The sequence below is a fragment of the Candidatus Dormiibacterota bacterium genome (genome assembly GCA_035544955.1).
Classification (GTDB): domain Bacteria; phylum Chloroflexota; class Dormibacteria; order CF-121; family CF-121; genus CF-13.
In genome coordinates, this window is record DASZZN010000037.1 from 1 (window position 1) to 56,420 (window position 56,420).

The following is a 56,420-nucleotide window of genomic DNA, read 5'->3' on the forward strand; positions in this document are numbered from 1 at the left end:
ATTTTCGTCAACTCCCGGCGGCTGGCGGAGCGGCTGGCCACGGCGATCAACGAGCTAGCCGGTGAGGAACTGGTGCGGGCGCATCACGGCTCGATCGCCAAGGAGCAGCGCCTCCTTATCGAGGATGCGCTCAAGGCCGGCCGGCTGCCGGGACTGGTGGCGACCTCCAGCCTGGAGCTGGGCATCGACATGGGCGCCGTCGACCTCGTCATCCAGGTCGAGTCGCCGACCAGCGTCGCGAGCGGCATCCAGCGGATCGGCCGCGCCGGCCACTCGGTTGGGGAACCGTCAAAGGGCACCATCTTCCCCAAGTACCGCGGCGACCTGCTCGAGACGGCAGTCGTCGTGGATCGCATGCTGCGAGGAGAGATCGAGACCACGCGGGTCCCGCGCAACCCGCTCGACGTCCTCGCGCAACAGATCGTGGCGATGTCGGCGATGGAGGAGTGGTCGGTCGCGGCCCTCTCGGAACTGGTTCATCGCGCCTACCCATTCAGCGACCTCGGGCCACGCGCGCTCGAGTCGACGCTCGACATGCTGAGCGGGCGATATCCCTCGGACGAGTTTGCCGAGCTGCGGCCTCGCATCGTCTGGGACCGGTTGGAAGGGAAGATCCGTGGCCGCGCCGGGGCGCAGCGGTTGGCGGTGGTCAGTGGCGGCACGATCCCCGACCGCGGGCTCTTCTCCGTGAACCTGCTCGATGACGGGAAGAAGGTCGGCGAGTTGGACGAGGAGATGGTCTACGAGATGCGACCGGGCGAGACCTTCGTGCTGGGCGCCACCACCTGGCGGGTCGCCGACATCACACCCTCGCAGGTGATGGTCACCCCCGCACCGGGCGAGCCTGGCCGGATCGCGTTCTGGCACGGCGACGCGCTGGGGCGACCGGTCGAGGTCGGCCGCGCCATGGGACAGGCGATGCGCGAGCTGACCGCCATGGAGCCCGATGACGCCGTCGCGCGGCTGCGCGAGCGGTCGCGCTTCGACGACCGGGCTGCCGCAAATCTCCTGAACTACCTGTCCGACCAGCTCAAGGCGACTGGCACGGTGCCCACCGACCGAACGATCGTCATCGAGCGATTCCGCGACCAGCTTGGGGACTGGCGGCTGTCGGTGTTGACGCCGTTCGGCGCTCGGGTGCATGCCCCCTGGGCGCTGGCCGCGCGGGCGCGGATGCAGGAACGCCTCGACCTCGAAGTCCAGATGATTTACACCGACGACGGCTTCGCCTTGCGACTGCCGGAGGCCGACCGCGCACCCGAAATCGATGACTTGCTGCTGGATCCGGAGGAAGTCCGCGAGCTGGTGACGTCGCAGCTGCACGGCTCGGCGCTCTTCGCCTCGCGCTTTCGCGAAAACGCCGCCCGCGCGCTGTTGCTGCCGAGGCGGCGTCCGGGTGAGCGCACGCCTCTCTGGCAGCAGCGCCAGCGTAGCCATGACCTGCTGCAGGTCGCCAGCAAGCACGCCGAGTTCCCCATCCTGATCGAGACCTACCGCGAGTGCCTGAGCGACGTCTTCGACATGGACGGCCTGCGCGACCTGATGAGCGCCATTCGGTCACGGCAGGTCCGCACCGTCGTGGTCGACACGGAGCGCGCCTCGCCCTTCGCGTCGACCCTGGTCTTCGACTACATCGGTCAATACATGTACGAGGGCGACGCGCCGCTGGCGGAACGCCGCGCGCAGGCACTCACGCTGGACAAGGAGCTGCTGGCTGAACTACTGGGCACGGAGGAACTACGCGAGCTTCTCGACCCCCGCGCCATCGAGGTGCTCGAGCTCGAGCTGCAGGGGCTGCTGAAGGAACGCTGGCCGCGGGACATCGATGAGGCCGCCGACCTCTTGCGCCGGCTCGGCGACCTGACGACAGAAGAGGCCGAGGTCCGCGGGATCCGTGCCGAATGGCTCGACCAGCTGGAGAAAGAACGTCGCGCGGCCCGCGTGCGGATCGCCGACGAGCCGCGCTGGATCGCGGCCGAGGATGGGGCCCGTTATCGCGACGCGCTGGGCGTCACCTTGCCTGTTGGCTTGCCCGACGCGTTCCTGGAGCGGGTCGACCAGCCGTTGACATCGTTGCTGGTCCGCTGGGCGCGGACGCACGTTCCCTTCTTCAGCGCCGACCCGGCGGCACGCTGGCGCCTTCCGGTGCGCGAGGTCGAGCACGCCCTGCGGCAGCTGGCCGGCCGCGGCGATATCGTCGCCGGGGAGTTCCGACCGGGGCAGGCCGGTCGCGAATATTGCCACCCTGACGTGCTCAGGTCGCTCCGCCGGAAATCGCTGGCGGCGCTGCGACGCGAGGTCGAACCGGTGCCCGTCGAGGTGCTTGGCCGGTTCCTTCCCGGCTGGCACGGCGTCGGCATCCAGGCGAGCGGGCTCGACCGGCTTGCCGAGATCATTTTCCAGCTGCAGGGCTGCGCCATCCCCGCGTCGGTGCTCGAACGCGATGTGCTGGCAGTGCGGATGCGCGACTACCGGCCGCAACTACTCGATCAGCTGATCTCGATGGGGGAGGTCGTCTGGACCGGGCGAGGCTCGTTGGGCAGCTCGGACGGACGCGTGGCGCTGTATCTACGGTCAGACGCGGCGCGGCTGATACGAGAACCGGACGAGCGGCCGACCGGAGAGGTCCACGAGCGACTGCGCGAGCACCTGCAGAGTCGCGGCGCCTCCTTCTTTCGCGACCTCTATTACGCGACCGGTTCGGGTGACGAAGACGCGGTGCTGGACGCGCTCTGGGACATGGTGTGGGCCGGTGAGGTCACAAACGACACGTTCGTCCCGCTGCGGATGCTCGGACCGCGATCCCGCCGCAACCCGCGCCGTCCGGTGCTGCGGCTCGGGCCGCCCGCGGCCGCCGGCCGCTGGTCCCTGGTCGCGGATTTGCTGCGCCCGGCGGTCTCCACCACGGAGCACCTCCATGCCATGGCTGGTGCCCTGTTGCAGCGCTACGGAGTCCTGACTCGCGAGGCGGCTCTGGGTGAAAGCATCAGCGGCGGCTTCGCCGCGCTCTATCCGGTCCTCCGCGCGATGGAGGAGGCGGGCAAGATCCGGCGAGGCTACTTCATCGACGGCCTAGGCGGTTTGCAATTCGCGCTTCCCGGCGCCGTTGACCGGCTGCGTGCTTCGCGCGACGAGGACTCGAAGGTGGTGGCGCTGGCGACCACCGACCCGGCGAGCCCGTACGGAACGACGATTCCGTGGCCCGAGCACGAATCGCGCATGGCCCGGGCTGCGGGCGCCTATGTCGTGCTCGACGGTGGCGAATTGCGGCTCTACCTCGAGCGCGGTGGACGCTCGTTGCTGACCGCCGGCGACGTGCAGCCGGCGCACCTGCGCGCGCTCGCGGGGATTGCCGCCCGCGTGGACAAGCTGGAGATCCAGAGCATCGACGGCGCCCCGATCAAGGAGTCGCCACTGGAAGGGATGCTGCGCGAAGCCGGGTTCGGCACCACGCCGAAAGGCGTCGTCCTCTGGCCGGAGCGCCGGCCCGTCCTTGCCTGAAGGCGATACGATCTGGCGCACGGCCGCCGCGTTGCGGCGGCGCATCGCGGGCAAGGTCGTCAAGGAAGCCCGCCCGGCAGCCATCGCCCGACTCAAAGGTCGACGGGTGGAAGGCGTCGAGCCGAACGGCAAACATCTACTCATGCGCTTCGAGGGCGGGATCGCGCTGCACTCGCACATGCGGATGACCGGCTCGTGGCATGTCTATCGGCCGGGCGAGCGGTGGCGCCAGCCGGAATGGCGCGCCACGGCGGTGCTCAGCTTCGAGGATGTGGTGGCGGTCTGCTTTGCCGCGCCGGTCATCGAGCTGGTCCGCGATGCGCTAGCACCCGTCGCCCAACTGGGGCCGGATATCCTGGCCGATCCCTTCGACCTCGATGCCGTCATCGAGCGCGCCCGCCGGTCGAAGGCACCGACCCTCGGCGAGCTGTTGCTCGAGCAGCGCGTCTGCGCCGGCATCGGCAACATCTATAAGTGTGAAGCGCTCTGGGTACTCCGGCTGGACGCCTGGATGCCTCCTGCCGAGCTCGATGACGCGCAGCTTCGCCAGCTCTATTTGACGGCCCGCGACCTGATGCGACCCAACCTCGTCGCGCCGATCGCGCGCCAGCGCCACGCGGTCCACGGCCGTGGCGGGCGGCCGTGTCCACGCTGCGGGACGCCGATTCGAATCCGAGCCCAGGGCCACCAGGCGCGGCTGACCTATTACTGTCCGCGCTGCCAGCGCGAACCGGCTTCTGTAGCGGGACGCTGATCGCATGATCGACCAGGATCAGGCGCGCAAGTTCTGGACCAGCTGGGTGCGCCGCGAGATCGGTGGCAGCGACATGATCCAGGAGGCAGCGGTCAGCGCCGCCGTCAACGAACTCCTGCTCGGACACGACAACCAGGCGGCGGCCCATGCCGCACGCAACACCGCCCGTCAGCTCGGTGGCGGTGTATCAACCCCCCACCCCGACCCTCCCCCCCAAGGGCGGAGGGAGACTGTCGCGACACCAACCCCGCCCACGGCTCCCGCCGCCGTACCCGCCGTCGCAAGTCAGATTCCGGCACCGCTCAACCCCGGCAAGTCACTATTCCGGCGGCCCTGGCTATACCTCGGCGGGGTCGCGGGGATCGTGGCGACCGCCGTCGTCGTCATTTTCATCGCCCGCTCTGCGCACAGCCTCGGGTGCCTGGTCAGCCAGACGACGCTCGGCCATCGGATGACGACGTTGCACAACGCATTTGTCGATGTCTACAATCGCGACTTCAACGTTATCGACGCCTGCACGTCGGTGGACTGCGAGAAGGCGCCCAAGCTCGAGATTGCGGCGTCGCTCAAAACCTACAATGACGGGCTCGACAAGGTCTGCTGGCCCAACAAGTACACGGCAGACGTGACGGCGCTGAAGCACGCCAACAAGGGGATGGCCGATGCCTTTACCACGTGGGCCACGGCAACGACGCCGGCGGAAGACCAGTCGCTGCAGACCGCCGCCAAAGATCAGGACAACCGGCAGGGCTTAGCGGACGATGCCCTCTCCCGCGACCTGGGCGTCCCCGTGGTGACGCCGACACCGACGGCGTCCTAGTACTTGCCGTAGACGGGGATCGTCGCACCCGTGATCGCTACCGCGGCATCGCTGCAGAGATAGGCAATGGCGGCAGCGATCTCAGCCGGCGCGACCGCTTTCTGCATCAGCTTTTCGGGCAGGGCCTGACGGTTCGCCGGTGTGTCGATGATCGCTGGGACGACCACGTTCACGCGCACCCCTGACGACTTGAGTTCGGCGGCAAGCACCTTGGTCAGCGTGATCACGCCGGCTTTGGCGACAGCGTAGGCTGCGGCGCCTGGCTCGGCCTCCAGCCCGGAGCGCGAGGAGACATTGACGATGGCTCCACCCTGCATGCGACGGGCGGCGGCGCGGCAGGACCACCAGGCGGTGCCAAGATTCAGATCCATCATGAAGGTGAAGTCGTCGGGGGTGGAGTCGGCGACTTTCCCGGCGCGGTAGCCGCCGGTCGCGTTCACGACCCATCGCGGAACGCCAGCGCGGTCGATCCGCTCCCAGAGCTCATCGACCTCGAGGCGTGAGGTCAGGTCTGCCGTATCGCCGGTGAGGAGGCCGGGATATTTCGACGCCAGCTGCGAAACATCCGAGCGCGAACGCGCCACCGCGATGACCCGATCGCCACGGCTCGCGAAGGCGTCGACGATCGCCGTCCCCAGCGCCCCGGTCGCTCCCATGATCACGGCAAGGTCCGGCATGATCAGGCGTGATCCAGCTGGTAACGCAGGAACAAATGGGACTCGTGACGCCGGACGCTGCGCAGCCGGCTTTGTTTCGGAGTCCGTCCGAAGTCCACGCCACGGATCAGCCCGAAGGTTTTGTCGCTCTGCCCCTCGAGGACGGGCGAGACCGTCAGAAACAGCTCGTCGCACCGAGCCTTGCTGACCAGCTGCCCAAAGAGCTGGGGACCACCTTCGGAAAGGATCGTGCGATAGCCATCGGCATGCATCGCATTGAAGATGTCATCGATATCGATCGGGGCGCTGTCGGAAACGGCTCTCACCTCGCTGGCCTTCGGTAGCACCGCGCGAAGCCGCTTTGCTGAGGCGCTGGTCGTCAGAACGAGCGCCCCGACCTCGAGGGCTCGCTCGGACGGATTCAAGTTGCCGCTCCCGGCGACGATCACCAGCCGTGGCGTCTTGTCCCGCTTGCGGGCCTGACGCAGGCGGGCGAACGCCTCCGCGGCCGCCGGAAAGATATAGTCAGGCGTCCACAACGCCTTTCCACCTTCGGCGCGGACGGTCCCGGCACCAACCAACACGGCGTCGGCAAAGGCGCGCAGCAGTCCCATCACGAAGCGATCCGCCTCGTTGCGTCCGCTGATGATCCCACCCGAAGGCGCGGTGCCGCCCTCCAGCGCGACGACCCCGTCGATCGAGCTGACGAAGTTGGCATACACGCTACCTTCGGGGATCGCCAATCCACCGTCATAGAGTTCGACGAGTTCGGGCGGAAGGACGCTGGCGGGTAGATCGGGCGCCTCGAACAGCCGGTTGAGTGGCTTCAGGAAAGATGCCCACCGGCGTTTGACCTGGCGATGTTCAAGAACTCCTCACGAAGCCCTGGGTTCGACTCGTAGTTGCCACGCCAGAAGGTCGTTCTGGTTGTCGACTCCGACTCGCGGACGCCGCGCATCTGGGTGCACAGGTGGATCGCCTCGAGGTAAACCGCGACGCCGTGCGCCTGAAGGGTGCCCGAAAGCGCCTCTGTGATCTCGCGCCCCATCCGCTCCTGGACGGTGAACCGGCGGGCGAAGAGGCGCACCAGCCGCGTCAACTTGGAGATCCCGATGATGTGCTCGTGGGCGACGTAACCCACGAAGGCGTGGCCGAAGAATGGAAAGGCGTGGTGCTCGCACAGGGCGTAAAAGGGAATCGGACCTTCGACGACCTGGCTGAGCTCACAGTCGGCGCCGCCTTCGCACTCCGTCGGGAAGGCGGTGACCAGCTTGGCATCGCCCTCATAGCCCTCGGTTGAATCGAACATCGCGCGCAGGTAGCGCATCGGCGTTTTCGAGGTGGCCGGGGTGTTGAGCGCCATGCCCAAGGCCTGAAGGATCTCGCTCATGTAGCCCTCGAAGCGTTTCCAGTCGGCCTCGCTGATACGCCGGGGTTGGACACGTTCCCAATCGCGACCCTCGAGGTCATCGTCACGCAAGCCGCCGACCATCGGGCGTGGCTCTTCCCCTGCCATCAGTTCGGTTGCAGAGTATCAGGGGAGCGGCGGACCTCGATCTGCCCATTTTGTCGTCGGACCTCGTAGCGCACCTGGCTGATGGTCGCGGGTCCCCCCTTAACCTGACCGGTACAGATGTCGAAGCGCGATGCATGCCACGGACATTGAACGAGGTTCCCGTCCAGCTCGCCCTCCGAAAGCGGCCCACCGGCGTGCGAGCACGTTTCACTGATCGCGCAGACGGTGTCGCCCTTCTTGTAAAGGAGGATCGGGGTGTCGCCCGCCATGGCCTTGACCAGCATGCCGTCCGTGAGCTGGCCCTCGAGCAGCACCTTGGTGAACTTGGCCGGCACTTCCTGCCAGGCGTGGTGGTTGACGCCGGTGCCGATGCCGAAGACGAGGTCGCCACCCAGGAACGCCGCGGCCAGAAGGACCAGGTAGCCGGCGTACGCCAACAGAATGGCGAGCACGCGGCTGCCGCCGCTAACCCGAAGAACGAATGAGACCAGGTAGAGAACAACGACGAGCGTGTTCAGCAGACCGTGGGCGATGCCGACGCGGCGCTCCCGGCCGATCGTGTCGCTCCAGTCGGTGTAGCCAGCGACGGCGGCGCCGACAGCGCCGAGCAGGCCGATGAAGATCGTGACGTCCGCAGCCGAGACCCACCCGTGGCTGCGCTCGATGAGATAGGCCAGGTCAAAGATGACCGCGATCGTCCAGGCCCCAATCGGGATGTCGGTCAGGACGGGATGGAGGGGATGGCCGAGCCACGTGCCATGCATGAACGTCTTGAGCGTTCGACCGGGTTTACCGAGGAGTTTGTAGCTGCCCGCGACAGCTTTTTGGAGCAAATCGGCGACCGGCTCCAGCCAGCGCTGCCGGTCGATAAAACGGTTCACGACGTGATTGAGCATCGGCGTCTCCTTTCCAGGTCAGGCCCGCGAAAATAGTATCGGCTTACGGGTCGAGCTCGAGCCAGCCCGTCAGCCGTCTCCAGGCACGAGCCGCCTCGGCCTGATCGACGCTTCGGAATCGCACCGTATCGCCCGGACGCGCCTGCGCCAGTAACGCGAGGTCGGCGCTGATGACGGTCGCGATCACCGGGTATCCGCCCGTCGATTGGTGATCGACGTGCAGGACGATCAACCCGCCTGAGGGAGTGACCTGGATGGCGCCTGCGGTCATCGGCACGGTCAGGATTTCCTTGGCCTGTAAGCGCAGTCCGGGCGTCTCCACCCGCAGGCCCATGCGATCGATCTCGGGTGTGACGCGACAGGCGGTCGCCCCCAGCCGCTGGATTGCGTCCGTGGAGCACACATCCCGCTGCGGGCCGGGGATGACGCGCACCTCCCATGGGCCGCGGGCCGGGAGGCGATGGGATTCTGGCCATGGCGTCGTCATCGGTTCGAGCTCGGCCATCCGTCCAATGGCAAGCGCATCGGCTTTCGCGAGCGGCCGCCCGAAGCCACCGCCGAATGCCCCCCGCTGGCAGAACGACCGGCTGCCGAGCACCAACGGAACGTCGATCCCGCCCCGAATCGCGAGGTAGGTTCGAAGCCCTGGGGCAATCGCTCCCACGGCAAGGTTTGAGCCGCGCGAGATCGGCACGGCTTGCCAATTTGCGACGCCTGCCGATTGGCCACCGGTCACCGCGACGATTGCATCGCTGTCGAAGCGGAGCGTGGGACCCGCGGCCGTGCACTCGAGCAGCGCCGCGTCCTCGTGATTGCCCACGATTCGATTGGCAACGGCAGCCGCGAACCAGTCGGCCGCCCCACCCGATGGAATGCCGAAGCGCTCCAGACCTGGCCGTCCACGATCCTGGATGGTGGTCCAGCGGCCTGGCTCGATAACCTCCATCACGACGTCGGGACGAAGCGCAACCGATCGCCTGGCTTGAAGCGCGCCGGCGGATCGGCCGCCGGGTCGAAGAGCCGCAGGGCGGTTCGGCCGATGAGATTCCATCCGCCCGGGCTCTCGACCGCGTAGATTCCCGTTTGCCGGCCCGCGATCCCGATCGATCCGGCAGACACCCGAAGGCGGGGAGACGCCAAGCGTGGCACCGCAAGCTGGTCGGGGAGCACACCGCAGTAGGTGAAACCAGGGGCGAAACCGACGCAGTAGACGAGGTACTCGCGGCCGGCGTGCGCCTCGACCACTCCCGCAGGCGTCAGGTTGGTCTTGAGCGCGACGTCCGCCAGGTCCGGTCCGTCGTATCGGGTGGGGACGTCGACGACAGCGCCGAACGGGACCGATGCATCAACCTGCCCCTCGAGCTGGCGGATGCTGGCCTCCAAGCGAGCTGCGTCCGTGACGTCCGGGTCGTAGTGGCAGAGGAGCGCCGCGTAGGCGGGCACGGTGCTAACGAGTCCTGTCGGCCGGCGGTCTTGAAGAGTCTGGTCGACTGCGAGGACCCTGCCCAGCAGCTCGGGATCAATGGCGGCTCCCAGCGTGACCAAGAGCGCCCGATCGCCAGCCGGTGTGACTTGCCACATGCTGAGGACTCTACTTGTGCGGCTCTACGGGCATGCGGATTGCTCAGTGAGACAACTGCTCGCGCAACGCCGCAACCGTGCCCAGCTGTCCCTCGACGTGCTCTCGAGCCTGGCGGGAGCCGTCAGCGCCGAGCTCGATCAGCTTGTCTTCGAAATCCGCAGAAGCTTCGTTGAGGAGGCGGTCGGCGTCCTCCCGCCTCCCCTGTTGATGTCGCAGAACCGCGAGGAAATACTTGGCCTTCGCGCGATCGACGGACACTGCGGGCGTAGCGGGGACCGCGAGAGCTTCTAAGAGCATTCGCTCCGCAGCGATGAAATCACCTTCGTGGCGCAACTCATCCGCGGCGGTCCGGAGGGCCACGATGACGGCTGCCATGTCGCCGCCTCGCCGGGCGGCACCCGCGGCACGTGTCAAGTGCTCAGCGGCTTCCCGATGCTGCCGGGCCGCGCCCGCGATGACCCCGATGTGGAGCTGCGCCCGCGCTTCGACCGCATCGTTGCCAGCCGCCACGGCCGCAGCCGCAACCTCGATGAGCAGGGACCTGGCGACGCCGACGTCACCGCTTTGGGACATGAGCACACCACGCTCGAGCTCGGCCCCCAACGCTCCAGCGGAAAGGCCAGCTCGCCGGAACGACGTCGCCGTCTCCTCAAAGGCCCGGACGGCCTCGTCGACCCGATCGGCGGCATTCAGCGCTGTGGCAAGCAGTGCCTGGGCCGCGCCGCGCTCGCTGTCGCCAAGGTCGGGAAGCCGAAGAACACTCCTGAGGATCGCGATCGCCTCATCGGCACGGTGCAACTTGAGCGCACGTTCCGCGGCGGTGGCACCGATGACGAAGCGCGCCCGCGTCGGATGGGCCATCCGCTGGATTAGGGCCTCCGAGTCGCGACTCAAGGTTGCGGCTGCATCTGCGCGGCCCTGGTCAGCCTCGATAAAGCCGAGGAGGGCGAGGGCGCGTGCTCGGATGTCGAGCGAGCCCTCATGCGATGCGACACGTCGTGGCCACAGACGAGTTGGTCGGTCGATCCACGCACCGGACACCGCGGCGGCGACCGATGCCGCTGCCCACGCGTAGCGCGACTTCCCGTCGGTGTAGGCGCCAGTTGCCTCAGCAATCAGTACGCCGAGCTCTTTCCCTGGGGCTGGCTCCGGCGGAACTACCGAAGCTAGGTCACGTGCTCGTTCGAGGCTGACGCGGCCCTCCTCCACATCAAGCGTGAGCTGACGCAATACCCCGCCGGCCATGGCAGGACAACGCAGCTACCCGAGATTGGCTTGCTCAGAGTCCACCAAGGAAACGTCCGACCTGCCACTCACTACCGGGCATCAGCCTCCTCCATATCCTTGGCGGTTAGGAGATGAGTGAGAGCGTCGGGGATCTTCCCCTGCCTGAGCAGCGACAGCGCTAGTAAGAGGTGTGGCGCCGAGCCTGGGACTCCGTTCGCTAGGGCCGCTTCAAACCAATGCTGCGCGTCGGCCCCGTTTTCAGCTTCGTACGCTTCCAGGCCCTTGCGTATGTCTGGACTGTCCGGAATTGGAATCGAGAAGTGGAGGCAATCTTCGATCGCCCCGCCGGCGGGCCCGTAGAGTTGCTGCGGCCAGCACGCCAGCGCGTAGGAGAGCCAGGCGAGCGACGCCTTTGGCGTGAGCTTGGCCGCCATGGCAAACGACGCCTGAGCCTCCGGCCACCGGGCGTTCTGGGCGAAGGCATCCCCTTCGGCCAGATAGTGACCGGCCCGCTCGATGTCGCTCACGGGGTCGAGCTTAGCGACTGCCGCCGTTCTGAGCCTGGCTCTTGCCGCCGGAGCCGGATTACCAGCGCGACTGCGAGGACGGAAAGGATTACGCCCATCGCGACCCCTTCATCAAGCCGAACTCGTTGAGCGGTCGCCTCCATCTCGTACTCCGTGAGCAGCGTGCCGATGATGGCGATGAGCGGGATCGCGGCCCCGATGAGGCGGCGCCCCCAGGCCAGGGCACCGGTCTGCCCCAGCCACCAAACCGCCCCGAGGACGTAGGCGTCCAGAAAATAGTATGGCCACACGCTCTTCGCCAGCAAGGGCAGCGTCAGGGCCGTCAATGCGAGAAGGCCGTAGATATCCCGCGATGAGGGCCCGAGGTCTTTGCGTCCGACGATCACGATCAGACTCAACAGTGCGGAAAACCCGAGGACGAAGAGCACGTCCCAGTGTTGAGGCACCCACAGGTAGGGGGTCCCGACAAACAGCTGCCAGGGATTCCCGCCACCCACCGGAAGGCTGCCGCGATGCGTGACGAGGGAGTAGATCGTGTCCGTTGGATCGGCCAGCAGGAACGGCAACACCCCGAGCGCGACGGTGAGAGTGGCGCTCCCAGCCAGCCAGGCCACGGCCCGCCATCGGCCTTTCGCCAGCAGCAGGAGTCCCAATGGAAGGAGCGAGAGCGCGGCGAGGCTCCGCGTCAGGATGGCCAGCCCGAAGGTGATACCCGCCGCCGCGAACCGGCCGTTGCCGAGGCTACGCACCCCCAGAAGGACGAGCCAGAGCGTCATGGGCTGCTCGATATGTCCGTAACCAAGCACGCTCATCCACAGGGTCGGAGATGCGACAAAGACACCGTAAGCCAGGACTCGCGAGAGCCCCTCGAGCCTGGCCCCCCGCAACCGATCGATGGCGGCAACCGCTTCCCGGGCCATCAACAGGCTGAAGATCGAAAACACGCCCAGGATCAGCAGGCGCCGCAGACCGACATCGTCCATCCACCCGAGCCGTGACGCGAGCGCGACCACGGGCGTGAGGGGAACCAGCCCGAGCGGTCCGTTGTCATTCGCGATGATCGCCCAGTAACGCACCGTGTAGATCAACAATGGATGGCCGCCCAGCGCGATCCGCACCGCGGGCAAAAAGAAATTGTCGAGGTCATTCGGTGGCACCGTCCATAGCCATCCGGCAATCGCCCAAACCACGGCATACCCGAACCCGAGCGCCCAACTCGCGGCCCGCGTTACTGCCCGATTCACCGCTGGCGCCACCTCGCCTGAGATCAGCGTTTCGAAATTTTCCCGGCCAGCACGGTTGCGTCCTCGCCGACGCCGAGGAACGTGGCCGACTTCCGCTTGCGCTGAAAGTGCACGCCCATGAAATGCAGTCCGGGCACGGTCGTACTGGAGCCATCCTGCTGGATGGGGAAACCCTCGTCGTCGAATGCCTGCGGAAACCTCACCCAGCTCGCGTAATCGGGCCGAAACCCGGTGGTAAAGATGACCGTGCCGAAATCACTGATTGGCACGCTCTCCTGGGCGTCGCCGACGAACGCCGGCGGCCGCGGCATCTCGGGAGGGCGCAGGGATCGTGCGGCGCACGCCTTGACGATGAGCTCGCAGCTCTCCGCCCATCGCGTGTCGCCAAAGGCCACCGACTCGGCCAGGTCGGGCGCGAAGTGAGCACGACCGTCGGCCACCCCGATGAAACGGCCCAGCAACTCAACGCCCTGGGCTTGCAGCGTACGGTAGTTCAGGTCGTGACCTCCCCCGCGACCACTCATCTGCGGATTGGATAGCAGCCGCCAGCGTGGGCTCGGCAGGTCGCCCAACCTCACGTCGAAGAAGGGCGTCTCATTGAGCCAGGCGATCGTGTCGCGTCCCTCGAGTCGACGCGGAATCCACGGGGCGCGCCCGCATGCGAGGGACACGCCCCGACCAGCCTCGAGGACTTCTTCAGCCAGTTGGCACCCGGTCTGGCCGCTGCCCACGATCAGCACGTTCCCGGGCGGTAGTGCCGTGGGGTTGGAGTAGTGCTCCGCGTCGATGGCGTTGACCGAGGCGGGAAGCTGGGCGGCTGCCGCGGGCCGGTGGGGTTTCTGGTATCCACCCGACGCGAGGACGACGTCCCTCGCACGGATCTCACCCGATGATGTTCGGAGGAGAAAGCCCCCATGTTCCCCGGCCTCGAGGCTGGTCACCGCCACACCTTCACGCACCGGTGCCCGAAAGCTGTCCGCGTAGGCGACGAGGTGACTGACGATCTCGCTCTTCGGCATGAAGCCGTCGGGATCATCGCCGCGGTAGCGGCCGCCGGGCAGTTGGACCGTCCAGTTGGGAATGACGAGGCAGAAGCTGTCCCAGCGCCCACGCCAGGTCTCGCCGACCCGGCCCCGCTCGAGAACGACGTGGTCAACACCCCCGGCCGCGAGCTCGTGACTCAGCGAAAGGCCAGCCTGTCCAGCGCCGACGATCACCGTGTCGACGGCCGGCTTCATCGACTGCCGCCCCGCCACATCGGGTAGCATAGGGGCTCGCGGCCCGGCAGGCGCCGCCGACGCCGCGTTCGCATGGGCGCCGAGTCTGCCCTGGGAGGGGATTCCATGTTCGGAAAGCGGTCGATCCTACCTCTATTCATTCTTATTGCTCTTCTCATGTCCGCCTGCGGCTCGCCGACCTCATCCGGATCCAGCACCAAGTACAGCGGCACGATCCACATCGCGTCCTCGACCTGGACCGGATATGCGCTCATCTACCTCGCCAATGCGAAAGGCATCTGGAAGCAGCACGGTCTGGACGTCAACTTCAAGGACGTCGAGGACCCCAACGACCGCTTCATCGCGCTGGCTGCCGGGCGCCTCGAAGGCATGGCCTCGACCGTTGACGCGTTTGCGCGCCAGCAATCGAACGGTGTCGCCGCGGTAGAGGTCTTTCCCATCGACGCTTCAGTTGGTGGTGATGGCATTCTCGCCGCCAACACGATCCAGAACGTGGCTGACCTGAAAGGCAAGACGGTCGGCGTCAACCAGGGTTCGGTCTCGGAATGGTTCCTGGCCCAGGTCCTGGAGAAGAACGGGCTACACCTCTCCGACGTGAAGGAACAAAACATGACGTCGGGAGCAGCCGGCGCGGCATTCGTAGCCTCGAAGATCGACGTTGCCGTAACCTGGGAGCCGTGGCTCAGTCGAGCCAAGACCCGGACCGATGGTCACATCCTGGTATCTTCCCAGCAATATCCCGACTTGATCATGGACAGCTTCGCCTTCCGCAAGGACTTCATCCAGAAGTACCCCGATACGGTCAAGGACTTCATGAAGGCCTACTACGACACCTTCACCTTTATGAGCGCGAATCAGACGGAATCGCTGAAGATCATCGGCGATGCCGTCGGCGAAAAAGCCGCTGACGTCATGGCTGACCTCGGCACCCTGCAACTGTTCGATCTCCCGAAGGGGAAAGAGGTCATGGGAACCGCCGCCAGCCACGGCAAGATCTACGACAACGTCAAGGCCGCAGCCGATTTCTGGAAGGCCCAGGGCAAGATCGACACGACAGTCAAGCCAAGCGACGCGGTCGATCCCAGCTTCATCAACAGCTTGTAGGGACTCGTGAGCGAACGGGTCCCCGCGACCCAGGCGGCGCCGGCTAGTCCTGCCCGAGTGCAGCGCCGGCGCCGCGGGCTCCTCCGAACCTATCTGACGCCAAAGCAGGCAATTCCAGGGCCAGCCAGATTAGTGCTTGGCATTGGCAGCTTCGTCGTCATCATCACGCTCTGGAGCGTCGGATCCGTCCTCATCGACAATCCCCTCTTTCTGCCGAGCCTGCCACGTGTCGGCAAAACCTGGATCGATATGGTGCAGCACCAGCACTTCCTCGACGATGTCGCCTGGAGCACATTCCGGATCGTTACAGGATTTCTGATTGCTGCAGCGATGGCGGTGCCGCTTGGGCTCCTCATGGGCTCGTTCGAGGTGGTGCGTTCGTTCTTTCAGCCACCGATCAACGCGATCCGTTATATGCCCGCGTCGGCCTTCATCGTTCTGCTGATCGTGCTCGTGGGCATTGGTGAGGAGGAGAAGCTGACGCTTATCTGGATCGGCGTTTTCTTCCAGCTCGTGCTGATGGTGATGGACATCGCCCACCGCGTCCCGGACGAGATGCTCAATGTCGCCTATACCCTCGGGGCATCGCGCTGGAAGGTCTTTCATAAGGTGTTCCTGCCTGCCACCTTCCCCGAAGTCGTGGACGCGCTGCGCATCACGATCGGCTGGGCCTGGACTTACCTGATCGTCGCGGAACTTCTGGCGGCCGACCGCGGGATTGGCACCTTCATCCTCATCTCCGAGCGGTATCTACGGACGGATAGCATCATCGCCGCCATCATCACCATCGGGATCCTCGGCCTGATCACGGACACGATCTTCGGCCTTATCCATCGCTGGGCGTTCCCCTATGTCGAAAAGGTCCACCAATGAGCGAGATCCGCTTTGTCGACGTCGCCATGAACTACCGTACCCGGCGGGGCGAGGTGCGTGCCTTGCAGCAAATCTCACTGACGGTGCCGGACGGAGAGTTTGCCTGTATCGTCGGGCCATCGGGTTGCGGCAAGTCGACGCTCCTCAGCATCGCGGCCGGTCTTGTCACCCCCACCGAAGGTGAAGTCCTGGTCGACGGCAAGCCCGCGTACTCGCCCGGCGCCGACCGGGGCATGGTGTTCCAGTCCTATTCGCTGTATCCGTGGCTCTCGGTTCGGCGCAACATCGAGTTCGGCCTCGAGGTCAAGCGCACCCCGAAGCCGGAGCGAAAACGCCAGTCGAGTGAACTGATCCGCCTGATGAAGCTCGACGGGTTCGCCGAGGCCTATCCGAAGGCCCTGTCCGGTGGCATGAAGCAGAGGGTGGCGATCGCTCGGGCCCTCGCCAACGATCCCGAGGTGCTGCTCATGGACGAACCCTTTGGCGCGCTGGATGCCCTGACCCGCCAGATCATGCAGGAGATGCTGACCGATCTCTGGCAACGCTATCGCAAGACCGTGCTCTTCGTCACCCACGACATCGATGAGGCGATCTTCCTGGGCGACGTGATCTACATCATGACCAACCGTCCCGGCCGCGTCCGCACCACCCTTACCGTCGATCTGCCGCGGCCGCGGACCTTCGACATGGTGGGCGGGCCTCGGTTCGCCGAGCTGCGCAATCAGGTGGTGGGCATCATCCACGAAGAGAGCATGAAGGCAGTCGAATCGGAGCTCGCTCGTGCCTAAATACCGGCCGGTGGATGCGATGAAGGCGCCGCGCTTCACCGGGATCGCGAGCTTCATGCGCCTGCCCCAGGTGAGCGAGATGGACGGCGTCGACGCCGCCATCGTGGGAATCCCCTTCGATACCGGCGCCAGCTATCGGATCGGCGGACGTTTCGGACCGGCGGCCATCCGCGAGGCGTCGCGATTGCTGCGCCCCTACCACGTCGAGCACGAGATCGAGATCTTCGATCATCTCTCGGTGGTGGACACCGGCGACCTGGCCGTGATCCCGGGGAACATGCAGGCGAGTTACCAGGTCATGCTGGATGGGCTTCGTCCCATCCTGGACGCCGGCGTCGTTCCCCTGGCGATCGGCGGAGACCATTCCATCACGCTCGGCGAACTGCGCGCCGTCGCCAAACGGCACGGCCCGGTCGGGTTGATCGACTTCGACTCGCACACCGACACCTGGGACCACTATTGGGGCGAGCGCTACACCCATGGCACCTGGTGCAAGCGCGCGATCGAGGAGGGCCTGATCGACACTGGGCGGGCAGTGCAGCTGGGGATCCGCGGATCGCTCTACGGCTCCGAGGATCGGGGCGGGGCACGGGCGCTCGGACTCCACCTGATTCCCACCGAGGAGCTGCTGCAACGTGGCGTCGACGCGGTGCTCCCGGAAGTTCACCAGCGCATCGGCAGCGGCCCTGTCTTCCTCAGTTTCGACATCGATTTCGTCGATCCGGGCTTTGCTCCTGGCACCGGAACGCCGGAGGTCGGGGGACCGAGCAGCCGCGATGCCCTGCGGCTGGTTCGCGGACTTCGCGGCATCGACTTCGTCGGCTTCGACCTGGTCGAAGTGCAGCCGCAGTACGACCATGGTGAAGTCACGTCCCTGCTGGCAGGGACGCTGCTACACGAGTTCCTCGCGCTGCTGGCTCTCGCCGCTAGAGGTGACTGACCTTCACATTGGGCCGCGACGGAGCACGCTGGGCGCGGTTCTGAAGCGCGCGGTCCCCACCCTGGTCGCCACCCTGATCTCCACCGGCGCCACTGGGGGAGGTCAAGGGGAGGGTCGGCAGGAACTTCGGCTGGCGACGCGCCTTGGTCACATGCTCGAAGCCGGAGGCCAACCGGATCAACGTTGGCTCGCTGAACGCGCCCGCCATGAACGACATCCCAACGGGAAGGCCGAGGATCAGCCCCATCGGGACATTGATGATCGGGTAGCCGGCGATCGCCGAGTGGGAGGAGCTGCCGAACGTGAAGTGGTCGCCGTAGATCAAGTCGGTCGACCAGGCCGGCGGCTCCGTGGGCGCCACAACGGCGATGACATTGTTGTCGCGGAGGGCGCGGTCGATGCCGTCGGTACCGCCATTGAAATGGTCACGCGCCAGGGCGGCGTTGTAAGCGGCGATAGTGCCCGGGTCGTTGGTATCGACCGCCTGCGCCAGCACGAAGAGTTCCTGGCCGAAGAACGGCATCTCCTGCGCCGCGTGCGCATTGTTGAAGGCGATCGCTGCGGCCAGGTCACCATGCGCGAGCGGGACACCGGTCCGCGTCTGGAGGTAGTTCTTCAGGTCGATCTTGAAGTCGAAGAGCAACACCGTCGTTTCGTCCGCCCCTGACTGAACCACTTCAGCGAAGTGCGGCAGCTGGACCTCGACCATGATCGCGCCGGCATTGGACATCGCCTGCACCGCCGCCTCGAAGACCACGTCGGTTTTGGCGTTTGATCCCTCGAACTGGCGGGTGAAGCCGATGCGGACACCTCGAAGCCCGTCGGGGTGGAGGAACTGCGTGTAGTCGGAGAAGAACTTCCCGGTGCTGGCCTGGGTGGCTGGGTCGCGCGGGTCGACGCCAACAAGCGCGCCAAGGACGGCGGCGGCGTCCGCGACGGTTCGCGTGTGCGGTCCGACCGTGTCCTGGTTGTGCGAGATGGGTACGACACCGGCGCGGCTCACCAGGCCCACCGTTGGCTTGATGCCCACGACACCGTTGTGGTTGGCCGGGCACACGATGCTGCCGTCGGTTTCGGTGCCGATCGAAACCGCCGTGAAGTTTGCCGAGGACGCGGCGCCCGAGCCGGAGCTCGAGCCGCACGGATTGCGGTTGATGCCGTAGGGGTTGTTGCACTGGCCGCCCCGGGCTGACCAGCCGCTGGTGGAGGTGGTGGAGCGGAAGTTGGCCCACTCGCTGAGGGTCGTCTTTCCCAGGATGACCGCGCCCGCCGCCCGGAGTCGCGCGGCGACGGTTGAGTCGCGGGGCGCCGCTGCTCCGACCAGCCCGAGGGACCCGGCAGCCGTCTGCATTTCGTCGTGGGAGTCGATGTTGTCCTTGAGCAGGACGGGGATCCCGTGCAGCGGGCCGCGCGCTCTGCGGGTGCGACGCTCGTGGTCGAGTTGGCCGGCGATCTCGCGCGCGTCGGGGTTGACCTCGATGACGGAATTCACCGTCGGGCCGCTCTGATCGATGGAGCGAATCCGGCTGAGATAGTAATCCACCAGATCGACCGAGCGCAGCTTCTTCTTTGCCATCAGGGCTTGCAGCTGGACGACGGTGGCTTCGTTCAAGTCGGTGGGCGCCGCTGCCAGCGCCGCCAGGGGTGCCCCCTGCAGCGCGGCGACGGATGCGGCCGCCCCAGCCAGGGTGCCGGCTCCGAGCTTCAGTGCGTCACGACGCGTGACTCCATGGGACGTGTCTTCCGACATCGATTTCCCTCCTTGATCGACTCGTGGGGACGCCGCGTGGCGCCCGTTGTCCTCTCCTTACGCGACTATGGCGGCCCCCGGTGGGGCTTGTCAATGGGCGGCGGGCATCATCCCAGCGGAGGCCGCTGGGTCATAATTCGTTGAGTTATGGACCTAACCCTGGCCGCCATCGTCATCATGGGCGGCTGGGTCGTTGTCATGGTCGCGGCCGGCACGGCGATGTCGTTGCGGCCGGGTGGCGTCGCGATCCGCTTTGCACCGGCCGGCGCGCCTTCCGCCGGGTTCAGCGGGCGCCGCGACGAGATCCTCCTCGGCGGCGACGCGGAGGTGCTGGGGAATGTCCGCGGGACGGTGGAGGCGGTGCAGCTTCATCCAGAGAACCGCCGGTTGCAGGACCTTGAGCTGGCGACAGGGCTGGGCCTCGAAGAACGGCAGGTGCCGGCGGGCGCCATCCTGTCGGCTGATGGCCAGGTGGTGCGACTCGCCGAGGTCTGGACCGAGTCGCCTGCCGGCTCCGGCACAGATGCGGCGAGCCTTCGCCGGGACATGGCGGTGAGAAGCGCCGACGGCAAGCGCCTCGGCCGCCTCCGGTTGGTGTGCTTCGATCGAGCCTCCGGCACGGCGACCGCCCTCGTGGTTGCGGGCCGCGGCACCCCCAGCCTGCGCCTGCTACCGATCGATCGAGTACGGGAGGCCGGCCCCAATGGCATCGTCACCGATTTGCCGAGCGGCGACTGGTCGAAGCTGGCGCCCTTTGCGACCGATTGGGAAATCAGGCAGGCGATTACGGAGCAGCTGATGGCCGACCCGGTCCTGCGAGGGATCCAGCGGTCGATCACGATCGACGTCCAGGACCAGGTGGTAACGGTCCGTGGCTACGTTGCCGATCAATCGGAGGCGGAGCGGGTGGCGCGAGTCATCAGGTCCCTCCCGGGCGTCCTGCAGGTCGACCGGCAGCTCATCACGGACGACGATCTGGCCCGGGCCGTGACCGACGCGATCCGATCCGATCCGACCTTAAGGGCCGCGGACGTGCAGGTCAGCGGCCACCATGGGACGGCCGATATTACGGGCGTCGCCCCCGACCCGGCCGCCATGCGGCGAATTGAGTCGGTGGCAAGCCAGGTGCCTGGCGTGCAGGTCGTGCACAACATGGTCTCGATCCGCCGCGCCGCCCCGCTTACGTCCTGAAAACGTAAAGGGGGCCGGACGATCCGGCCCCCAGCGCATCTGACTGACGATCTCAGCTGTTAGTTGTCCGCTTGTCGCCGCCGCCGCCACCGCCGCCATCACCGCCGTCACCGCCCTCGCGAGCTCTGAAGACCGTTGAGAGGTCCTTGACCGCGGCATCGCGCGTTCCCAGCGGAGCGAGACCGAAGCGGTGCTCGATGGTGGCAAGGATCGACGTCGTGTCGTGCTGGGCGCTGTCGACTACGAAGTCGCCGCGCAGCCGCGGGGCGATGATTAACGCCGGAATTCGGGTTCCCGGACCCCACAGGTCGTGCGGGCCTACCGCAGTGCCCTGGCCCGGAGGTGCGACATGGTCCCACTGGCCACCGAACTCGTCGTAGGTGGTGACGACCAGGGTGTCCTTTGCGCAGGCACTGCCCTCGATCGCCTTGAGCAGCTTGACCAGGTGGCTGCTGCCCGCGGTCTCGCTGGTGTAGCCGGGATGCTCATTATCCAGGCCGATCGGCTTGACGAAGCTGACCGACTTCAGCTTGCACCGCTCGTCGGTGGACGATTGGGCCAGCTTCAGGAATTCCGCTTCGTCGCGCAGATGCTGAGCCCGGGCGGTGGTTCCCGGCCGGTAGTTGTAGAAGTAGTTGAACGCCTGATGGTGGAACTGGAACACCTTGTTCGGGCAATAGGGATACGCTGGGTTCGGCGCCGAGTATGGATCCGTGCAAACCCCGGGGGTGGTGCCGTTGGTCCAACCTGGTGCACCGACATCGCCATCGGCATTTGACCAGCCACCGGAGTACCAGGCCCAGCTGACGCCGGCCGCGCTAAGCTCATCGCCGATCGTCTTGCCAGTCTGCGGCGGCAGTTGGGGAGTGCCCTTGAAGGGTTGGTAGGCCGGCTGGATGGTGTTGATCGCGTAGTCGCCGCACGCCCGTCCCGGAACCGCTGATGGGCAGACCTGGGTGACCTGCTTGTCCGACACCGGACCGGTCGGCGTGTAGAGCGGATAGGTGGCGTTTGGCATCCCGTTCGAATCGATGATCGAATGGTTCGCCGCGGGAGCCAAGGGCCACGTCGGCGACGCGGCCGCGATCAGCCACTGGTGGTTGAGGAACGATCCGCCGAAGGCGCCCTGGAAGAAGTTGTCAGCGATCGCGTAGTTCGGATGGTCCTCCTGATGGAGGTACTGATAGATCGGAAGCGCCTGCGTGTTGTAGTAGCCCTGCGTCAGGCCGGCGGCGTCGCTCCCGGCCGTGTAGCGATTCTGCTGGCCGTTGTTGAGCTGATATTGCTCCTGATAGAAGCGGTGAACGATGTCTTCCGTGCAGCCGCCCGGCAGGTTCGTTGGTCCTTCCTTGTAGCCGTGCGCCGAGAACGGAGCGCCCGGCACAGGGCAGGTCCGAGCACTGGCCGGAATGTAGGCGTCGATCTGAAATGGGGCGTTGACGAAGTGGCTGGTGAACGCGGTGTTGGCGGGCGTCCCCGTCGTGTCCGCGCAACTCGCCGGTACGATTGCCGCGAGATTGACGTCGTTCTGCAGCAGGCAGGCGAAGACGGTGCCGTTCTGCTTGACCTGCAGCGTCTGCGCGGCGCCCGCATTCTCCAGGCCGTTCACGCCTTCCCAGCCCCCATAGAGGTTGTCGAAGCTATGGTTCTCCTGGTAGATCACCACGATATGGTGGATCTTGGCGAGCGGCGATCCGCCACGATCGGACTCCGATCCTGCCGCTGGTAGCGCCGTGAGCGCGAGCAACGACGCCAGCGCCACAGGCACGACGATCCGCACGCGTGCGTTCATCAAGTTCCTCCTCCCTTTGGCTAGCCCCGATCCGAATTCCCTAGGGTCCCTTTTTACGCGAACCGATGGAAGAAATCAAGAAGATCCGGTTAAGGCTTCGGTTAGCAGAAACATCCTGAAATCCCGGTCGGTCCTCTCCTGATAGCTCGACCATGCCGGCCAGATCTCGAGCAGGCGTGGCCACAGACGCTGCTTCTCGTCCCCTTCCAGCAACCTCGCCTGGAAGCGGCGCGTGTCGCCGCGGAGTCTGACCTCGACAGTCGGGTTGGCCAGCAGATTCTCCGACCAGGCCGGGTGCCGTTTGTTGCCCCAGTTCGACGCGACGATCACGAGGTGACCATCGTCCTCCAGATACAGCACGGGTACCGCCCGCAGCCTCCCTGTCCTGCGTCCTTGAGTAACCAGCAGGAGTTCTGGCAGATCGCGCGGATTGATACCGCGTCCATACCGTAGCCACAACGCACGCTCGAGTGGCCACACGAAACGAGATCCCAGCCATGCGAACCAGCGCTTCTGACCGAGCCGGCGGAACAGCCGTCCCGTTCGCGAACGCGTCAGCTCTTCATCTCCATACTGCGCGAGCCTCGGCTGTGGGGGCGGGCAGGCGTATGCCGCGGCCGGGGAACCGGCGGCCATCGGAATCGCCTCGGCCCGCCTGCCGCCGGTCATCCTGACCGAGCCAGAGGTAGAGGCAGACCATCAGGACCACGAGGTCGGTGAGGACGCCGGGCACCATCACGATGCCGGCGGCGACCTGCTGGTCGACCAGCGGTACCGGATAGAACGAGGCGGACGCGAACCCGAGCACGATGCCCAGGATGCGGAGCTGAGCCGACGATAGAAGGAGGTAGACGGCGCGACCGAGGTGAGATAGCCGGCATCGGCCTGGAGGTTGGTCGATCACCTGGGACCAGAACATATAGGCCAGACCAACCATCGCCAGCAGAAACAGCTGGCCAGCCCAGCCCGACCGGGCTGTCGCCTGATAGATCGGGGGCAAGAAGGAAAGAATGACGGCGCCATTGAAGAGCACGAACGCGGCCGCTGGCACCCAGGATAGCGAGCGGTTGTCGGACCTTCCGTTGCGGATCAGCCGAAGGAACCGGGGATGCGGCGCGCCGATTACCAGGAGCGGCGCGACCACCATCAGCAACGCCATCAGCTGCGCGGTCCGAGCCGAGAGCGACTGGCGTGTCAGGGCATCAACAGGCGTGGATGTCCCGAGCATCAGCATCACCAGGCCCGCAAAGAATGCCGTGGTGCGCCACTGTCGGGCGTTCCAGCGAGGCGCGGCGCCCAGCAGGCGGACCGGTCGCCGGCCACCCAGAAAGTAGATGACGGCCAGGATGATGCCGAGGGAAACGGCCATGGCTACAGGATCGAGTGAAGGTGCTGTTGAAGCATGGCATCGGACATCTGGCCCAGCTGGATGAACGCGACGGCGCCCGATCGGTCGATGAAGATGCTGACCGGCAGGCCGACCGTGACGCCATACTCGCCGGCGATCTGGCCGGCCGGGTCGTAGACAGCAGGAAAGCGCGCGCCTACCTTTCGGAGGAATGCCCGCATGCTGTTGAGGTCGGTCTGCTGGTAGTCGACGGCGAGCACCGTGAAGCCGGCGCCGCCATACCGGTCGAGAGCCCGCTGCAACAGCGGCATCTCATCCTGGCAGGGCGCGCACCAGGTGGCCCAAAAGTTCAGGAGCACGGGCTTGCCGCGGAACTGGCTGAGCTGTACGGTCGCGCCGTCAAGCTGTTGCGTGGTGAAGTCCGGAGCCGCTGCGCCCACGTGGGCGCTTCCTCCCGCGACCGTCACGTGGATTGGGTGGCCCTGCCGGTGCGCTAACTGAAGCGCCAGGAGGAAAAGGAATAGGGCCGCAATCAGGAGGACGCCCATGATCCTAGCCCGTGTCGACCACGAAAGCACCGGAGCGGGGCGGGTGCGGATGGTGGCGTTCAGTGTGGCAAAACGGCGGCCCCCGCCGCCAGAACGAAGACCAGGCCCAGGTAAACGAGCGAGAAATGAAAGAGCCGCGACGCCCAGGCGACGCCTTCCGTTGTCAGGCCGCGAACGGCCATCCAGAGGAAGGCGCCGCTCAGGATCGCCGCGCCCACCGTGTACCAGGGACCAAACCAGATCCCCGGGACCAGGCTGAACGCCAATAGGAGGACCGCATAGGCAACGATCGAGCGGCGTGTCTCCAGGTCGGAGGCGACGACCGGCAGCATCGGAACGCCGACGGCTCGGTACTGCCGGCGGAGCAACAGCGCCAGTGACCAGAAGTGGGGCGGGGTCCAGAAGAAGATGACGGCGAACAGCGCCAGTGCCGGAGGGGTGATGGCGCCGGTCACCACCGCCCAGCCGACCAGCGGCGGAAAGGCGCCGGCGGCGCCACCGATCACGATGTTCTGACGCGTTGCACGCTTCAGCCAGATCGTGTAGACGAAGATGTAGAAAAGGCCTCCGGCGAGCGCGAGCGTTGCCGCCAGCAGGTTGGTCGCCAGCGCGAGGAGGATGCAACCGAGGGCGGCGAGCACGACGCCGAAGGTGAGCGCGCTGCCGGGCTGGATGCGACCCGAGGGGACTGGTCGGGTGCAGGTGCGGGCCATCACGGCGTCGATGTCGCGGTCGAACCAGCAGTTGACGGCCGCCGCGCCGCCCGCCGAGAGGGCGCCGCCGGCGAGGGCGGCCAGCGTGAGCGACGTGCCTGGCCAGCCTCGGGCGGCGGAAATCATGGCACCCAATTCGGTCATGAGGAGCAGCAGCAGGATGCGGGGCTTGGTCAGGCTAAGGTAATCCGTGAGCACGCTCCGAGCGCCATGCCATCGGAGTGGCGCGGCCCGGACAGCAACGTCCTGGGCTTCGGCGATCACTTCAGTACTCCGGCGCGCTGCGGAGCGAACGCCCGGCCGCGTGCGTCCTCCTCGCGGAACCACAGGTAGAGACAGGTGAGGAAGACGATCGAGTAGGTGATCGACCCCGGCACCCACATGATCCCGGCACCGAACTGCTGATCGGTCAGCGCGGAAATCCCACCCGGGCGCGAGGGCAGCAGGGCGTAGGCGTAGTAAGGCGCAGTCGCGAAGGCGAGCACGGCCGCCAATGCCCAGGCCTGGATGGTCGCGAGGAACACGTAGACCACGCGACTCAACTGGGTGAGGCGCGCATGAAAGGGATGCTGGTCGATGAGCTGTGCCCAGAACAGGATGCCAAGCCCGAGGAAGAGCGCGTGCTCGAGATGATGGACGGCGTGATTGCGCAGCGTGAGGTCATAGGCCGCCGGCCAGTGCCAGATCCAGAGGTTCGCGGTGGAAAGGATGAAGGCACCGACCGGTGCGCTCAACCAGGCGGACGCCCGGCGCGGCATCCGCAGCGCCGGATGCTTGACGATGGTGCGCGCGAGCGGCCGGCGGATCGAGATCGGCAGGCCGCGCCAGATCTGCAGCCAGGGAGCGGCCACGACCAACAGCGGCGCGGCCACCATGATCAGCAGGAGGTGCTGCGTCATGTGCGCCCAGAACAACTGGCGGGCCAGCGTTTCCAGTGGGGTGTCGACGGCCAACAAGATCACCCCGAGCCCCGACCAGAAGGCGACCGCGCGCCAGCGATTTGAAGAGGCCAGATGGATACGGCGATGCCCACCCCATAGATAGAGGATGGCGGTGACCTCCACGCCGAGGAGCACCCACGGCTCGATGGGCCAGGTCAGTGGGTTCAGCCAGCTCACGCGAGTCCTTCAGGCGACGAGGTACAGAAGGACGTAGTTCACGACGCCGACGGCGGCGAGGAAGAGCAGGACCCAGGCGAATGAAGCGGCCGGCTGCCGTCGCACGACGGTATCACCCGCGGGTCCGGTTTGCGTGGCGATGCTGCCCAGCCAGGCGGTGGCGAGCGCGAACTGGATAAGCCACGAGCCCGTCAGCCCGCTGAACACGCTTGGATAAGCACCGTCGGTCAGGCCGAAGCCGAGGTGCCACATTTCGTACCCCTGAAAGAGGCAGGTGGCAATCCCGAAAACCAGAGCGACCGGTGTGAGGAGGCGAAACAGGATCGTGCGGGTCGGCTGGCGGGAGCCCAGGAAGTAGCTGACGGCGGTCAGGAGCGCGAGGACGAGCACGACGGCGCCGTAGCCCTTGCTCGGCGGACCGGCGCCCTGCGCCTTCCAGGCTTGATTGTTGTTGAGCGCCCGCAGGTAAAAGAAAGCGAACCACCAGGCGGCAAAGAAGAAGATCTCCGCGGCGAGGAACAGCCAGGTGCCGATCGCCACCAGCCTTGTATCGAGCAGCGCCTCGGCATCGGCGGCGGCCTCGTACGGGCGGGTTCTAACCGCCACCGGTGGCTCCCACCATGCCGCCAAGATCCGCCACCGGCCGCGCGTTCGGAATGCCGTAGTCGTAGGGGCCCGCGACGATGACCGGTACGCGGTCGAAGTTGCGGGCCGGAGGCGGCGTCGGGACCTGCCACTCGAGCGACCGCGCGTGCCACGGATTGGCCACCGCCGGTTTCGCGACGAAGAACCAGGAGTAGATCAGGTTGCCGGCGAATAAGACCATGGAGGCGAAGAGGAAGTAGGCGGAAATGCTGACCCAGCGGTTGAGTCCGACCAGGGACGGATCATAGGTGGAGACCCGCCGCGGCATGTTCAGCAGGCCGGCGAGGAACAGGGGAAAGAAGGTCGAGTTGAAGGCGATGAACATCGTCCAGAAATGAATGCGCCCGATGGTTGGGCTGAGCATCTTGCCGGTCATCTTCGGCAGCCAGTAGTAGCAGGCCGCCATCAGGGCGAAGATCTCGCCACCCATGATCGTGTAGTGGAAATGTGCCATTGAAAAGTAGCTGCCATGCAGCGTCACATCGGTCGGCACGTCGGAGAGGTAGACGCCCGAGATGCCGCCGATCAGGAAGTTGAAGAGAAACCCGAGGCAGAAGAGCATTGGAACGGTAAACCAGACCCGCGCCCGCCAGAGCGTGCCAAGCGTCACCAGGAAGATGATTCCGGTGGGGATCGAGATCAACTCCGTGGAAAGCATGTAGAACGGTCGCAGCACCGGCGCGATCCCGCTGACGAAGAGGTGATGCTGCCAGACGAACCAACTGAGCAGCGCCACGCCAAACAGCCCGACGACGCCGGTCCGATAGCCCCACAAGGGTTTGCGGGCGAAGTGCGGCACGATCTCCATGATGATGCCGAACGCCGGCAGGATGAAGATGTAGACCTCAGGATGGCCGAAGAACCAGAAAAGGTTCTCCCACAGGTAATTGCTGCCCCCGTTGGAGGCCAGGAAGAAGGTGGTCTGCACGCTGCGGTCCATCGCCAGCATGGTCAGCGCCGCGGCCAGTACCGGAGCGGCGAGCAGGCCGAGGATCGACGTGGTGAAGATCCCCCAGACGAAGATCGGCAGTCGGGTCCAGGTCATGCCCGGGGCACGCAGCCCGATGATCGTGGCCAGCATGTTGACGCCGGAGGACACCAGCGCGACAGCGATCAGGGTGAAGCCGACGATGTAGCTGTCCATGCCCTGGAGGGCCTGCTCCGAGAGCGGTGGGTAGCCAGTCCATCCGGTTGGGAAGCCGCCCCAGAAGGTGGCGGCGGCCAGGATCACGGCAGCCGGCGGCACCACCCAGAAGGACAGCGCCTCGAGTCGCGGGAACGCCATGCGCCGAGCCCCGATCATCAGCGGCACCAGGTAGTTTCCAAAGGGACCCACGATCACCGCGCTCGTGATGAAGATCATCATCACGCTGTGCAGGCCGATCAGCGGGAGGTAATTACCGGCCGGCGTGATACTGGCATCCGGCACCAGCAGGCTGGTCCGGATCAACATCGCGCCAATCCCACCGAACAGGAGCATCAGGAGGATGGTGACCAGGTACTGGATGCCGATCACCTTGTGGTCGAGGCTCAGGCGGAAGAAGCGACCGATACCGCGATTCTCGTCAGGATCGCTGATGGGCGTAACCCGCCAGCCGAACAGGCGCTCCAGCGGGTAGTTGAGGAAGCCGACCCCGGCGAGGAACGCGGCCGTCGCGAAGACGTACCCGAGGATGACGCCGGTGTTCCGCTCGTCGTTGAGCCCGAACAGCGTGCCGAGCCAGATGCCGACGAAATACGCCGGGATGGCCAGGAGGATGCCGGTGATGGGATTGTTGGGGATCGACAGTCTCCGCTCGGACACGCGCGCCGGACTTACCATGCTCAGCTCCCTTTCACGGTTGGCAACGGGAAGTAATAGGGTGCGTAGCTCGGCACCACCTTGGAAATTGCGGCGAAGTCTTGCTGCTGCTGGGCGATCCAGGTGTCGAAGTCACTCTGGTTGACCACCTGGCCCTCCGAATCCACCATGTTTCCATGCCACAAGCCGCATAGTTCCGAGCAGCGCACCTGGAAGCTGCCGGTTTTCTGCGGCGTGACATGGAAGATGTTGTCAACGCCCGGGTTGGCATCGGCTTTGACGCCGAGCTGGTAGGCCCAGAATGAGTGGATGATGTCGAGCGAGGTCACGTGCAGCTCGACCGGATGGTTGACCGGCAGATAGAGGTGGGTCGTCTCGACCCCGCCGTAGTCCGGGTAGCGGTAGGTGAAGTACCACTGCTGGGCAATCACCTGGACGTGGATTTCCTTGTTCTCGTCTCCGGTCCCGCCGCCCCCGGTCTGGCCGCCGGTTCCGATCGACCGGCCCGGCGCGCCGACCAGCTGCGCGGCATTTTCGCTGGACAGCGTCGCGATTCCGACCACAGCCAGGAAGAGAACGAAAATCGCGCTGATCGTCACCCAGGCGATCTGGACGGGAGTGTTGCCGAGCATGGGCGGCCCGTCGACGAGCTCCGTCGTCGTCCGCCGGAAATAGATTGCCGAGTACACGACCATCATTACCACGGCGACGAAGACCGGCGTCGCCAACGCGGTCAGAAGCTTGAGCGTGCCGGCCTGGTCCTGCCCCTGAATCGACTGGTCGTAGGGCGGATAGTTGATCTGCAGAACGCCGACGATGCCGATCGCGGAGAGGATCACCCAGATGATCGCGAGCCGCACGATATGCGGCCGGTCGGCTTCCTCGATGTGAAAGGCGCCCACGGCTAGACCACGATCAGCGTGCCGCCCATGTAGCCGATCGTCTGCATGGGGCCGCCGTTACCGAAGATGGTCTTCGCGCCACAGGGGACGAAACATTGCCAGTGATAGCGACCGGGACCCTTGGTTTTGAAGGAGAAGGTGATCACGTTCGTGCTGTTGGCTGGCGCGGCGGCATTGACGCCCAGCAGTGGCACGAAGACGCCGAGGTCGGGAATCGCGAAGGTATGGGCGGCCTGGGTGGGATCAATCGAGGTCATGTCGCTCTCCTGCGGATTGCCCTTGTCGTCGAAAAACGCGACGTGCATGTTGCCGCCCTCGGTACCGAAAACCTTGCCCCAGAACGGGTTGCGCAAGCCGGTGGCGCTGTCCTCCTGGTCGATCTGGACCTGGATTGTCGAGTTGGCGGGTACTCGCCAGGTCGTCGTCGGAAGATAGCCGACCCAGTCAGGGTGCGGGTCCTTCGAGCGTGGCCACTCCAGCGCCGCGCCGACCGCGCCCACTGTTTCGAGGTGGAGCTTGGTGGTCGTGCCCTCGAGCGGGCCCGGTCGTGGCAGCATGAATAGCCCAACGAAGGCCACCATGGCAATGACGACGATGACCGCCCCGGCGGCGACAAAGGAGACCCTTCGGAGCATCGGTCTTACCTCACGGCAGGCGTTGTCTGCGTCCCTCGTGTAGTCTGACCGCCGCTTCGCGGGTTGAAAAGGCGTAGAGATTACAAAACTGTCAGAAAGGCTGCTCCGCCCCTCGCCGACGGTTGTTTCGGCTCAACCGGAATGGGACAATCCGGCCATGGCCGTCGTCGAAGAGGAGCCGGAGCCCGGAGCCGGACCCGCGATCGTCATCATCACGGTCATCGTCCTAATCCTCTTGATCGCGGTTCTCTTCTATGGGCTTGCCGTTCAACACTGGTTCGGCTTCGATCAACCGCCAACTGTTGGCGCGGCGCCATCCGTCACTCCGACTCCAACGCCGTCGGCCACGGTCTCCGCAGCGGCGTCGGCGTCCGCCAGCCCATAGGCTCCCTCAGCCTTCCCCCAGAGGGGGAGGGAGATTGTAAGTTCGGTCCCCTTGCTCACCTCACTGCGCACCCGAAGCGTCCCGCCGTGGGCCTCCGCAATCGTTTTCACGATCGACAGGCCAAGACCATGCCCTTGAGTGTCCCGCTGCCGGCTGGCATCGGAGCGAGCAAATCGCTCGAAGATGTGGTCCAGATCTTCGGGCGGGATTCCCGTGCCCGAGTCGGCCACTATGATCTCAACCCCGTGACGGCGCCGCACCGATAGCTCGATCCAGTCGTCGGGGGTTGTGTGCTTGACGGCGTTCTCCACGAGCGTGTCGATCGCCAAAGCGAGGCGGTCGGCGTCGGCATCGACTACCGCCTCGTCCGTTGCGCCCAGGCGCCATCGGCGCGGCGTCGGCGACCAGCGATGCAGCGCATTCACGAGCACCGGCTCCACCTCGATCGGCTTCTTGTGAAGGAAATCGGGGTCATCCGCCACCGCCAGCAGGAGGAGCCGATCGGACAATCGTCGAAGCCGCATCAACTCCTCGACCACGATGCGGGCATCGGCAGCCATCCTGGCGGGATCCGTTGAGCGTTGCAGCAGCTCGGCGTGGCCGATGGCCACCGTGATCGGCGTGCGCAGCTCATGGGAGGCATTCTGGATAAAGCGGCGCTCGCGCTCGAGCAGCCGGAGGTTGACATCGGAGACCCGCTTCATCTGCTCCGTGACGGAGAGGCGCCGCCGCGCATGCCAGACCATGGCAAGAAACATCGCCGACATCAACGGCACCTCGGTGATTTCGTCCAGGGGTTGGGCGCCTCGCGCGATGTCGATCGACAGAAGGACCCCAGTAGAGACGATGATCACGCCTAACAGGATCAATGTCGACTTCATCCGCCAAACCCGGAAGCCGTAGAGGATCGTTAGGCTGACCCAAATGAAGTGGAAGGGAACGGTCTCCCAGTCGGCGAAGACGTAGATCGCGACGAGGTTCAGGACGGCAAAAATGCCCCACGCGACGTCGATCCAGAGGAAGCCGCGCGTCGGCCAGGGCCAGCGGTCAGGCCGCGTCAATCCGGTATCCCTCCCCGCGGACCGTTTTGATGGCCTCTCCGCCGATCTTGGCACGAAGCCGGCGGATGTAGACATCGACGACGTTCGAGCCGGGGTCGAAGCGGTACCCCCAGACGGTGGCGAGCAAGTGCTCCTTGCTGACGGTGTCGCCCGCGCACGACATCAACTCGCGCAGCAGGAGAAACTCGCGCTCGGCGAGCTGCACGCGACCGGACTCCGTCTGAACCTGACGGGCAATCAAGTCCAGCGTCAGATGACCGGCCGCCACGCGAGTGCGCGCCGAGCGGGCATCACGCAGGCGAGCCCGGACTCTCGCCAGCAACTCCTCAATCGAGAAGGGCTTGACGAGGTAGTCGTCGGCGCCTGATTCTAAGGAGCTGACCTTCGAGGGGGTATCGCTGAGCGCTGACAGGACGATCACCGGCTGGCCCGGGTGCTGCCGCATCAGCCGGCGCAGCACGTCGATGCCACCAAGGTCGGGGAGCAGCAGATCGAGGATGATCAGGTCGTAGGCAGGCCCGAGCGCGGCCTTGAGGCCTCCTTCTCCATCGGTTGCCACGTCGACCGTATAGCCTGTCTCGCGCAGGACGCGCGAGACGAAGTTCAGGATCCCCGGCTCGTCATCAATAAGAAGGATGCGAGCGCGCGTCAGGACGGGCGCCGTCGCCGGCGCGCCGATAGACGAGCTCATCCGCCCCTACCCGTGCCGCTCACGTCCCCTTTGAGCCCAGAATACTAGGCCGCGCGATCGAGGAAGCGGACGTCGCGCGCGAGCTGGTCGGGTTGGAGCCCAGAAGCCCAGCCCGCCCGCTGGAAGCCGGATTTATCGACCAGGTAGAGAACGGTGCTGTGCAAGATGTTGTCGGGCGCGCCTTGTACCGCGATGCTATACGCCTTCCAAACGGACGCCAGCTGGTCGGGCGTGCCCGTCAGCCAGTGCCAGTCGCCGCTCCAGTGATGTGCGGCCGCGAAGGCGCGTTCGCTATCCGGTGTATCGGTTGCGGGAGCGACGCTGACGACCAGCAGCGACAGGTTGGCGTTCGAGCCCAGCGACCGCTGCGCTTGGGCCAGCTGTTCAGCCTCGAGCGGACAGAGCTGCTTGCAGTGCGAGTCGAGAAACGTGATGGCGAGCACGTGGCCGCGCAGTGCCGAAACCGAGACCGCCTTGCCGTCCTGGTCTCTGAGCGAAAAGTCCGGCGCCGTCATCGAACCGGGCGGAATGACGATATCGGCGGCGAGCCCGGACGTGGGCGTCGGCGTTGCCGCCGACTCAGCCGCGCGAGTGCCGGGCAGCGCACGCTGGGCTAGCAGCGCCAGCAAGACAACGGCCGCCAGCAGCGCGAACGAAAGCCAGGTGATCGGTTTGCTGAACACCCGTCCCCAGATTACTCAGTACCAGACAGGCGGCGACGTCGCCGACAGGTCGACGCCCTCCGTCACCTGCACCGGCACGGGAGCAGGCGGTGGGGGCGCGACGATCGAGGAGGAGGCATGCGCGGACGTCGACGGTGACGGTGAGACGGTGGCGGACGGTGTGGCGGCCACCGGCAGTGGCAGGTACCACAACTGGAAATGCCCCGTCAGGCCAGTCGGGGCATAGTAGGCCAGCGCTTTGCCGTCGGGCGACCAGACTGGGGACCCGTAGAGCCCGCCCTCCATGAGGACGCGGGCCGGGCCGAGGACAGTTCCATTGAACGGCGCGACCTCGAGCGCCGTCGTCTGTTTGCCGCGCGAGCAGATCATAGCCAGCTGCGTCCCGTCGGGCGAGAGCGCTGGTTCACTGCAGTCCTCCGTATCGCTGGTCAGCGGCTTGGCGACGGCCAGCGCGCGGGCCTGGTAATAGATCTGCGAGTGCACGACCGTCGATGGGTCGATCGAATGCCGGACGAAGAGGAGGCCGCCACCGGCGAGCGCGATCGGGCTGACGTCGCCGCCGCTGAACCAGTACGGGTCGGTCCAGCGCCGCGCCTGGTATTGTGCGCCGCTCAGGGGCATGCTCCAGACCGACAGGTCGACACCTTCCTCCACATTCTTCGTCAGCTTGGGGCTGTCGTAGCTGTAGACGAGGTTCGCACCATCGGGGGAGACGCGAGGGTAGAAGGCCCAGTGGTTCAACTCGACGTAGCGCGAGTCGTTCTTGGTCAGGCGCTTCACGACATGGCCATCGAGATCGAGCAGGTAGAGATCGCTGAAATGCACGCCGCGGGAAACCGCGATCAGCCTGGTGTGGTCGGGCGTTAGGGTTGGTTGGGACCAGTCCCCGGTCGGCCCGATCTCGGCAAAGCTGCCGGCGTTCAGCTTGAACATTCGCCCGTCCTGGACGACGTACATCGTGCCGGGGAGCACGAACTTCGGTTTCGTCACCGTGGGCAGCACAGGCTTTTCTTGGACCACCTTGCTTTTTAACGTGCCGAGGTACAGGTAGACGCCCGACCCGAAGGCCAACATGACCGGCAGGAAAAGGATGGCGGCGATCCGGCGGAGGATCACGGGAAATTTTCCCTCGTCACCGCGAGGATCATTGACCAGTGAGGGATCACGACGCTCGCACCGCCGTAGGCGGCGCCGTGATCGTAGCTGGTATAACAGCCGCTCGGGCATGCGTAGAGCACGACTTGTTTGACGTTGGCAATGTCGAAGGCCGTTGCCACACTCAGCAAACTCCGCACCCGGTCCAGCCCCATGCTGGTCGTGAAGTTGCCCTTGAGGGTGTCGACGATATCGGGAAGGTCAGCCGCGTTGAGGGTGCTGGCCTTGGCCTTGATCGCCAGCAGCACTTGCTGCTGCCGGGCCGATCGTCCGAAGTCGCCGTTGATGTCGTTGTGCCGCGACCGAACGTACTGGAGCGCACGACTCCCGTCGAGGTGCTGAGGGCCCGGCAGCACCGCGACGCGCTTGTAGCCGTAGAGGAAGCCCGAGTTGATGTCGTCGGGATACTGATCGTCGAGCACGGGGTTGGTGACGAGCAGGTCCACTCCGCCAAGCCGATCGATCAGCTTGATCAAGCCCTTGAGGCCCACCCAGGCGTATTCGTCGATGTGGACGTGGAAGTTGCGCTCGACGGTGGCAATGGCGGCGGCCGCGCCGCCGTAGGCGTAGGCAGCGTCGATCTTCGCATTGCAGTTGCAGCTCGAGACTGGAACCCACAGGTCTCGGGGGATCGACAGCATGGTGACGTGTTTGGTGGCCGGCTCGACGCGCACCAGGATCATCGACTGGGTCAACGGGGATTTGTTCTTCCCATCGTCGTCGGAACCGAGCAGCAGCACCGTAAACGGGGAGCCGGGGGCGGACGACGGTATGGGCGTTGCCGCCACGCCCGGGCTGCGGCTGGGCGGCACGATGACGGTCTGGCCGGTCTGGCCGACGCCGGCCACGACCACCGGGAAGAAGTAGGCGGCGGCACCCGCCGTCCCGGAAAGCACGAGGCAAAACAGAGTCAGCGCCGCTATCCGCACAGGATGCAAACGGGAGGCACGACGACGCCTTGCAGGCACTTGACCAGCCATCAGCTCGATCGAATCATGCGCTATTCAAGATTGAAATTTGATGAGAGGCAGGCAAGCAGGGGGCCTTCCTCTGGCTCAGTTAACGGGCTGAGCCATTCAAAGGGTACGAGTTTGGCGGCTTAGGCCGAAACACCTACCCTATTTGATGCTCAGCAGACGTAATTCGTGTCGAAGCCGCCCTGAAGGTACTGGACCAGCCAGACGGGCGCCCCTGAGAAGCCGGTGCCGCAGCGGGCATGGGCCTCGTCAACGGAAAAGCTCCCGGTTGCGACCCAGTTGGCCCGGATACCTGACACGGGCAGGCCGCCAACGATCTTGTGCCACTGGTAGCCGGTCGAGTAGATGCCGACCACTGCCGGCGATTGGCGGTGGAGCGTATCGACGAGACCCTGGATCGTGTACTGGTTCAGGCTCAGATCCGTATCTGACCAGCTGTTGTCGGTCTCGACGTCTAGCCACCAGCCTCTCGGATTGGCGACATTCTGCGAGGCCGCGTAGGCCATCGAGCGCGACGCCTCGCTGCAGCCCACCGCCCAGGCGGCCTTTTGATCGTCCAAACCCCGGACCGCGGCCGACTTCGTCAGGCAGTCGGGGATGGTGTGCTGGCCGTCGACCTGCGTATAGATCGGGTCATAGCCCGTATTGACGTAGAGGGCCGCGTGCGGCGAGTGACCGTATTCGTCGGCCAGGCAGGGGTTGTAGTGGACGAACGGGTAGCCCCCGTTGACGCCGACGACACCGAACGCCCCGGCGGGATAGGCGGCGCCGCACTGCGGAAAGCTGATGTCGTAGCCGGTCGATCCAGGTGTGTAGCCCGCCGAGCCGGCCTGGCCCGCCAGGAGCGAGGTGGCGGTGGCGAAGATGGAGGCAATCGACAGCAGGTGATCCATGGGGCCGGGTCATTGTGCGGTCGGGTGTCCGGAGAGTCAACCCGGCGCGCCTCGGTGGGAAATGACAGCGATGCTGTCGGACAAGCATGATTTCGCCTAGGCTGCGGTGACCGTCAACACCGCGCGACCTTGTCCCGCGCCGTACGCCGAGCGCATTTCCCAGCGCAAGTCGCCCGTGCCGGGTGGCGTGTCGGCAGGAATGTCGAGCACCATGGCAAACGTGACGCTCTCGTTGGGCCCGAGCCAGTCAACCGCGCTGCAGTTGAGCTGATAGTTCGCGAGGTTCTTGCGACCGGCACGACTTGCGTCTTCCGTATAGCTTGGGCATTCGCCGCGGAAGTGGAAGGGCGCGCCTGACGCATTGGTCAGCACCACCTGGTAGTGCAGCGACTGGCCGGCGCGCACATGGTCCGGCAGCTTGATGTTGATCGACAGCGGCGAATTGTCGACCCCGGTCGGCGCGGGTTCCGTCCCTGTGAAAGGCCCAACCTCCGTCCGCTGGACAACGGCGCCGCCCTCGCACTCGCCGCCCCCGGAGTAGCCGGCGCCGTCCGCCGGAAGCGTCAGCGCTCCCCGCTGATTTGGGAGCACGATCATCACTGAGCTGAAGGACCGATTGGCGGGACAGTCCCATATCGAGTAGGCGAAGGAGGCCTGACCCCATCCGATCTGCGACCCCAGTTCCGGTTGTGGGTCTGGCGAGTTGGGCGCCATGAGCGCCGGGCCCGGCGGCGCGTTCATCCAGGGCATCAATGTCGTGACCTGCGGAAGCGAGAGCGTTTTGCCCGCGCTTGTCCTTAAGAGCACCTGGGCTGTTCCCTCGAGCCGGCACGAGCTCGCGCTGTGATTACTCAGCAGGACCGTGTTGAAGACCTGCCCGCTGGCGCCGTTGCCATGTCCGGGAACAGCCCGCAGATCAGCGGCGACGCATGCGCGGACGCCGGCGATGCCGGCCAGCGGCTTGAGCGAATCGGCGACCTGCCAGAACTCGGTCTCGTTGAGGCCGGCGGCAATCAGTGAATAGGCCTGGCCGTGGTTCGCCGAATTCTCGGTCCATTGGAGAGAGCGCGGCGCCGTCGGCGTTGCGCTGTCGACCTGGTAGGTCGCCGCGACGCCGCGAAACGTCCGTATGGTGGGGCGGGCGGTCGCGCCCTGGTTCGGCATCACGGAAAGGGCTGCAAGCTCAACCGTCGCGTGACGGACGTTGCTCGAATAGTCGACCACGAACGAGTGCTGGTCAGCCACGAATTGCGCCGTGTAGTCGTCGCCAATGGCGGTAGGGACAAGCAACGGATCGACCCCGGTAACGGTATGCCCGATCCAGGTGGCAGCGTCCGCCGGGCTCGCCAGCTGGGCCGAGGCCGATGGAAGCACCATCGGCGCCGCCGTCCATGGAATGACGTTAGAGGTTGTGGCCTTCGGGGTTGGGTTGGGCTTCACCGGCCCCGGCGTTAGAAGGTGCAGCCGCGAGAACGCAAAGGCCAGCAGCGCGACGAACGCGATCAGTGTCGCGGCCAGCGATAGCTCGCGAAGCATAGAAGGCCGCCGCACCGGCGATCGTGGCGCCGTGGTTGCGGACATCACCATGCCATGCAGCGTCGCCGGGGGCTCGATGCCGTCTTTGAAGGCCGGCGCCAGCCGGCGGAGGCGCTCTTCGAGCTCGAGGTCCGGCCCGGTCATGCAGACACCTCCCTGGCAACGGAGTCCGGGCCGAGCCGGCCGCGGAGTTGCTGCAACGCGCGGTGGACGCGCACGCGGGCCGCGATTTCGCTAACGCCGAGCACCTCGCCGACCTCGGCAAAGGTCAGGCCGTCGAAGTAATGAAGGTAGATCGCCTGGCGGTCCTTGACCGGCAGGACGAGCACGGCGCGGAGTAGTTCACGGTCTTCGGCCCGATGCACGACCTCGTCGAGCGGGTCGATCGCCGTCGGATTCCAGAACAAGAGCTTCTCTTCGACCATGCGCCGCCGGTGGTAATCCCGGGCGAGGTTCGTGATGGCTCGGTAGAGCCAGCGTCGAAAGTCCGTCTCGGCTGAGGGCGTGTTGGGCGAGGCCCATACCCTGGCAAAGGCTTCCTGTACCAGCTCCTCGGCGGTCGCCCGATTCTGTACCAGCATCACGGCAAAGTGGTACGCCGGCCGTTCCAGCGTCCGGGCTAGCGGCTCGAACCAGCTGCGATCGGCGGCGTCCAGATCTGACTCCCTTTCATGTCCTGACCCTCACAACGGACAACCCCGCCGTTCGTTACACTGCGCGCACCCAGTTTGGTTCTTGATGCAACTCGCGGCTGGCGGCACGTGTCTTAGTAGATGTGGGGTACGCACTGAGCCTGCAGGCTGACGAACCGCTTCGCTTGCGGGCGGTGGCCGGTGACGAGGCGGCGTTCGAGTCGTTGCTTCGGCCGCTCCTCGAGCCGGGTTTGCGCCTCGCCCTCTCCATGCTGGGAGATCGGCGAGACGCCGAGGACGCCACCCAGGAGGCGCTGACCCGCGCCTGGCGGAAGCTTCACCAGCTACGGCCTGGGATGCCGGTACGTCCCTGGTTCTTCGCGATCGTCGCCAACCAGTGTCGAAACGTGCGGCGCACGCCATGGTTCCGCCTCACTTCTCTCGTTGAGGTCGTGGCCCGCCCAACGTCGCGGGAACCGGAGGTCGAACACATCGACCTGGAACGCGCCATGCAGCAACTCCCGTTGCCAGACCGCGGCGCGCTCTTTCTGCACTTTTACCTGGACCTCCCGATTGAAGAGGTTGCCGCCACACTCGGCGTCTCGCCGGCTGCCGCGAAATCGCGAATCTATCGGGCATGTCGCCGGCTCCGGCCGGCAGTCGCCCTGGAGGACTTGGAATGAACGACCTCCGCCGTGACGTCAACGAGGTCTTCGCAAAGCAGCAGGGGCAGCTTGGAGAAGTTGCCGGCACCGGCAATCGGATGCTGCGCGCGGCTACCGCGGGGCGCCGTGTCAATCGCCAGCTCTGGCCGTCAGTGGCGGGTGTCGCGCTGGTGCTGGTAGCGGCCTCGGCCATCGGGGTGTCCGTGGTGATTCGTGGACTACACACGAAAAACGTCGTCACGACCCATCCGTCTCCCACACCGATCGCGACGCCTACGGCAACGCCCGCGCCCACGCCGATGTCGCAGCTGCTTCACGTTCCATCGAGCACGCCGGTGATTCTCTTCCGTGATCCGGTGAACAGTGAGCAGCTCGATGGAGTCACGTGGGACGGCTCCGCTCGCGGGCGCGTCGGCACGAATCCGGACATCGCAATGGGTTTTGTTCAAAATCCTGCCGGCACGCTCTATGGGTGGACCGGTTATATCCGTGATCGGGCCGGTACGCTCGTCGCATCGCCGACCGTGAACACGAAGGGGTTCAGCGGAACGTGGGCGGACGACGGCCAACGCTACTGCAACATGGTCTCGAAGTCCGCGTTGCCGCCGGCTGGTGGCGAACCGGCGACCTTGCAGGTGACTGCAGTCGGACAGGCCCCCAGGAACGTCGTTCGGGTCGCCAAAATGTACGACCAGGCCTCGGCGGGCGTGGCTGCGTGCTCCATGGAGAAGGATCGAGCCGTTGTTATTCAGGGCACTGGTACGGCGCCGAGCACAGTCCAGTTCTGGGTGGTCCAGCTGTCGACTGGCCGCATCCTGTGGACACGCTCAAACACCGGCGACACCGTGGCTTCTCGCGACGCTCAGTTCATTGCGGAGATCAGCTACAGCCAGCCAGGTGGGGGCAGTGCCTCGACGACGATTTACAACTCGAGCGGCACCGTTCTCGACCATCTCCCGGGCAGAGTGGAGGCGTTCTCCTGGGACGGTTCGCTGGCGGTGCAGGTGGCCGACTCCGGCGCCGTGTCGGTCGTCCGCTGGCGAGACGGCACCGTCCTCTGGACCGGTCCGCCCGGCGCCGGCTACTACGACGCGATGCCCGAGCCGGGCGGCCAGCGAATTGCCGTCTTCCTGCTTGACCCGAGTCACCCCCAAACCGGCGGCTGGCCACCTCGCAACGTCTACGCGGTCGGCCCCGATGGCAAGGCCATTCAGCTGCTCACGGACATCCAGTAGGCGCGACTCGCGCACAAGCGCTGGCAGTAGGTCAGAATTGACCGGTCATGAGTCTGGCCGGGGCTCCAGCGGCGGACTCAATCGACCTGGCTTCGGCAACCGGCCGAGCGCTTCCTCGCCGCTTGCTGGCCTTGATCGTCGACACGTTAGTGATCTCGCTGCTCGACGCGGTCGTCAACGGGACATTCGGCGTGACACGAGTCACCAGCGGAATCGCGACCACCATGGGCAGTGGCGGTTTTACCTCGTTCACGACGCAGACGACCGTTGACTGGCCGTGGCTGGCGCTGCTGTGGGTGACCTACTATGCCGTGCTGGAAGGCCTCTTCGGCGCTTCAATTGGAAAGCGTCTCGCCGCCGTGCGCGTCACCGATCTGCAGGGTCGACGCATCGGCCCGCAAGCGGCGATCGTCCGCAACCTCGCCCGCCTGCTCGATGTGTTGCCCTTCGGGTACTTACTGGGCGGCATACTGACGCTCGCCACGCGGCAGCATCAGCGGCTCGGCGACCGGTTGGCGGGAACGATCGTGGCGCCGGTCGCTGCCGTGACCAGCCCTCCGCTCGAACCGGGAGTGCGTCGCCGCCGAGCGGTCGGCGTGGCCGCGGTGACCGCCTTGCTTCTCGTGTTTTGCGCCGGGTTCGCGTACTTCGGCCGTCCCCCGCTCGTCATCGAAGGCGCCAAGAACACCAGCAACGGTATTTTCAGCGAGGGCGTCACGTCGTACACCCTGGGATCGCCGCGCTGGGGAACGGGTGAGGTCACCTATCCGATCACGTATGAGCTGGCGCGGACGAGCCAGACCTGCCGGGGCTTCATCACCCTGAACTGGAACGGGTATCTACCGGGCTGGCGGTTCAGCGGCAGTGAGACGCAGTGCTCGCCGCGAATCTATCCCTGAGGCCCGCCGCCTGAACGCGCATCCACGGATCGCACTCTGAATAGGTTGTCTCCGTTGCAAGACTGCCGCAACGGGGTAGTTTAGCCACTAGGGAAATGGCCATGGACCACGCTCAGCCACGGGGGATTGTCCGACCCAGCAAGGCCGGGGCAGCCCTCTACTCGGTTCTCGTCAATATCGTCCTGATCGCGGCCAAGCTGCTGGTGGGCTTGCTGACGGGCAGCGTCGCGATCCTCGCCGACGCCGCGCATTCCTTCCTGGACCTGTCGGCCAGCATCTTCGCCTACGCCGGCATCCAGACGGCGGCCAAGCCGGCCGACGAGGACCACGCCTGGGGCCACGCCAAGGCGGAGAACATCTCGAGCCTGATCCAGATGTTCCTCCTGGGCGCCACCTGCATCGCGATCGTGATCGAGTCGGTGCGGCGGCTCGTGGTTCCCGGGACAGTGCGGGTCGCCTGGTATTCCTTCGTGGTGGTCCTCGCTGCGGTGATCATCGACATCGTGGTCAGCCGCTACTTACAGAGCGTCTCGCGGGTCCACGGTGGTAGCGCCGCCCTCGAAGCAGATGCGCTCCATTTCGCCTCAGATCTCTGGGCGTCGCTTGCGGTGCTGGTCGGCATCACGTTGGTGGCCGTCTTCAATTTCCAGATTGCGGATCCTCTGGCCGGGGTTGCTGTCGCGATCATCATCGGGACCACCGCGATCGAGCAGGGACGCCGGACGACCCAGGTGCTGCTCGATGCGATGCCCGATCGACCGACGCTCGCCGCTATTGAGCGCATCCTCAAGAGCGATCCGCGCCTGCACGGGTATCACGCGCTCCGCGCACGCCAGGCGGGTAAGCATGTCCTGCTGGACGTCTCGGTCCACGTCGATGGGAACTTATCCCTGGCCCAGGCGCACGAGGTCGGTCATGCCGTCTCGGAGCGGATCCAGCGGGAGCTGCCGGTGGTCACGGACGCGGTCGTCCACGTGGAGCCGGTCGATGACGAGGCTCACGGCTGAGGCCGGATCCTCGCCCGCGCTACGTCCCCAGTCCGCCGGAGATGTTGCAGAAGACGTTCTGGACCTGGTTGCCGAGGATGATCAGGACCACGATCACGACCACCGCGATGAGGACCAGGATCAGCGCGTACTCGACCATTCCCTGACCTTTGTCAGTGGTTAACGCCGTGAGGAGTCGCTCGAGGAGTAGAGGCAGTTTCATGGTGGCTCTAGTTAGGGAAACGGTAGCCACATCTCCGGGTATTCGGGCGAATCTCCTCCCGTGGCAACTCTGTCATGAATAATCCGGCGCTATCCTGAATCGATGGATGAGCGTTACCGTTGGCCGCTCGTCGTTGCGATCGCTGTAATCCTGGTCGGCTGCAGTAGCCCGCCACCGGCGGCACTCGCACCGAGCGCGCGCCCGGCTGCCACGCCGTCAGCCTTGCCAGCACCGGCGCAGCAGACGCTGCCGCCGCTGGCCATCTTCGCGATGCGGCAGCGCGATTACCCCGGCAGCGACCTGGTCATCGAGCGGACGCTCGTGCCGGGACGCAACTACCAGCAATACGTCGCCTCCTATCAGTCGGATGGGCTCAAGATCTTTGCGCTATTGACCGTCCCCAACGGCGCGAAGCCGGCGAGCGGCTGGCCGGTGATCATCTTCAACCACGGCTACATCCCGCCCACCGTCTACCGGACCACTGAGCGTTATGTCGCCTATGTCGATGCCTTTGCCCGCAACGGATATGTCGTGTTCAAGCCGGACTACCGCGGGTTCGGCAGCTCACAAGGCACGCCGGTCAGCGCGTACGGCTCGCCGAACGACACGGTCGACGTCCTGAATGCCGTAACCACGATGCAGCGTTACGCGAATGCCGACCCGAACCGAATCGGCATGTGGGGACATTCGATGGGCGGCAACATCACGCTGCGGGCCCTGGTGATCGATCCGCGGATCAAGGTGGCGGTCATCTGGGCCGGCGTCAACGCGACCTATAAGGATCTGCTGGAGAACTGGCATCCAATCGGCGGCGACCGCCCACCCCCGTCCTTTAGCGGCGGCTGGCCGCACAATTTCACCGACAGCTTCGGCACGCCCGAGCAGAATCCGGGCTTCTGGGACTCGATCTCCCCGATGGCCTACCTGGCCGACATCACCGCGCCGATCCAGCTGCACCATGGCACCGGCGACACCGAGGTGCCGCTGCAGTTTTCACAGACGTTAGCGAATGATCTTCAGGCCGCCGGCAAACCCGTGGAGCTTTACACGTACGCCGGAGCCGATCACAACATCTCGGGGGGCTTCACCCTGGCGATGGCGCGATCGGTTGCGTACTTCGATCGCTATCTCAAGGGCTAAAGCTGCCTTCATACCCGGATAACCGGCACCCCGACTGCCTTGCCGAATGCCTCGACCTGCTGGTCGGACCACGCGCTGCGCTCCGTCTTATACAGCTCGCGGCCATGCGCGTCCAGCAGTTGCAGGCTTTGCGCCCTCAACACGATCTGATTAACCGCGGCCCGGTTGGCGAGCGTGATGATTTCATTCCGGACTCCCCTGAGCACAAACGCGTCCGCGGTAACCAGGATCGCCATTCGGTCGTTGATCAATTTCAGCCATAGCGCGAATCCCAGCACTGCCGTGATGAAGATCACGCCGATCGCGAGCGACCCGGGATCTGTCCAGACGTGATCGATGATGGCAAACCACAAGCCGATGAAGCTAACTCCGACGAGCGCATATGGAAGGGCGGCACTCGAGCGATCTCGGAATCGCAGCGCGGCCACCGCGTCGGTGGTTGGCATTTCTTCTCAAGGGTACGACGCAGCAGTAATTAGGAATCCGGCGCTAAGCTGTTGTGACTATGCGCGCCGCGGTGATCGAGCGATATGGCGAGCCACCGGTTCTTCGCGACGTCCCAGAACCGAAGGCCGATGGGTCGAGCCTGGTGGAGGTTTCCGCCGCGCCCCTAAATCCTGTCGACATCTCGATCGCAGGTGGAAGGTTTTACGCGGGTTCGCCGCCGACCCCGTATGTGCCGGGGGGCGAAGGCATCGGACGGCTTCAGGAGAATGGAAAGGCGGGACCACGCGTCTATTTCCGTGCTGCCCTTCCCAACGGCGCGATGGCCGAGCGCGCAGTGGTCAGCCGGGGTCAAACAGTACCGCTTCCGGAGAGCGTGCCTGACGGGGTAGCCGCGGCCTTGGGCACGCCAGGGATCGCCGCGTATCTCGGGCTCACCCGGCGCGCGGAGTTGAAGGCCGGGGAAACGATCCTCATTCTCGGCGCGAGCGGCGTCCTCGGCACGATTGCGGTCCAGGTGGCCCGCCTGCTCGGAGCGGGGCGCGTGATTGCCGCGGCCCGAGATGAGCACGGCCTGGCCCGTGCGAAAGACCTCGGGGCCGACGCGACCGTCGATCTGAAGCAGGCCGATGGGTTGATCGACCGCATCAAGGAAGCCAGCGCCGGGCAGCTCAATGTCGTGATCGATCCGGTCTGGGGGGCACCGGGCGTCGCGGCGATGGAGGCGATGAGTGCGTTCGGTCGATTCGTGCAACTCGGCGCGTCGGCCGGTCAGGAAGCCGTCGTGAAGTCAGGCGTCGTCCGCGGCCGTTATCTGTCAGTCCTCGGGTACAACACTTTCGTGGTGCCCTGGGAAGATCAGGCGGCAGCCTACGGTAGGCTGGTCGATTACGTAGTCGCGGGCCAGCTCAAGGTTGAGTTCGAGGTGCTGCCGCTCGAGGCAGCGCCCGAGGCCTGGAAGCAGCAGGCCGCTTCGCCGCACCGCAAACTGGTGCTCGCTCCGCAGGCCCGGCGCTAGCGCGCACCGCGACAAGGAGAGCCGTATCGCCGGCTCCCCTTGCTCCGCGTTTAGTCGCTGACCTTTACCTGGAGCACCTCCGTGCCCCAGTTACGGAGGTGATCGGTCGTCTGGCTGGCGAGCGGCGGGACGTATTCGGCGGCCAGCCAGAATGTGTCGGTGGCAGGATCGAGCTGGGCCCATGAGTAGTCGCCCCACCGGCCGAACTGCTTCGGCTTGGGACGGTAAGGGCCGGTACCGGCGGCGGCCACAGTCACTGCCCCGAAGGCGGACCGGCCGCTCACCATCACCGCATAGGCAGCGCTTGGATAGCGCTGCGCACCGGAGATCGTGACGACCATTGCCGCATTGCCGGATTTGTCGGCCTGGAGCGCAGGGTAGATCACGTAATTGCCGCGAACCCCAACGTAACCCTGACGCGTCATGGTTGCGGAAGCGAGCTCCTCCTCCTCGCCCAGGACCGGCTTGACGTTGAACCAGGCCGCGGCGGCGCGCACTGTCGAATCGCCTGGCAGCCTCAGCGCGGTCGTGAGCTCGCCCCAGATGGTGCCGTTGATGAACTGGGTCTGTTGCATTCGATCATCACCGGAATCCAGCGGGTGGCTCGAGCCCTTTTGGATAGCGCTCGGCGGGACAGCGTAGCCTTCCGAATCGATGACGACACTGGAAAGGGTGGGAGCATCACCGCGACCGACTTCGTCTCGGTTCGTCATCGCCCAAACCCCGATGCGGCTCACCGTACTTCCGTCAAGGTTGAGGTCGAGCGCGTTGAGGAAGTACTCGGCATCAGCCGAGCCGTTCGTGATCGCTGGCACGATCGCAATCAGCGAGTTGCCGTCGATGGTCGGGTTGGCGAAGTGCGCGAAGTGAATGCGCGACTTCAGCCCCACCAGGTCGCGCTTGGCGACGGCGTACAGCTGAGCGCCATCGAACTGCGGTCCGAGTATCGAGAACTCATCGGTGCTCAGATAAAGATTGAAGGCATCGATGCCCAGGCGGGGTTGGTCGCCGAAGCAGGGGCAACCGTTTGCGGTGTTGGCGGCATCGGTGGTGTCGATGCTGTATGTTGTCCACGCGGTCGTCGGATCACCTGTGCGATTGACCGAGATATCGATCGTCGAGGACGCGTTGTCGTCGGCGATGAACAGGATAGTGGCGAACCAGGTGTTGGTCGTTGGATCGTAGTAGCAGCGCGGGTCACTCGTGAACTGCAAGCCCCCGCGGTGGAAAAGGTCGTTGACATTGAACGGGCCTGCGATCGGGGTCCCGTTCGTGCGGTAGATCGTGTACGCGGAGTTGACGGGCTCGAGCACGAAGCCGTTGCCCTCGCAGAGTGCCGTGTCGGGCGGCTCGAACTTCGCGCCGAAGTTCGTGACCTCGCTGTCGAGGCTGCTGACTCCATTGAAGTGCCGGAGGAGCCGCCGTGAGGAGCCATTGCCCGATTGGTCTCCGTTCTGATCATTTGAGGATGCGGTGGGCGCATTCGAAACTCCTGCTCTTGCCGCCGCGGCCTGGGACACCGCGTGCGGCCGGCGCACCCCGCGCTCCAGCGCGCCCGCGACTCTGGCCGCCGAGGTGGTCGGCGCGGAAACCTGGGACGCCGTGCCAACGTCGGTCACGGGGTGAACGACGACTGACGAACGCGGAGCCGCTGCCGTTGCCATTACCGGTGCCGCAGCGGTGGTTACGCCGATCGCGATGCCGAGCAAGAGCGCAGGTCGAAAGAAAGCACGAGGTGTCAGCAGACGCATCGATCCTTCCCTCCCGTTACATGTGTCTGTCCAGGCAAGCATATTCGGCGCCTAAGGCCATGTACCTGAACATACGGACCTCGGTTGCACCCGGGCCGGTCGATCAGGCTGGCATTCGCACGGGGCTGGACTTTACCTCGCCAACCAGGTAAAGCGAGCCGCAGACGAAGACGATGCCGTCGCGTCCCGCCTTCTCTCGCGCGCGGTTGAGCGCCTCGGCTGAGGATTCCGCTGTTTCAGATTCGCCCTCGAACCGTTTGGCCAGCTCACTGGGTGCCTCCGCGCGGTGCCAATCGATTCGGGAGAAGATCACCGGAGCATTGACGCGGTGGAGCAGCGCGAGCATCGATGAGAGGTCCTTGTCCCGCATCGCCCCGAAGACGATCACGAGCGGGCGGCTTTTCGCTAATTTCTGAACCGCTTCCAGCGACCGCTCCAGCCCGGCGGGGTTGTGCGCGCCGTCGACGAGCACGATCGGATCGCGGTCGATGACCTCGAGCCGGCCGGGCCAGCGCGTGCGGGCCAGCCCGTCGCGGAGCGCGCCGTCGGAGATGTCCCACCCGCGCGAGCGCAGCGCGTCGATCGACGCCACGGCGAGGGCGGCATTGTCAGCTTGATATATGCCGAGTAGCGGGATGCGGAGGTCCCGATACGTACCGCGCGGCGTGGTGATCGTCGCCTCCACGCCCGCCCAGTCTTTGTCGATGGGACTCACCCCGATCTCCTGGCCGAGACGCAGCAGCGGGATGCGCTGGTCGCGCGCCTTCGCCTCGATGACCGCAAGGGCCGGCGGCTGCGCGCCCGTGATCGCGATGCTGTCCGGCTTGAGGATGCCCGCCTTTTCCGCGGCGATCGCCTCCAGCGTCGATCCCAGGTGCTGGGTGTGGTCGAGCGCGATGTTGGTGATTACGTTGACGCCGAGATCGAGCACGTTGGTGGAGTCGAGCCGCCCGCCGAGGCCAACCTCGCAGACCAGCAGGTCAATGCCCGCGCGGGCGAAGTAGTAGAAGGCCGCGCTGGTCAGGATCTCGAACTCGGTGGGCGGGCCGAGTTCCGCCGCAACCTTATTAATAGCGGGCTGCAGCTCCGTGAGCAGCGCCGCGAAATCTGCCTCGGCGATCGGCCGCTGGTCGACCTGGATTCGCTCGGTGTAGGAGACGAGGTGAGGCTTCGGCATCAGGCCGACGCGATACCCCGCCGCCTGCAGGATGCTCGACACCATCGCGCAAACCGAACCCTTCCCATTGGTCCCCGCGACAAGCACACCCTGGAACAGATCCTGCGGGGCGCCGAGCGCGTGCAGCAGTGCCTCGGTTCGCTCCAGACCGAGTTTGATACCGAAGCGACCCAGCGACGTCAGGTAGTCGAGCGATTCCTGGTACGTCACGCCTGGCCGAGGTGCTGGCGGTAGGCGCGGTAGGTGTTGACCAGCAGCATCGCGATGGTCATGGGGCCGACCCCACCCGGAACGGGGGTCAGAGCCTGCGCCACTAGCTCAACGCTCTTGCGGTCAACATCGCCGGTCAGTTTGCCGGTCTCGGGATCGCGGGTGATGCCGACGTCGATCACGATCGCGCCGGGCTTGACATGGTCGCCGGTGATGAGGCCGCGTTTGCCCGTGGCGGCGACCAGGATGTCGGCGGTCCTGGTGATGCTGGCGAGGTCGACGGTGTGCGAGTGGGTGATCGTGACGGTCGCGTGGTTCTGAAGAAGGAGCAACGCCAGCGGTCGCCCGACGAGACGGGAGCGTCCGACGACGACGGCATGCTTGCCGGTGGGATCGATGCCGTCGCGCCGGAGCAGCTCGAGCACGCCCAGCGGTGTGGCCGGAATGAAGGTTGGGTTCCCCTGCGCGAGGCGGCCCGCATTGTAGGGGTGCAGGCCGTCGACATCTTTATGTGGGGGGATTTGCTCGAGCGCGTCATCAGCATCGAGGCCATCGGGCAGTGGCATCTGGACAAGAATGCCGTCGATCGTCGGGTCCTTGGCTAGCGCCTGAATCCGCTTGTTCAGGTCGGCCTGGCTGATGTCGTGCAGATGCTCGATCGCGGACTTGAACCCGACCTCTTCGGCGGCCCTCGCCTTGCCGCGGACGTAGGTGGTGGATGCGAGATCATCACCGACCTGGATGACGGTAATCCCGGGCGGGCGCTGGTTGGGATGGCGCTCGACGGCGAGTTTCAACTCTTCGCGGATGGCGCGCGCGTGGGCGCGGCCGTCGATCAGGCGGGCGGGCATCGGTTGAGTTTAGTCAGCCGGCCGCGTGATCTCGACGGTAAAGGTGTTGAGGTTCGGCAGGGGCGGGCGCTTGCTGACGCGGACGGTGACCTGGATCACTTCGGGGTACTTCAGGAGGGCGGTCGCGATCCGCTCGGCGACCGTCTCCAGCAGGTTGGCTGGCCTGCCCTCGAGGATCTGACGGGCGGTTTTCTCGAGATGCGGGTAGCTGATGGTGTCCTCGACGCGGTCGCTGGCGGCGGCTTTCTTGCTGTCGAGGGTGACCTCGAGGTCAGCCGTGAAAACCTGCCCCAGCTTGCGCTCGGCGGGGTTGTTGCCGTGATAGCCGAACGCCGTTAGGCCGGACAAAATCAGGCGTCCGGTTGGCAAATTTGGCGCGGACCGATCTCGACTAGACCGTTTTGTAGGCATGTCTTGACAAATATACGCAACCGTGTGATGATGCCGAGATGAATGTCGAGGTTCGTGCGACCGGGCTGCGGGCAATGCGCGAGAAGAAGGGTCTGACACAGCGCGAGCTCGCACACAACCTGGGCATTAGCCAGAACTATATTCCGGCACTCGAGTCGGGGGCACGCCGGCCGGGCCCGAAACTGCGCCAAGCGTTGATCAAGTTTTTCAACGTGAACTTCGAGGACCTCTTCGAGGTGGTCATGGTGAACCCGGAGAGTTCTGCTGAGCAAGTGTTAGAGCCGCGCGATCATCGACGCGCGGGTTGATGACGGTGGGGGGTGATCGCGAGAAGTAGCTGAGTGACGCAGGCCGAAAGAAAGGCTGGATAGAATAGCCGGTGCGCCTGCATAGCTCAGTTGGTAGAGCAGCTGACTCTTAATCAGTTGGTCCCGGGTTCGAATCCTGGTGCAGGCATTCTCCTTCTGTTTCCTTCCCGTTTCGATTCGCCTTCGGTCTCCTTACGCTTGATGCTCAGAGTCGGCGCGGAACCATAAGAATTCTGCAAATCAGTTGGTCCACCAGATTGCAATCGTTTTAGAACATGATCTATCGCTGGCACGCAGCTAGCGGCCCAGATCACCGCTGGTGGGCGCCGCGGACTACCGGAGCGGGCGATAGCACAACTGCCCGAAAGTCACTTGATCCAAGGGAGCACCACGCAGGCCCCCATAGTCCGTCTGATGGGCGATCAGTTGAACGAGAAAAGCATTCGCCGTTTGCCTGAAGCGGCTCGTAGCTTCGCTGTGTCGGCGTCGCGTCACGATGACAACGAACCGTGAGCTTACCGCGTACCAGCCAGGCGAGTGTCTACGATGTAGCGAACGGCATCGGGTGGCGACAGCAGGTCCGTAGCACTCCCAGCGCGAACGCGGAACTCATAGCACTCATGCTTCTTGTCAGCGATCATGAGCTTGCCAACGAACTTGAGCCATGTGGGGAAGCCTCGCGGGACGCACTGAGACTGAGCGACTGCTTCGCCCGGTCAGCTCGCGGCAATAGATTCTGGTGTTCGTGATTGGGCGAGTACCGACGTCAGCATCTAGTTTCTGAGATCGTTCTACGGCGGTTTACTGACGCCGGTCACCTGCTTCGGTTCGACCTTGAAGCGGCCACGTTTGATGATCGAACGCCCAACGGGTCAATGTGGCAGGCACGCTTCATTTCTGCGGCTCCCCAAGAGGCCGAGGAGTTGTGGCAGGCCGTAGAGAATCGACTCAGAGAGGCACTTGCAGCGCTCGACGCAGGGACGCTACCAAACGATCCGCATCACTCGCGCGCCATCAGGGACTGCATGGTTATGCACTTGATTCGGAGTCGAGGAATCGAATGGGTAGCCAAAAAATCTACCGCCGGTGCCATAAGTAACGTACGGTCGGAACTCCTGACCGACCCAAAGCAGCGGAAGTGGTTGGAGATCAAGTACCTTGAACGCCACGGCATACACGCTGCTGGCCGCGAGGCTCTTGAGCTAATCGCCGACGAACTGCTCGAAGAAGCTAGGCCAGCATTAGACGACCCGAAACTGTTCTGGGACAGTGTTAGAACGCACTTTCAGACTACGGTCGCTATCTTTGCGACGCTCTCGTTAGAAATATCAACTCCAAAGCCAGGTGCTGGAGAGTTCTTGATCGGGAACTCCCCGACAGTGCCACTCAAAACTGGAAGCCTCATGGGGGGGCCGTGGGGCGGCGTACCCCTCGACGAAGCAACCACGGTCATCATGCCGTTAGGTTCCCAATTCATGGCCTCGCTCTCTAAGCAGCAGGCGCAGCATGAGCTGGATGCTGAGGCGGTCGCATACTTGAACCGTGTTCAAGTATTGAACGCATTCAAGGAAGTCTGTTTCAGGCCGGGCAGCGGTCTCGAAACCATAGTTGCAGGACTCTTGCCCGGGCGGCCAGCGAAGCCGGTCGGCTGAAAGCTAGCCGTAGACCCTCGGACGGTGCCAGATAGGATCTTCTGTGATGTCAAGCTTGGAGGAGAAGCAGCGCTGGCGGCTCAAATTCATGAAGCAGCTGTACGAGGTCGCCGACGGCTCCCCGATGAAACCGGTGGGCATCTTCGACATTGGAACCGCGTTGGGTATTGCGAACGACGAGGTCCTCGAGGTGTATCAGTACCTAGAAAATGAGGAGCTGGTCAAGGGATACGGTGCCGGACCACTCGTCGTACTGACGCATCGCGGGGTTAAAGAAACGGAGGGTGCGATCCAGCGCCCAGACCAGGGCACGGAGCATTTCCCTGGAACCGTTGTCTTAACGGTTATGGGCGATGTCAACGCTCCGATGCAGGTGGCCAACATCCAGAGCCACCAACAGGTCGAATACATCAGCCAGGCCGCGCTCGGCGACCTAAGGCGCTGGCTTGACGATGTCAGGCGGCAAGTTGCGAATCTTCCAGAGGATCAGCGGGATGATGCATCGGCACAGATTGAGAGTGCCGAAGCTCAGCTCAAGGCTCGGCGACCCTCTCGGCAGGTGCTTGGGGCGGCAATAGGAACGCTCCTCGGCACTCTCCGGGCTGGGCTTCAGACGGGGGTCGCCGCCGGAGCCGAGGATGCAATCAAGCATTTCATCGAACACCCCCCAGCTCTAGGCCTTTAGCCGGAAACTAACACCTTGGCGGCTTGAGCCGCGGACTCCAAACTTGACTGACAACCGGATGGGAGGGAAAGGCGGACCCTGGATTGGCTAACCCCGACAGACCGCTGCGAGGCTTAAACAGCTCCAGGCCGCCGGCTAAATCCGTGCAATATCTGAGGACGAACTTCATCTAGAGTCCGCTGGCCCGTTGGCGGAGCCGCCGCCGGGCTTCAATCGCCGCAATTCCCACGCGAACGACCGTCACCGGCTGGTTATCCGTAGAGGCCGCCACGCCGACTTCTTCATCGGTAAGGCACAACGTTATCTGGTAGGGCTCAGCCCAGACGACCCTCGTGGCCGTTGTGGGCTCCAGCTGGAGTAGCCGAGCCCTTACTCGGTTCCAGGCGTTGCGGCCATCGGAATCGCCAAGTTGGCTGAACAAGGCATGCACGGCGCCAACCTCTATGGCGTCAAGTTCGGTCGGATCGTCCGCCCGAGGTCCGAGCACGATTTTGGATTCGCGCCATCGCTTGTAGGTCCGCGGATTGGTGCCAACGATACGTGCCAGAACCGCGAAAGCCTCCTCCGGCCGTCCCGCCATTTCCCTTCCCTCGGACCCGAATTGCTGGACTTATTTACGTCTTGAAGTCCGCTTTTTTGTCCAGAAATAGTGTATGCTCCACGGCAGAGACGGTGGTTCGGAATCCAGCCGATTGGCCAAGGCGTCTAATGAGGTCGGAGGGATCGGTGAGCCCATATGACCATTCGTGCCGGCCGTAACAACATTGCCTCATCCTGTCGGGAGCGGCCCGGAGCCAGCGTCGCATGAATAGAGCAGTGGCGTTCTGGCGCAAGCCCAAGCAGCATTGAGGTCTCAGCAATGGATACACGCGGCAACCGCTTCTATCACGAGACACACGAGCCGGACAGGCGGAAAGCTAAGGAGTTAGTCCTCCTTATAGCGTCGCTTACGGCTGACGACCCAAATTTCGGGGCTGTCAAATTCAACAAGGCCTTGTGCCACGCGGACTTCAGCATGTTCTTTAGGACAGGCAAGCCGATCACCGGTCTGCCCTATCAGAAGAACAACCTTGGACCGACCCTCGTGACTTTGCTTCCCCTTGCCGAGGAACTCGAAGAGCAGCGTCGTATCGACATCAAGCAACCGAGGGAGTCTTACGAGGTACGACGCTATATCGCCCTAGAGGAGCCGGACGTAAGCCTCTTTTCGCCGGAGGAGCTGCTTGCTGTCGTCCGGGCTATCAAGCGTGTCCGAGACTTGTCGGCTAATGAGGCCAGCGATCTTTCGCATGAATTCCCGGGATGGGCGCACGCCGAGATGTTCGAAACAATCCCGTACGAGTCCGTGTTCTGGGTGGACCGACCACTCACCCAGGAGGAGATCGCCTACGCCCGCAAGCTCGATCAGGCTGACGCGACGCCAGCAACTCGATAGACCGTCTACCATAGTGGCCCGATGCCGCCGCCCAGGGACATCGTGCACCATCCTGACTTCGACGCCGACTGTGCCCGCCTCGGGCCGCCCCCTCTCATTGATGATGCAATCGGATATCTAACATTCAGGCTCGCCCAAAACCCGGCGATGGGGATCCAGATCACGCCAGCCCAGTGGGCGCAGCCGTTTCGACTGTTCATTCATGGCCAGCTTCGAAACTTTGCCATTTACTATCGCTTCGACGATCAAACACTGACCCTCAGAGGTTTGACTGAGACCTTCGTGATATTGAACTAAGTTGGCCAGGCCAAGCGGACACGAGACGTTCGGCCAGTCCGTTGGCGACCGCGCTCCACCCGTCGTCGCCAAAATCCGACTGGCCACCAGCAGCCACAGCAAGGACGATGAAGGTGCCCGTGTCGAGGACGTTCAGTACCACTCGCTGTCGCGTGACGAGAAGGAAAGCGGTAGATGCCCAGCCGAGGATGGCGCGAGAATAAGGCAATTAGCCCGTAATGCTGAACGGACCATGAGTAGCAAGCCAGCTAAAGGCTCGGCGATACGGTCCCTTCCTACGGGCTAACTCCCTCCGGTCCGACCAAAAAAACCGCCGATCGTCGGTCCAAAAGTATCCCAAGCAGTCTTCGCGGATTCGGCGGCCTGAAGCGCATTGGGCATGCCGCCAATGATCCGTCCGAGCAAAGAGGGTCGCCTTTTGGCATCAGGCTTGTTAGCTTCCTCAGCAAGATAGTCCAGGTCTTCCAGAATTTCGCCTCGTTCTGCATCGGCAAGCGCGTCATCTTTCTGCACCGCATCGGCAAACGCCTTGACTGCTTCTACGAACTCCGATGCCGTGGGTCCAGTTACCGCGTGAAGGTGACTTTCAAGGTTCCCCTGGACCTGTCCAGTGTTTACTTGACCTAGATTCAAAATGCCGCCCGTCTGTGTAATGACGACAGCACCGCCAGCCGGTGATCATATAATCGTCACCCGACATCGAGCTGAGGTCATGCGTGCGTTCCACAATCGGCGTACGGTCCTGAGGAGTTTCGCCGCATCGCTCGATGGCAACCCCAATAGAGTGCGGAGCCTCGACTTCCAGCCTACGATATTCAAGGTGAAGGTCGAGGTTCGCGCCACGGGTCTGAAGGCGATGCCCGAGAAGCGCGGGCTAACCCAGCGCAAGCTTGCCAACGACCTGGGCATCTCCCAGAACTGCATTCCTGCTATTGAGGGCGGAGCGCGCAAGGCTGGGCCAAAGCTTCAGGCGCAGATGGTGAAGTACTTTGGTTGCCCCTTTCAGGAGTTGTTTGAGGTCGTGCTGGTCAACCAGGAGACCAAGCATGAACAGGTGCTTGCGCCCCGGGATTGAGCAAATCCAAGGCAGTGCCGTCGGCCCAACCGGTCCGAATACGCGACGCCAAAATGCCGGAGGAGGATGATGCTCGAACTCATGTGTCGACCGAGGCACAAATACAGGCCTACAAACACATCTACAGCGCCGAGGAACTGAAACGGTTTGCCGAAGGAAAAATCGAGCCCAGCTGGGAGTTAGGGAATTTGCGTTATGCCTTCGTCGCTGAATTGGATGGGCAAATCGTTGGATTGGCTGACCTTACGGATTTGGACGACGGCTGGATGCTCGTAGAGCCGATCTACGTATTGCCCGGTCGGCAACGCTCAGGGACTGGCACGCTGCTTTGGAACCGCTGCAAAGACGCAGCTCGTTATCGCAACGCCTCGGGCCTCAGGGTATGGGCACTAAGGCGAAACGAAATTGCGAACTGTTTTTATCGGAAACAGGGTTGCCAACCCAAATACGAAGGCGAGCTCGTTATCGACCAGCATCATGAAGCGGCCATCGGTTACGAGTTCGCCTTTTCGTAGCTCAAAGTCAAGCCAAGAGGGCTACGGGAAGGCCGGGATTCGAACCCGCCGTTGGGAACCTACGAGGTCAGGATCTCGTAGCTGGCGAGTCCCACTCTCCGGAAGCTGCCGCGGCATAGTCCGGAAGGTCGTAAATGACGCCCCACTCATTTGACAGTTCGTGAGCAGCGGTGCTCGAGTAGTGCTCGAGGATCCAGCCCAAGCCCTGCCCGTACGCGCTCAGGGCAGCCGAAAGTACGGTGGCTCGATGTCGATACGTAGCCGCTGACGGCGTGTCGATTCCGTCGACCGGCTGGACGATTCGGTCGAGCAGTCCCTGGTGAGCGAGCAGTGAGCTGGTCACATACAGATCGACCAGCCAGGGGGCGGCGATCCGGTCGCTGAGCAGTTCAAGGGTGTATTTGACCATCGTGCGCGGCCGGGGGTTCTGCCCGTCCCGACAGGGCCATTGGCTTCGGTGTTTGCAGGGCTTGCCCGCTACGACGCAGGCCCATGGCCGGGAGCCCCACGGGCAGCCCTCGCGACGATGGAGGCCGTTATAGAGATCCACCCTTTCCAATGCGCCCGCGGCCGTGCCAGCCTCGACCTTTCCCAAGTCCTCCGCACTCCTCATGGTTTGATATTCTTCGCGCGCGCGCGCCAGACTGAGGCAGATGGCACGCTGGCGCGCAGTTCCGACTGGAGCATCGGTTTCCTTTCCGAGCACGAAGGCGACGTGGGCCAGAAACTCGAGTAGCCCCCGGCTCTGGATCTCGGCCGCGTAACTCGTTAGTCCGTCGCTTAGGAGGAGCAGAATTGCTCGGTGCTGGATGCTGGCCAGGTAGGAAAGACCGATCAAGAGGTGTTCGGGTAGCTCGTCGCGAGAGAGGAATTTCTGCCCAGCAATCCTCTCGAGGCGCCGATCGAAGCGCCCGCGCTGTTTACCCGCCTCTGCCAGCAGTTGGCGAAACCGGCCCTCGTTAGGCGCTGGTGGCTGATTCTCCATACCCCTGCTTGACTTCGAGTGCGACCTTCAGCCTGGCAACCATACGTTTCGTCATAGCATCGCTGGTTGTGGCGATGCGTGCCGATTGAATTTGCAGAAAGTCGGGGGCCGTATCGGTCTAGTAGGTGATTCCGCAGCGAGAATCGCAATCTCGTCCAGTCTGCCAACCGCGAAAGGCTTCGACAACAGGGACATACGGGCTCTTCGGTAGGCCGTCCGGGGAGATCTAAGCGGTCAGCCGGTAGCTAACCCGAACGGGGTGGATTTGGCCGCGTAACCCTCGTGGGTCGGCTCACGCGCGACCCCGAGATCGTCACGAGCCCAAAAGGGCTTGCC

59 protein-coding genes and 1 tRNA gene (1 of these 60 running past the window's edge) are annotated in these 56,420 nt (G+C 64.7%); 22 read left to right on the top strand and 38 right to left on the bottom strand.

Annotated elements, in window-relative coordinates; translation table 11 throughout:
- The 3 genes from VHK65_13610 to VHK65_13620 form a co-directional block, all read left to right on the top strand.
- A partial coding sequence (locus VHK65_13610) for a helicase-related protein (GenBank protein ID HVS07183.1) occupies positions 1–3,501 on the top strand: 3,501 nt, incomplete at its 5' end.
- The gene (locus VHK65_13615) at positions 3,494–4,255 is read left to right on the top strand and encodes a DNA-formamidopyrimidine glycosylase family protein (GenBank protein ID HVS07184.1); all 762 of its coding nucleotides are present in this window, start codon (positions 3,494–3,496) and stop codon (positions 4,253–4,255) included. The genes VHK65_13610 and VHK65_13615, both read left to right, overlap by 8 nt.
- 4 nt (positions 4,256–4,259) lie before the next feature.
- Entirely contained in the window at positions 4,260–5,075 is an 816-nt protein-coding gene (locus VHK65_13620; protein HVS07185.1) for a hypothetical protein, read from the top strand.
- Here the strand turns inward: VHK65_13620 and VHK65_13625 are convergent.
- The 10 genes from VHK65_13625 to VHK65_13670 all read right to left on the bottom strand — a co-directional run bounded on the left by VHK65_13625 (position 5,072) and on the right by VHK65_13670 (position 13,979).
- A complete protein-coding gene (locus VHK65_13625; GenBank protein ID HVS07186.1) occupies positions 5,072–5,752 on the bottom strand; it encodes an SDR family oxidoreductase in 681 nt (226 codons plus the stop codon). The two genes, VHK65_13620 and VHK65_13625, sit on opposite strands and share 4 nt — an antisense overlap.
- Positions 5,753–5,754: 2 nt before the next feature.
- On the bottom strand, positions 5,755–6,474 hold the full coding sequence (locus VHK65_13630) for a dihydrofolate reductase family protein (protein HVS07187.1): 720 nt from the start codon (positions 6,472–6,474) through the stop codon (positions 5,755–5,757).
- A gap of 83 nt (positions 6,475–6,557) precedes the next feature.
- Complete coding sequence (locus VHK65_13635) at positions 6,558–7,247, bottom strand: GTP cyclohydrolase I (protein ID HVS07188.1); 690 nt, start codon at positions 7,245–7,247, stop codon at positions 6,558–6,560.
- On the bottom strand, positions 7,247–8,143 hold the full coding sequence (locus VHK65_13640; GenBank protein ID HVS07189.1) for a DUF2231 domain-containing protein: 897 nt from the start codon (positions 8,141–8,143) through the stop codon (positions 7,247–7,249). The genes VHK65_13635 and VHK65_13640 overlap by 1 nt, the downstream gene beginning before the upstream one ends.
- A gap of 43 nt (positions 8,144–8,186) precedes the next feature.
- Positions 8,187–9,089 carry a biotin-dependent carboxyltransferase family protein gene (locus VHK65_13645; GenBank protein ID HVS07190.1) on the bottom strand — a complete coding sequence of 301 codons (903 nt, stop codon included), beginning with the start codon at positions 9,087–9,089 and terminating at the stop codon, positions 8,187–8,189.
- Positions 9,089–9,724, bottom strand: coding sequence for a 5-oxoprolinase subunit PxpB (pxpB, locus tag VHK65_13650; GenBank protein HVS07191.1), 636 nt, complete (start codon positions 9,722–9,724; stop codon positions 9,089–9,091). The genes VHK65_13645 and pxpB overlap by 1 nt, the downstream gene beginning before the upstream one ends.
- 43 nt (positions 9,725–9,767) lie before the next feature.
- Positions 9,768–10,970 carry a hypothetical protein gene (locus tag VHK65_13655; GenBank protein ID HVS07192.1) on the bottom strand — a complete coding sequence of 401 codons (1,203 nt, stop codon included), beginning with the start codon at positions 10,968–10,970 and terminating at the stop codon, positions 9,768–9,770.
- Positions 10,971–11,041: 71 nt separating this feature from the next.
- Positions 11,042–11,479: a tetratricopeptide repeat protein gene (locus VHK65_13660; protein ID HVS07193.1), complete on the bottom strand. Its 438-nt coding sequence runs from the start codon at positions 11,477–11,479 to the stop codon at positions 11,042–11,044.
- Positions 11,476–12,723: a hypothetical protein gene (locus VHK65_13665; protein HVS07194.1), complete on the bottom strand. Its 1,248-nt coding sequence runs from the start codon at positions 12,721–12,723 to the stop codon at positions 11,476–11,478. Before VHK65_13665 ends, VHK65_13660 begins: the two co-directional genes overlap by 4 nt.
- Before the next feature lie 23 nt (positions 12,724–12,746).
- Positions 12,747–13,979, bottom strand: coding sequence for an NAD(P)-binding domain-containing protein (locus VHK65_13670; GenBank protein ID HVS07195.1), 1,233 nt, complete (start codon positions 13,977–13,979; stop codon positions 12,747–12,749).
- Positions 13,980–14,117: 138 nt separating this feature from the next.
- Between VHK65_13670 and VHK65_13675 the strand changes: the two genes are divergently transcribed.
- Genes VHK65_13675 through speB form a run of 4 tightly spaced genes read left to right on the top strand, consistent with a single transcriptional unit; the run spans position 14,118 to position 17,666 of the window.
- A complete protein-coding gene (locus VHK65_13675) occupies positions 14,118–15,065 on the top strand; it encodes an ABC transporter substrate-binding protein (GenBank protein ID HVS07196.1) in 948 nt (315 codons plus the stop codon).
- 6 nt (positions 15,066–15,071) lie between these two features.
- Positions 15,072–15,938 (top strand): ABC transporter permease, encoded by an 867-nt coding sequence (locus VHK65_13680; GenBank protein HVS07197.1) that lies wholly within the window; start codon positions 15,072–15,074, stop codon positions 15,936–15,938.
- Positions 15,935–16,726 (top strand): ABC transporter ATP-binding protein, encoded by a 792-nt coding sequence (locus VHK65_13685; protein HVS07198.1) that lies wholly within the window; start codon positions 15,935–15,937, stop codon positions 16,724–16,726. Before VHK65_13680 ends, VHK65_13685 begins: the two co-directional genes overlap by 4 nt.
- On the top strand, positions 16,719–17,666 hold the full coding sequence (speB, locus tag VHK65_13690; protein ID HVS07199.1) for an agmatinase: 948 nt from the start codon (positions 16,719–16,721) through the stop codon (positions 17,664–17,666). The genes VHK65_13685 and speB overlap by 8 nt, the downstream gene beginning before the upstream one ends.
- On the opposite strand, the gene VHK65_13695 is transcribed toward speB, so the two are convergent.
- Entirely contained in the window at positions 17,653–19,416 is a 1,764-nt protein-coding gene (locus VHK65_13695) for an amidase (GenBank protein ID HVS07200.1), read from the bottom strand. The genes speB and VHK65_13695 overlap by 14 nt on opposite strands.
- 147 nt (positions 19,417–19,563) lie before the next feature.
- Here VHK65_13695 and VHK65_13700 point away from each other — a divergent pair, with 147 nt between their 5' ends.
- The gene (locus tag VHK65_13700; GenBank protein HVS07201.1) at positions 19,564–20,607 is read left to right on the top strand and encodes a BON domain-containing protein; all 1,044 of its coding nucleotides are present in this window, start codon (positions 19,564–19,566) and stop codon (positions 20,605–20,607) included.
- 52 nt (positions 20,608–20,659) lie between these two features.
- Here the strand turns inward: VHK65_13700 and VHK65_13705 are convergent, their stop codons facing one another.
- The 18 genes from VHK65_13705 to VHK65_13790 form a co-directional block, all read right to left on the bottom strand.
- Entirely contained in the window at positions 20,660–22,399 is a 1,740-nt protein-coding gene (locus VHK65_13705; protein HVS07202.1) for an alkaline phosphatase family protein, read from the bottom strand.
- A gap of 75 nt (positions 22,400–22,474) precedes the next feature.
- Positions 22,475–23,035: a nitroreductase family deazaflavin-dependent oxidoreductase gene (locus VHK65_13710; GenBank protein ID HVS07203.1), complete on the bottom strand. Its 561-nt coding sequence runs from the start codon at positions 23,033–23,035 to the stop codon at positions 22,475–22,477.
- The gene (locus tag VHK65_13715; GenBank protein ID HVS07204.1) at positions 22,962–23,768 is read right to left on the bottom strand and encodes a cytochrome c oxidase assembly protein; all 807 of its coding nucleotides are present in this window, start codon (positions 23,766–23,768) and stop codon (positions 22,962–22,964) included. The genes VHK65_13710 and VHK65_13715 overlap by 74 nt, the downstream gene beginning before the upstream one ends.
- 2 nt (positions 23,769–23,770) lie before the next feature.
- Positions 23,771–24,295, bottom strand: coding sequence for a TlpA disulfide reductase family protein (locus VHK65_13720; GenBank protein HVS07205.1), 525 nt, complete (start codon positions 24,293–24,295; stop codon positions 23,771–23,773).
- 59 nt (positions 24,296–24,354) lie between these two features.
- Positions 24,355–25,272, bottom strand: a complete 918-nt coding sequence (locus VHK65_13725; protein HVS07206.1) for a heme o synthase — start codon at positions 25,270–25,272, stop codon at positions 24,355–24,357.
- Positions 25,269–26,126: a cytochrome c oxidase assembly protein gene (locus VHK65_13730; GenBank protein ID HVS07207.1), complete on the bottom strand. Its 858-nt coding sequence runs from the start codon at positions 26,124–26,126 to the stop codon at positions 25,269–25,271. Before VHK65_13730 ends, VHK65_13725 begins: the two co-directional genes overlap by 4 nt.
- A 9-nt stretch (positions 26,127–26,135) precedes the next feature.
- Positions 26,136–26,732, bottom strand: a complete 597-nt coding sequence (locus tag VHK65_13735) for a hypothetical protein (protein HVS07208.1) — start codon at positions 26,730–26,732, stop codon at positions 26,136–26,138.
- Positions 26,722–28,593, bottom strand: coding sequence for a cbb3-type cytochrome c oxidase subunit I (locus VHK65_13740; protein ID HVS07209.1), 1,872 nt, complete (start codon positions 28,591–28,593; stop codon positions 26,722–26,724). The genes VHK65_13735 and VHK65_13740 overlap by 11 nt, the downstream gene beginning before the upstream one ends.
- Positions 28,594–28,595: 2 nt before the next feature.
- On the bottom strand, positions 28,596–29,474 hold the full coding sequence (locus tag VHK65_13745) for a cytochrome c oxidase subunit II (GenBank protein HVS07210.1): 879 nt from the start codon (positions 29,472–29,474) through the stop codon (positions 28,596–28,598).
- Positions 29,475–29,476: 2 nt separating this feature from the next.
- Positions 29,477–30,109, bottom strand: coding sequence for a hypothetical protein (locus tag VHK65_13750; protein HVS07211.1), 633 nt, complete (start codon positions 30,107–30,109; stop codon positions 29,477–29,479).
- A 288-nt stretch (positions 30,110–30,397) separates the two neighbouring features.
- On the bottom strand, positions 30,398–31,555 hold the full coding sequence (locus tag VHK65_13755) for a HAMP domain-containing sensor histidine kinase (protein HVS07212.1): 1,158 nt from the start codon (positions 31,553–31,555) through the stop codon (positions 30,398–30,400).
- Positions 31,542–32,246 carry a response regulator transcription factor gene (locus tag VHK65_13760; GenBank protein ID HVS07213.1) on the bottom strand — a complete coding sequence of 235 codons (705 nt, stop codon included), beginning with the start codon at positions 32,244–32,246 and terminating at the stop codon, positions 31,542–31,544. Before VHK65_13760 ends, VHK65_13755 begins: the two co-directional genes overlap by 14 nt.
- A 44-nt stretch (positions 32,247–32,290) precedes the next feature.
- Positions 32,291–32,929: an SCO family protein gene (locus VHK65_13765; GenBank protein HVS07214.1), complete on the bottom strand. Its 639-nt coding sequence runs from the start codon at positions 32,927–32,929 to the stop codon at positions 32,291–32,293.
- A 15-nt stretch (positions 32,930–32,944) separates the two neighbouring features.
- Positions 32,945–34,045, bottom strand: coding sequence for a hypothetical protein (locus VHK65_13770; GenBank protein ID HVS07215.1), 1,101 nt, complete (start codon positions 34,043–34,045; stop codon positions 32,945–32,947).
- Complete coding sequence (locus tag VHK65_13775; GenBank protein HVS07216.1) at positions 34,042–34,980, bottom strand: LCP family protein; 939 nt, start codon at positions 34,978–34,980, stop codon at positions 34,042–34,044. The genes VHK65_13770 and VHK65_13775 overlap by 4 nt, the downstream gene beginning before the upstream one ends.
- A gap of 233 nt (positions 34,981–35,213) precedes the next feature.
- Entirely contained in the window at positions 35,214–35,954 is a 741-nt protein-coding gene (locus VHK65_13780; GenBank protein ID HVS07217.1) for a hypothetical protein, read from the bottom strand.
- A 96-nt stretch (positions 35,955–36,050) separates the two neighbouring features.
- Entirely contained in the window at positions 36,051–37,634 is a 1,584-nt protein-coding gene (locus VHK65_13785) for a hypothetical protein (protein ID HVS07218.1), read from the bottom strand.
- Entirely contained in the window at positions 37,631–38,146 is a 516-nt protein-coding gene (locus VHK65_13790; protein ID HVS07219.1) for a sigma-70 family RNA polymerase sigma factor, read from the bottom strand. The genes VHK65_13785 and VHK65_13790 overlap by 4 nt, the downstream gene beginning before the upstream one ends.
- Positions 38,147–38,265: 119 nt before the next feature.
- Between VHK65_13790 and VHK65_13795 the strand changes: the two genes are divergently transcribed.
- From VHK65_13795 to VHK65_13810, 4 genes are all read left to right on the top strand, one after another.
- Positions 38,266–38,805, top strand: coding sequence for an RNA polymerase sigma factor (locus VHK65_13795; GenBank protein ID HVS07220.1), 540 nt, complete (start codon positions 38,266–38,268; stop codon positions 38,803–38,805).
- Positions 38,802–40,022, top strand: coding sequence for a hypothetical protein (locus VHK65_13800; GenBank protein ID HVS07221.1), 1,221 nt, complete (start codon positions 38,802–38,804; stop codon positions 40,020–40,022). Before VHK65_13795 ends, VHK65_13800 begins: the two co-directional genes overlap by 4 nt.
- Before the next feature lie 47 nt (positions 40,023–40,069).
- On the top strand, positions 40,070–40,921 hold the full coding sequence (locus VHK65_13805; protein ID HVS07222.1) for an RDD family protein: 852 nt from the start codon (positions 40,070–40,072) through the stop codon (positions 40,919–40,921).
- 101 nt (positions 40,922–41,022) lie between these two features.
- Positions 41,023–41,928: a cation diffusion facilitator family transporter gene (locus VHK65_13810; protein ID HVS07223.1), complete on the top strand. Its 906-nt coding sequence runs from the start codon at positions 41,023–41,025 to the stop codon at positions 41,926–41,928.
- A gap of 19 nt (positions 41,929–41,947) precedes the next feature.
- Here the strand turns inward: VHK65_13810 and VHK65_13815 are convergent, their stop codons facing one another.
- Positions 41,948–42,130, bottom strand: coding sequence for a Flp family type IVb pilin (locus tag VHK65_13815; GenBank protein HVS07224.1), 183 nt, complete (start codon positions 42,128–42,130; stop codon positions 41,948–41,950).
- Between the two features lie 102 nt (positions 42,131–42,232).
- Here VHK65_13815 and VHK65_13820 point away from each other — a divergent pair, with 102 nt between their 5' ends.
- Positions 42,233–43,270 (top strand): alpha/beta fold hydrolase, encoded by a 1,038-nt coding sequence (locus VHK65_13820; GenBank protein HVS07225.1) that lies wholly within the window; start codon positions 42,233–42,235, stop codon positions 43,268–43,270.
- A gap of 8 nt (positions 43,271–43,278) precedes the next feature.
- Here VHK65_13820 and VHK65_13825 read toward each other — a convergent pair whose 3' ends face one another.
- Complete coding sequence (locus tag VHK65_13825) at positions 43,279–43,716, bottom strand: hypothetical protein (protein ID HVS07226.1); 438 nt, start codon at positions 43,714–43,716, stop codon at positions 43,279–43,281.
- Between the two features lie 59 nt (positions 43,717–43,775).
- Here VHK65_13825 and VHK65_13830 point away from each other — a divergent pair, with 59 nt between their 5' ends.
- Positions 43,776–44,732 carry a zinc-binding dehydrogenase gene (locus VHK65_13830; GenBank protein HVS07227.1) on the top strand — a complete coding sequence of 319 codons (957 nt, stop codon included), beginning with the start codon at positions 43,776–43,778 and terminating at the stop codon, positions 44,730–44,732.
- 50 nt (positions 44,733–44,782) lie between these two features.
- On the opposite strand, the gene VHK65_13835 is transcribed toward VHK65_13830, so the two are convergent.
- From VHK65_13835 to folB, 4 genes are all read right to left on the bottom strand, one after another.
- On the bottom strand, positions 44,783–46,483 hold the full coding sequence (locus VHK65_13835) for a hypothetical protein (protein HVS07228.1): 1,701 nt from the start codon (positions 46,481–46,483) through the stop codon (positions 44,783–44,785).
- A 103-nt stretch (positions 46,484–46,586) separates the two neighbouring features.
- Positions 46,587–47,870 (bottom strand): folylpolyglutamate synthase/dihydrofolate synthase family protein, encoded by a 1,284-nt coding sequence (locus tag VHK65_13840; protein ID HVS07229.1) that lies wholly within the window; start codon positions 47,868–47,870, stop codon positions 46,587–46,589.
- Entirely contained in the window at positions 47,867–48,721 is an 855-nt protein-coding gene (gene folD / locus VHK65_13845; protein HVS07230.1) for a bifunctional methylenetetrahydrofolate dehydrogenase/methenyltetrahydrofolate cyclohydrolase FolD, read from the bottom strand. The genes VHK65_13840 and folD overlap by 4 nt, the downstream gene beginning before the upstream one ends.
- 9 nt (positions 48,722–48,730) lie before the next feature.
- Positions 48,731–49,090, bottom strand: a complete 360-nt coding sequence (gene folB / locus VHK65_13850; protein HVS07231.1) for a dihydroneopterin aldolase — start codon at positions 49,088–49,090, stop codon at positions 48,731–48,733.
- 80 nt (positions 49,091–49,170) lie between these two features.
- Here folB and VHK65_13855 point away from each other — a divergent pair, with 80 nt between their 5' ends.
- From VHK65_13855 to VHK65_13880, 6 genes are all read left to right on the top strand, one after another.
- Complete coding sequence (locus VHK65_13855; GenBank protein HVS07232.1) at positions 49,171–49,440, top strand: helix-turn-helix transcriptional regulator; 270 nt, start codon at positions 49,171–49,173, stop codon at positions 49,438–49,440.
- Positions 49,441–49,515: 75 nt separating this feature from the next.
- A tRNA-Lys gene (locus VHK65_13860) sits at positions 49,516–49,588 on the top strand.
- A gap of 601 nt (positions 49,589–50,189) precedes the next feature.
- Positions 50,190–51,092, top strand: a complete 903-nt coding sequence (locus tag VHK65_13865; protein HVS07233.1) for a DUF4238 domain-containing protein — start codon at positions 50,190–50,192, stop codon at positions 51,090–51,092.
- Positions 51,093–51,147: 55 nt separating this feature from the next.
- On the top strand, positions 51,148–51,777 hold the full coding sequence (locus VHK65_13870) for a hypothetical protein (protein HVS07234.1): 630 nt from the start codon (positions 51,148–51,150) through the stop codon (positions 51,775–51,777).
- Between the two features lie 859 nt (positions 51,778–52,636).
- On the top strand, positions 52,637–53,212 hold the full coding sequence (locus VHK65_13875; protein HVS07235.1) for a Panacea domain-containing protein: 576 nt from the start codon (positions 52,637–52,639) through the stop codon (positions 53,210–53,212).
- Between the two features lie 21 nt (positions 53,213–53,233).
- The gene (locus tag VHK65_13880) at positions 53,234–53,509 is read left to right on the top strand and encodes a hypothetical protein (protein ID HVS07236.1); all 276 of its coding nucleotides are present in this window, start codon (positions 53,234–53,236) and stop codon (positions 53,507–53,509) included.
- A 282-nt stretch (positions 53,510–53,791) separates the two neighbouring features.
- Here the strand turns inward: VHK65_13880 and VHK65_13885 are convergent, their stop codons facing one another.
- The gene (locus VHK65_13885; protein HVS07237.1) at positions 53,792–54,022 is read right to left on the bottom strand and encodes a hypothetical protein; all 231 of its coding nucleotides are present in this window, start codon (positions 54,020–54,022) and stop codon (positions 53,792–53,794) included.
- 307 nt (positions 54,023–54,329) lie between these two features.
- On the opposite strand from VHK65_13885, the gene VHK65_13890 reads away from it, so the two are divergent.
- Together VHK65_13890 and VHK65_13895 are read left to right on the top strand one after the other, a co-directional pair.
- The gene (locus VHK65_13890; protein HVS07238.1) at positions 54,330–54,584 is read left to right on the top strand and encodes a helix-turn-helix transcriptional regulator; all 255 of its coding nucleotides are present in this window, start codon (positions 54,330–54,332) and stop codon (positions 54,582–54,584) included.
- A 53-nt stretch (positions 54,585–54,637) separates the two neighbouring features.
- Positions 54,638–55,099, top strand: coding sequence for a GNAT family N-acetyltransferase (locus VHK65_13895; protein ID HVS07239.1), 462 nt, complete (start codon positions 54,638–54,640; stop codon positions 55,097–55,099).
- Positions 55,100–55,166: 67 nt separating this feature from the next.
- Here the strand turns inward: VHK65_13895 and VHK65_13900 are convergent, their stop codons facing one another.
- Together VHK65_13900 and VHK65_13905 are read right to left on the bottom strand one after the other, a co-directional pair.
- Complete coding sequence (locus tag VHK65_13900) at positions 55,167–56,084, bottom strand: hypothetical protein (protein ID HVS07240.1); 918 nt, start codon at positions 56,082–56,084, stop codon at positions 55,167–55,169.
- A gap of 234 nt (positions 56,085–56,318) precedes the next feature.
- On the bottom strand, positions 56,319–56,420 hold the 3' portion of the coding sequence (locus tag VHK65_13905) for a hypothetical protein (protein ID HVS07241.1). It continues 81 nt past the right edge of the window; 102 of the gene's 183 nt are visible here — the last part of the coding sequence; its start codon lies beyond the right edge, outside the window; the stop codon is at positions 56,319–56,321.

Bases quoted from the DNA above. Each gene is read 5' to 3' on its own strand.
- VHK65_13675 (HVS07196.1), top strand. From the start codon at position 14,118: ATGTCCGCCTGCGGCTCGCCGACCTCATCCGGATCCAGCACCAAGTAC.
- VHK65_13620 (HVS07185.1), top strand. From the start codon at position 4,260: ATGATCGACCAGGATCAGGCGCGCAAGTTCTGGACCAGCTGGGTGCGC.
- VHK65_13625 (HVS07186.1), bottom strand. From the start codon at position 5,752: ATGCCGGACCTTGCCGTGATCATGGGAGCGACCGGGGCGCTGGGGACG.
- VHK65_13820 (HVS07225.1), top strand. From the start codon at position 42,233: ATGGATGAGCGTTACCGTTGGCCGCTCGTCGTTGCGATCGCTGTAATC.
- VHK65_13655 (HVS07192.1), bottom strand. From the start codon at position 10,970: ATGGCCGGCGGGGTATTGCGTCAGCTCACGCTTGATGTGGAGGAGGGC.
- VHK65_13895 (HVS07239.1), top strand. From the start codon at position 54,638: ATGCCGGAGGAGGATGATGCTCGAACTCATGTGTCGACCGAGGCACAA.
- VHK65_13715 (HVS07204.1), bottom strand. From the start codon at position 23,768: ATGGCCGTTTCCCTCGGCATCATCCTGGCCGTCATCTACTTTCTGGGT.
- VHK65_13700 (HVS07201.1), top strand. From the start codon at position 19,564: ATGGACCTAACCCTGGCCGCCATCGTCATCATGGGCGGCTGGGTCGTT.
- VHK65_13720 (HVS07205.1), bottom strand. From the start codon at position 24,295: ATGGGCGTCCTCCTGATTGCGGCCCTATTCCTTTTCCTCCTGGCGCTT.
- VHK65_13640 (HVS07189.1), bottom strand. From the start codon at position 8,143: ATGCTCAATCACGTCGTGAACCGTTTTATCGACCGGCAGCGCTGGCTG.
- VHK65_13880 (HVS07236.1), top strand. From the start codon at position 53,234: ATGCCGCCGCCCAGGGACATCGTGCACCATCCTGACTTCGACGCCGAC.
- VHK65_13815 (HVS07224.1), bottom strand. From the start codon at position 42,130: ATGAAACTGCCTCTACTCCTCGAGCGACTCCTCACGGCGTTAACCACT.
- VHK65_13710 (HVS07203.1), bottom strand. From the start codon at position 23,035: ATGGCCGCCGGTTCCCCGGCCGCGGCATACGCCTGCCCGCCCCCACAG.
- VHK65_13635 (HVS07188.1), bottom strand. From the start codon at position 7,247: ATGGCAGGGGAAGAGCCACGCCCGATGGTCGGCGGCTTGCGTGACGAT.
- VHK65_13810 (HVS07223.1), top strand. From the start codon at position 41,023: ATGGACCACGCTCAGCCACGGGGGATTGTCCGACCCAGCAAGGCCGGG.
- VHK65_13785 (HVS07218.1), bottom strand. From the start codon at position 37,634: ATGACCGGGCCGGACCTCGAGCTCGAAGAGCGCCTCCGCCGGCTGGCG.
- VHK65_13780 (HVS07217.1), bottom strand. From the start codon at position 35,954: ATGGATCACCTGCTGTCGATTGCCTCCATCTTCGCCACCGCCACCTCG.
- VHK65_13740 (HVS07209.1), bottom strand. From the start codon at position 28,593: ATGGTAAGTCCGGCGCGCGTGTCCGAGCGGAGACTGTCGATCCCCAAC.
- VHK65_13760 (HVS07213.1), bottom strand. From the start codon at position 32,246: ATGAGCTCGTCTATCGGCGCGCCGGCGACGGCGCCCGTCCTGACGCGC.
- pxpB (HVS07191.1), bottom strand. From the start codon at position 9,724: ATGTGGCAAGTCACACCGGCTGGCGATCGGGCGCTCTTGGTCACGCTG.
- VHK65_13695 (HVS07200.1), bottom strand. From the start codon at position 19,416: ATGTCGGAAGACACGTCCCATGGAGTCACGCGTCGTGACGCACTGAAG.
- VHK65_13835 (HVS07228.1), bottom strand. From the start codon at position 46,483: ATGCGTCTGCTGACACCTCGTGCTTTCTTTCGACCTGCGCTCTTGCTC.
- VHK65_13830 (HVS07227.1), top strand. From the start codon at position 43,776: ATGCGCGCCGCGGTGATCGAGCGATATGGCGAGCCACCGGTTCTTCGC.
- VHK65_13875 (HVS07235.1), top strand. From the start codon at position 52,637: ATGGATACACGCGGCAACCGCTTCTATCACGAGACACACGAGCCGGAC.
- VHK65_13685 (HVS07198.1), top strand. From the start codon at position 15,935: ATGAGCGAGATCCGCTTTGTCGACGTCGCCATGAACTACCGTACCCGG.
- VHK65_13900 (HVS07240.1), bottom strand. From the start codon at position 56,084: ATGGAGAATCAGCCACCAGCGCCTAACGAGGGCCGGTTTCGCCAACTG.
- VHK65_13805 (HVS07222.1), top strand. From the start codon at position 40,070: ATGAGTCTGGCCGGGGCTCCAGCGGCGGACTCAATCGACCTGGCTTCG.
- VHK65_13705 (HVS07202.1), bottom strand. From the start codon at position 22,399: ATGAACGCACGCGTGCGGATCGTCGTGCCTGTGGCGCTGGCGTCGTTG.
- VHK65_13750 (HVS07211.1), bottom strand. From the start codon at position 30,109: ATGCTCCGAAGGGTCTCCTTTGTCGCCGCCGGGGCGGTCATCGTCGTC.
- VHK65_13855 (HVS07232.1), top strand. From the start codon at position 49,171: ATGAATGTCGAGGTTCGTGCGACCGGGCTGCGGGCAATGCGCGAGAAG.
- VHK65_13825 (HVS07226.1), bottom strand. From the start codon at position 43,716: ATGCCAACCACCGACGCGGTGGCCGCGCTGCGATTCCGAGATCGCTCG.
- folD (HVS07230.1), bottom strand. From the start codon at position 48,721: ATGCCCGCCCGCCTGATCGACGGCCGCGCCCACGCGCGCGCCATCCGC.
- VHK65_13800 (HVS07221.1), top strand. From the start codon at position 38,802: ATGAACGACCTCCGCCGTGACGTCAACGAGGTCTTCGCAAAGCAGCAG.
- VHK65_13645 (HVS07190.1), bottom strand. From the start codon at position 9,089: ATGGAGGTTATCGAGCCAGGCCGCTGGACCACCATCCAGGATCGTGGA.